The following is a 56,443-nucleotide window of genomic DNA, read 5'->3' as shown; positions in this document are numbered from 1 at the left end:
CGTGCTGCCCGAGAAGGGCGGGCTGCCGCGCATCGAGTGCAAGAACTGCGTCTATCACGACCTGGCGCGGGAAAGCCCCGAGGTCTGCTCGTTCGACATCGGCTTCATCAGCGGCCTCATGGGCGCGCCCGTGGAGCACGAGGAGTGCATGCAGCGCGGCGGCCAGGCCTGCCGCTTTCGTTTCGTCCCGCTGGCGTGAGAGCGCTTCGACGCGCTCCCCGCCGTCAGACCAGCGCCGTGCGGCGGGAGGTGGAGCCCGGCTTCCAGGTCTTCTCGAACGGCGTGCTGTCGACGTTCATGAGCGCGCGCGGCTCGAAGTCCGGATGGCGCATCACCTGCCAGATCTTGCGCATCTGCATGCCCATGTTGCCGGCGTCGTACAGCGGGAAGACGCTGGCTTCGCGCAGGTACCGCTCCATGGGATGGCGCTTGTCCAGCGCGTTGACGCCCATGACCTTCATCGCCGTGTAGACCGCATCGAACAGCGTCTCGCCGCAGAACACCTTGGCCATGGCGCCGATGGCGTGGCCCTCGTCGTCATGACGGTCGAGGTAGTGCGCCGCCTTCCAGGCGAAGGCGCGGCAGGCCTCGATCTTCATGGCGATGTCGGCGAGCGCGTAGCCCACCGCCTGATGCTCGATGATCGGCGTATCGCCGCCCGCGGTATAGGTCTTGGCCCAGTTCAGGACGAATTCGTAGGCCGACCGCGCCACGCCGACCGCGGCGATCGCGGCGACCGGTCCCGACCAGGTGAACGCCTTGGCGATGGCGAGGTCGCCGTAGCCCACGGCGAAGACGTTCTCGTCCGGCACGCGGCAGTCATCGAAGACGATGGCGTTGTTCTGGCAGATGCGATGGCCGAGCTTGGCGATCGGCGTCTCGTAGGACACGCCCGCCGTGCCCCTCGGCACGATGATCGCCGACAGCCCGCTCGAGCCGCCAGCCTGCGGATCGGTGCGCACGATGCAGACGTTGACGTTGGCCCCGCCGAGGTCCCAGCCGCCGGCGTTGCAGGGCCAGTACTTCTTGCCGTTGAGGATATACTCGCCGGTCTTGGAGTCGTGCGCGGCGGTCAGCGCGACACCCGTCGGCCATGACCCGGGGTGGTCGAAGTTGGCGGTGCCGCCCGGCGTTCCGGCCGGCTCGCTCACCGTCCAGGCGGCCAGATACTCGCCCCGCGGATCGCTCGTGGCCAGCGGCAGCCACTTCTGCTTCTGCGCTTCGGAGCCGAACCAGATGAGCGGCATGAGCGCCAAGCCGTTCACCAGGAGGATGGTCGCAAAGCCGGGGTCGACCGCGGTGATCTCCTCGCAGATCACCTGCAGATCGAGATTGCTCACCCCGCCGCCGCCATAACGCTTCGGCACGAAGCCCGTGGCGAAACCCAGCTTGTAGGCTTCGACATAGGCGCCCTTGACGGCGCGGAAGGCGGCCTGCGGGTCGTCCTGCTCGTCGGCGTCGCGGACCAGCGGCGCCAGGATGTCGTTGGCGAACTCCCGCGCGATCCGCTGGTAGCGCTTCTGGCTGGGAGTGAGTGAGAAGTCGATCGCCATCGCCGATCCGAAGCCGCGCCTGCGCCTCCTCCCGTGGACGCAAGCGGCATGCCAGGGCTGCCATGATTCGGCTGAGTTATGTGCCGAAAGTCGATGGCACGGCGGAGCCGGCCCGCGCCCCGGGGGCGCGGCTCCGGGGCGGTCAGGGCCGCATCGCCAGCACCACCCGGCCGATCGCCTTGCGATCGCGCACGAGCTGCATGCCCTCGCGGAACTGCTCGAGCGGCAGGGTGTGGGAGACGTGCGGGCGCAGCTTGCCCGAGGCGGCCAGCTCGCGCAGCGCCGCCTTGGTGCGCTCGCCCATGGCCGGATCGTACTTGGTCGACTCGCCGGCGCGTACGCCCAGGATGCTGGCGCCCTTGATCAGCACCAGATTGGTCTTGGCCACGCCGATGCCGCCGGTGAAGCCGATGATCAGCACCCGACAGCCGAAGGCCATGCAGCGCAGGCTCTGCTCGAAGATCTCGCCGCCGACGGGGTCGAAGATGACGTTGGCGCCCTTGCCGTCGGTGAGCCGCTTGACCTCGTCCTTGAAGGGGCCGGCGCCGTAGCGAATCGTGTGGTCGGCGCCGCAGCCCGCAACCACGTCGAGCTTCTCCTGGCTCGAGGCACAGGCGATCACCGTGGCCCCCAGCAGCTTGCCGATCTGCACCGCGGCGAGGCCGACGCCGCCGCCGGCGCCGTGCACCAGCAGCACCTCGCCCGGCTTGATGTGGGCCCGCTCGGTCAGCGCGTGGTGCGCGGTCTGGTAGGCGACGCGGAAGGTGGCGCCCTCGGTGAAGCTCAGCGCGTCCGGCAGGTGCTCGAGCACCTCCGGCCTGACCACCGCCTCGTCGGCGAAGGCGCCGGTCTTGCCGCCGATCATCACCCGGTCTGCGACCGCGTAGCCCGCCACGTCGGCCCCCACCTCGGTGACGACGCCGGCCGCCTCGAAGCCGAGGACGAACGGCAGCGGCGGCCTGTACTGGTACTCGCCGGTCAGCATCAGCAGGTCGGGGAAGTTGATGCCGGCCGCGTGGATGGCGACGCGCACCTGGTCGGGCCGCAACTCCGCTCGCGGCAGTTCCTCCAGCGCGACGCCGTCGGGCGTTCCCAGCGTACGGCAGATGACGGCGCGCGGCATGGTGTCCTCCTTGATTATGGTGATGACGATCGGCAATGCCCTTATGTCATGCTTCTCAAGTGGATGAATGGCCGGGTCAAGCCGGCTATGCCCGCGCGGGTGTCAAACGGCGCAGCGATGGGCGCCGGGGCACGCTCACCAGGAATTGGATGATCTTGAGGCTGGAGCGCCTTCTCAGCGATTGGCTTCCACCCGATCGCGAAGTGCTCCAGCGCGGCTCGGCTGCATCCGCCAGCGCTGCGCATCACGGCGATGATGCCAGTAGGCCGCAAAGCGCCCGCCCGCAGCGACGAGAGATTCCCGGGAGCCCGATTCGACGACGCGCCCCTCTTCGACGAACACGATCTGGTCGGCATGGGCGATCGTTTCCAACCGATGGGCCACGGCGAGGACGGTGCGATGGCTGAAGCGACTGAGTGCGGTCGCCACGGCGGCTTCGTTCAGGGTGTCCAACCCGCTCGTGGCTTCGTCGAGCAGCAGGATAGGGGCTTCCTTGAGGAGCGCGCGGGCGATGCTGACGCGCTGGCGTTCGCCGCCGGACAGAGCGCTTCCGCCTTCACCGACAGGTGCGTCCCAGCTTCCCAGGCGGGCGACGATCTCGTCGACACCGGCCGCCGATGCGGCGGCCCGCAGGTCCGCCTCGCTCGCCTGCGGCCGGGCGATGCGGATGTTCTCCGCGATGCCACCCTCGAACAGCTGCACGTTCTGGAAGACGACCGCGAGCTGCTCCATCAGCGTGTGGGGCCGATAGCTGCGCACGTCGTGGCCGCAGACCTCGACCTCGCCGGCATCGGCATCGAGCAGGCGGGCCACCAGCGACAGGATCGTGCTCTTTCCCGATCCCGAGGGTCCGACGATGGCCGTCATCGTGCCGGCCGGGACGATGAAGGACACGTCCTCGAGCACACGGCGGCCGTCGGGCGAGAAGCAGACGTTGCGGAACGCCACCGCCGCGGGCCCGGGCTGGGCATCTTGCTCCGGCTTCGCCTGTGTCGGCACGTCGAGCACGGCGAGCACGCGTCCGGCCGCCGCATTCGTTGATTCCAGCGCAGGCAGCAGCTCCGATAAGATGTTGAGCGGCTCCAGGAAGCGCAGCGCCACGACGATCAGCGCGACCGTGCGGGCAGCGTCCGCCATGCCCTGTGTGAACATCAGCGCCAGTATCGCCACCATCGCCAGCAGGGTGGCCTGCATGGCGAGCGAGAACGCCAGCGTTCCCGGCAGGGCGAACCAGAGGATGCGCAGGCCGTTGCGCCGCTGCGCCGCGATCGCTTCGCCCAGTGGTGTCCCGGACGCGCCGGTCCGTCCGGCGGCGCGCAGCACGAGCTGGGAGCGCGCAAATTCCTCCGTGCGGGCGGCCGCCTCGCCGGACGCGGCTGCGAAATCGGCCTCGGCCCGGCGCATCAGCCGCCCACCCCATAGCAGCGCACCGAGGAGCAGCGGGACCGAAGCGAGCGCCACCAAACCGAGCGGCCAGGCGACGAAGAGGAGGCCGATCGCGATCGCGGGCGGCAGCGCGACACAGATCGACGCCTGCGTTGCGAGATTGACGGTGCTGGCGAAGAGCTCGGGGACGGCGCCGGCGAGCGCGCGCTTCGCCTGGGCCTGCCGCTCCGCCCCGAACCAGCCGATCTGAACCGCCATGAGATGGTCGACGAGGCGCCGGTTCATCGAGCCCATCATCGTGAAGCCGAGATCAAAGGCCCGGATCACCAGGTGGCGCTCGAGCATCCAGCCCGCGGCGACGCTGGCAGCCAGCGCACCGAGCCAGGGCAGGGCGGCGCGCGGGGTCTGGGAGAACAGCTCGCCGAGCAGCGGCACGAGCAGCAGGGCCGAAACGGCACGCAAGGCCGCCGCCACCGCGGCGAGCAGCGCGAAGGACACGAGGCGCGGGCGCGCCTCGGTCGGCAGGAGGGCCGCCGCGATCATGCGCTCTTCCTTTCCCCGGCTTGCCAGAGGTCGCGGTAGAGACCGGGCCGGGCGAGCAACTCCTGATGGCGCCCGCTCTGGACGATGCGGCCCGCCTGCATCACGGCAATGCAGTCCGCATGGGTCACGGTATGGAGCCGGTGAGCCACCACGAGCACGGTACGCCGACCGACGACCGCACCGAGCGCCTGTTGCACGAGGTGCTCCGATTCGGGGTCCGCGAAGGCCGTGGCCTCGTCGAGGATCAGAACCGGCGGGTCGGCGAGCAGCACACGCGCAATGGAAAGGCGCTGCGCCTCGCCGCCGGAGAGGCGCACATCCTCGCCGACGATGCCGTCGTAGCCGTGCGGGGCGGCAACGATGCGCTCGTGGATCCGGGCTGCGCGCGCGGCCGCTTCGATCTCCGCCATCGTTGCGGCGGGTCGTGCCAGGGCGATGTTCTCGCGCAGCGTTGCCCTGATCAGGCGCACGTCCTGGAAGACGAAGCCCACGGCGCGCTGCAGCGCCTCCGGCTTCAGCAGGCGAATGTCGATCTCGGTCGCGCCGGACACGACGCGGATCGCACCGCCCGTGACGTCGTGGAAACGGCCGGGCAGTCCGGCAAGGGTCGACTTGCCGGCGCCGCTCGGGCCGACCAGGGCGGTCATGGTGCCGGGCTTCAGCACGAGGTCGACGTCCCGCAGCACCGGCTTGCCTGGCCGGTAGCCGAAGCTGGCGCCGTCGAAGCGCAGGCCCAGCGGTCCGGCCGGCAGCTCGTGCGCGGACCGGCTGCGGTCGAGCTCCGGCTCCTCCAGCAGCACGCCGATCCGCCGTGCGGCCTGCTTTGCCTCACGCAGCGGCACGAAGCCGTACATCACCGCCATGATCTGTGCACCGAAGGCCGTGCCGAGGAAGAGGAACGGCAGGAGATCGGCTGGCGCCATGCTGCCGGAGAGAACCCGCCAACTGCCGGCCGCCGTGATCAGCAGCAGGAAGGTGGGCGGCTGGATCGCGAGCTGCGAGGCGACCTTGCGCCCGGCCATCGGGCGCTGCCAACCGTTGAGGAAGGCGGCCTGTCCGTCCAGCACGGCACGCAGCGCACGCCCATCGCCGCCGAAGACCCGCACGACCGGCAGCGCCTCGACGAAGGCGCTCGCCGCGGCATTGGCACGCCTGGTCCAGTTGGCAAATTCGACCAGCTTGTCGGCTACGCCACGCATCATGAGGATGTACAGCGCAACGAAGGCGACGAGCGGCAGGAACAGCATCGCGGCGAGGGAGGCGTCGACCGTAAAGAGATAGAGGATGACGGCGAGCGGCGTGACGATGCCGGCGACGATGTCCGGCACGGCGTGCGTCACCATGTAGTGCAGCCGGCCGGTGTCCTCCTGCACCGCCTGGTGCACTGCCGCGGCGTTCCGATCGGTGAACCAGCCGAGGGGCAGCCGCCCGAGCTTGGCGACGATGGACAGCCTGAGCGCATGGCCGAACTGGGCATCGACGGCATGCAGCCCCAGCATCAGGCCAGCCGATAGCGTCGCCGCCGCGCCGTAGAGCGCCATGGCCCAGAGGACGAGCGGCGACAGCACCTCCCAGCGCCCTTCGCCGGAGAGCAGCCTGCGGCCGAGCTCCGCCATCAGAACCAGGGGGGCGAGCTGCATCAGCGAGATCAGCCCTTGCAGCGCGCCGGCGGCGCGTAGCTTCCAGCGCAACGAGCCGAGCAGTTCCTCGCCCCGCTGCGAGCGCCAGCGCGGGCGCGGCCCTGCCGGCGTCGAACCATTTGCCGCTGCGATCGGCACGGAGGCCGGCCGCGCAACCGGCTGGTCGCGCGTCTCCGTCGCCCCAGCCGAGGGCCCGGTCTCCCTGCGCAGCCGCATGGCCTTGCCGCGCAGCCAGTAGGCGGCATGCTTGATATCGCTCAGGGGAAAGCCGTGGACGCGGTTGAGCGTCGCCCTCAGCTCCTTGACGGCGGTGCCCTCTGCGGCGACCCAGGCATACCAGTTCGACCAGTCGCGGCTGGGGACGGCGGCGGCCAGGGCGCCCGTGCCGGGTCCCGTCCACAGAACCTCCGCGCCGGGGTGCTCCGTCACCGGGATCGCGGCATCCTCCGGCACATGGGCCTGGAGGATCACGACGACCGGCGCGTCCGCCGGCAGGACGCCCAGGATGGCGTTGATCGCCGGGATCGCCGCAGGGTCCCCCATCAGCAGATAGCCTTCCGGATCATCCGGCGGCTCGAACTTGTGGAACATGTAGTAGGAGGCGGCGATCGTATCGCCCGGCTTTGCCGCCGCCGCCCAGGCCGACGCCGGCCCCATCGGCTCATGCAGGACGAAGTCGAAGCTGACCTCACCGCTCGCGGCATCGGGCTCCACCAGCGTGTAACCGCGCTGATGGACCTTGCCCGGCTCCTTCGGATCGGGCGCCCACAGCCGGACATAGCTCGCCGTCGGCGTGTCGCGGCCATCGATCATCGTCGGTGCGGCGAAGCGGATGCGTCGGAAGCCGGGCGTGAGATCGGTGACCGACAGCACGGTCATGACGTGGTCGGTGGCCCCGAGGGCCGTCATCATCGTCTTTTGGAAGCCGCGCGCCATCAAGGTCTCCGATCACGGGAGCGTTGAACGCTCCGGGCGCCTGCGACGCGGTCCAAGCCCATCGGCGGATCGCGGACGGCGAGGACAGGCACCGAGGAGAGGGGTGAGCGCGTCGGGTCGGACGCGCCGCGCGGGCCCTGCGCTACCATGTCATCGACGCGCCGAGGCCAAGCACGCGGCCGCGGCCGACATAGAGGGCGGTCGCCCCCGGAGCATAGGTGAAGCCGTAGGAGACCGGGCGTTCATCCAGCAGATTGCGGCCGAAGGCATAGATCTTCATGCCGTCCTTTTCCCAGCCGATCTGGCTGTTGACGATGTGATAGGCCTCCAATTCGGCGCTGTTCTGCACGTCGGCGTAGCGAGCGCCGACGAACTGGTAGTCGGCGCGCGCCGCGATCTCCCCAGGCAGGCCGAGGGCGGCGGCGGTGACCCGGTACGACAGGGCGACATTGGCCGTGTACACCGGCACCTGGGGCACCTCGTTGCCCGCCTGGACGCCGCTCAGCAGGGACTCGGCGGTGACATCCACGATGCGCGACTTGATCCAGGCACCGCCGGCGGTGAGCTCGAGCCCGGCGGCGAGGCGCGCGCTCACGCTGCCCTCGATGCCGTAGCTGCGGTAAGCCTGATTGGTCAGGAAGGGCAGCAGCGTCAACGGATCGAAACCGGTCAGCTGGCCGTCCTTGACGTCGTTGTAGAACAGCGCGCCGCTCGCCCGTATGCCGGGGGCCAGCTCGGCTTTCGTGCCGATCTCGTAGGTCCAGGACTTGGCCGGCTGGAAGGGCGTCGACAGCACGCCGAAGCCGGCATAGGCGGTCGTCTTCTCGAAGCCGCCGGAGGCATAGCCTCGCGCCGCCGAGACGTAGCTCATCACCCTGTCGTTCCAATGGTAGGACAGGGCGAGGCGGCCTGTCAGATAGGGGTCGTCGAAGCTGTTGCGCTGCGCCAGCGCAGGCACGGTTCCCGGAAAGCCGTTGGAGACGTAGAGCCCGTTCAGCGTCTGCGAGTCCCGCGCGATGCGTAGGCCTCCCGACAGATCGAAGCCATGTCCGAGCGGCACCGTCGCATCGGCGAATGCAGCGATGGTCTCGCTCGTGATCTTGTTGTCGAAGGTGCCGTTCAGTGTGGGCGAATAGGCCGTGGACTGATCCCGGTGCGTTTCGAAATCAGATCGGAAATAGCTCGTTCCGATCACCCACTGAATCGGAGCGTTTTGGTGCGAATTCAATCGCACCTCCTGGAAGAAGATGCGCTCGCGATCCTCGTAGACGACCTTGTCGGCCAGCGGATTGGTGAAGAAGAACAGTGGCAGCCGCGTGGCCTGGCTGAACAGAAGCGAGTCGGTGAAGTCGCCGCGGTTGGCGAGCTTGATGTCCTGGTAGCTGCTCGTGGAGGTGATGATGAACGGGTCGAGGCGCTTGGTGATCTTGAGCGAGCCGCTGGCGATCTGCTGGCGATTGAACGGCTGGACGTCGGCGCCGCTGGCCGGGAAGTTCGGCGCCTCCGCCAACAGAAAGGCCGAATTGCTCCGTGTGTCGCGGTCGTAATTGCCGGTGACGTCGACCATCAGGGACTCGTCGGGCGTGTAGCGCAGGGCGACGCGCGCCGCCGCCAGCTGCGCGCCCCCTTCCACGCCTCCGATCACGACGTTGGGAATGTCTCCGTTATAGTTCTGGACGCGGACCGCCGCGCGGCCGGCCAGCTTGTCCTGGATCAGCCAGCCGCCCGCCGTGCCCTGGACGAAGCCGTAGCCGTTGGAGCCGGTTTCCGCATCGACCTTGAGCTCACGCGTGCCGTCGGGTGGCTTGCTGACGATGTTGATCGCGCCCGCGAAGGCGTTTCGGCCAAACGTGGTCCCCTGCGGGCCCCTCAGCACCTCGATGTGCGCGACGTCGAGAAACGGCGAGTCGATCGCCGAGAGCGTCGTCGGCACGCCGTCCACCGAGAGGCCGATCACGCTGTCGAGCGAGTTCAGGGCGGTGCCCAGCGTGCCCACGCCGCGCATGGTCATGTAGCTTTCGCCGAAGCGGCCAAAATTCATGAAATTGGTGCCGGGCGACTGGCGGGCGACATCGGCCATCGGGTCCAGTGACCATTGGGGCACATCCTCCGGCGTCAGCACGGTGGTGGCCATGGGCAGATTCGCGTCGGCCTGCGGCCGTTTCGTGCCGGTGATCGTGATCGTGTCGAGCTCGACGGTGTCCCCGGCCGCTTGTGCGATGGCCGTTCCGGCCAGGCCGAGATTGGCGCCGATGAGGCCTATGGCGGTTGCCGACGCGAGCCTCAACCGAGCAGCCTTGTTCATGATCGTTACCCCAGCTTTGCAAACTGGAGCGACCAATACAGGTGCAGTGCCTAAAGTCGCGACCTCGGGACGATCGAGTGCGCTCGAAAAACTTTCGCCAAACCAAATATCTATTTGAGCTTTTCTAAACTGCTTGCCGCGTGCTCGCGCTATGGGCCATTTCGGCCCTCGGCGAATGGCCGAAGTGCCGCCGGTAAGCTGCGCTGAAGGCGGATGGGCGGGCGAAGCCGACGCGGTGCGCCGCCTGCGCCACGGGCAGCCCGTGGTCCCGCAGGAGCACGCGCGCCATCATCAGCCGCTGGCCGCGGACATGGCCAAAGATCGTCGTGCCGAAGACCTTTTTGAAGTTGGCCTGCAGGGTGGTGACGTTGACGCCGACGCGGCGGGCCAGCTGCAGGCTGGTCGGCGTGTTGACGAGGTCGGAATCGAGAATGTCCCGCGCTTCCAGAACCCGCGCATACTGGCGGCGCCCGAGCTGCGCGATCATGCAGCGCTCCCGTTTCAGCACGTCGGCCACCTCGATCACATAGGCCAACGCATTGCTTTCGAGGAACAGCTGACCGAGCTGGCCGCTATAGGGATGCTCGAGGCATAGCCGCGCAATCTCCAGCAGCCGCGCCGACGGCGCGAGCGAGTCCATGCGGAACTCCCCGATCAGGAAGTCACGCAAGGTGGCGAGCCCATCGTCGGCGAGGTCATCGCCGAAGCGCTCGAAGAAGGCCGGCTTCAGGATGAAACCCGCCGTGCGGAAATGCTGTCCGGGCCTGATCGGGCTCCGGTATTGCACTTTCCTGCCGAAACCCATCACGCTGGCACGCTCGGGATGGCGCGTAACGCGTCCATAGCCGACGACGTCGGTTTCGACGGCATTGCCTGCCAGCATGATCCCGCAGAGCAGCGCCGGCTCCATGTCGACCGTGAGCTGCTGTTCGCAGACGTAGGTAATATCGCTCGCCGTCACCATCAGCCCGGGCTGCGCTTCGTGTGCGAGGACCCGACCGGTGTAGAGCGGTGTGTCGAAAGCTCCGGGGGCGACATTGATCGGCTCGACGCCCAGCGAGAACTCGGCGCCGAGGCGGACGAGATCAGAGGTGGTCATGCCGCTCGCGGGCACCAGATTCCGCATCGTCATAGCAGAGGCAAGCTTTCTTAGAATAAGTCTATTTTTATTTATTTATGCTTCGATCTTCATAAGAGATCGTCCAGCTTGCCTGGGATTGTCAATGCAGCCAATGGCAGGCGGGTAGCCTTGCACGCGATCCAAGCATTGACGTTGAGCTGGCCGACCCGGACTTGGCGGAGCGCAGATGGGCGGCGAGCCGAATCCATGGGTCCCTGCGGGGGCGTTGGCGGACCGATCCGCCAGCGCTCGCAAGGCCGGGCTTCGCCCACTCCCCGCAGAACGCCCGCCAGCGGCGACACGCAGCGAAAGCGGGCGCCCGACGTACCTATGGCTCAGCCGGCGGCGCGGCGGGCGTTTGCGCCGGCGCGGCTGCGCTCGATGGCGGCGCGGATGAGGGGCAGGCGGTCGTTGCCGAAATACATGTCGTCGCCGTTGACGAAGATGGTCGGCGAGCCGAAGCCGCCGCGCCGCATCACCTCGTCGGTGTTGATCTTGAGCTGCTCCTTGATGGCGGGCTCGGCGATGCCGGCGAAGAAGGCGTCGCGGTCGACGCCGACCTTGTCGAGCAGGGGCGCCAGCACCTCGTCCTTGGAGATGTCCTGGTCGCCGCCCCAGTAGGCCTCGAACACCGCGGTCGCGAAGGGCACGAGCTTGCCCTGCGGCTCCAGCCAGATGCAGCCGCGCATGGCCTTGACGCTGTTCACCGGGAAGATCGTCGGCGGCATCTTGATGGCGAGGCCGGCGTAGGCCGCCCAGTCCGCCAGGTCCTTCTTCATGTAGGCGGCCTTCTCGGGGACCGGCTTCTCCCGCGACGCGTAGACCGTCGGGTTGATGGTGTTGAAGATGCCGCCGACCAGGATCGGCCGCCAGGAGATCTCCTCGCCGAGCTCCGCGGCCAGCGGCTGGATGTTGTGGAAGGCGAGGTAGGTCCACGGGCTGGAGCAGTCGAAAAAGCACTCGATCACGGCGTCTCTCCCTATTGTGCTGTGCTGCTGGCCGGCGATGGCTGCCGCCGGGTTTGGGTCGTCGCTACTGGCTCGGCTGCGGGGCAACGCCGGCTTGCGTCTGCCCGAAAAGGACCTTCTTGGCGTCCTCCGACATGCCCTGCTGGCGCAGCTCCTTGCCGAGTGCCGTGCCGGCCTGGACGCCCGGGCGCGCCCGCACGGCGGCGAACCAGCGTGCCACATGGGGATAGTCGTCGAGCGAGATGCCCTGGGCCTTGTGGGTCATGATCCAGGGGAAGATGGCCATGTCGGCGATGGAATAGGCGCCCGCCACGCAATCGCCGGTCTGGCCGAGCTCACGGTCGAGCACGCCGTAGAGCCGGCGCGCCTCGTTGCCGTAGCGGGTGATGCCATAGTCGATCTTCTCCGGCGCGTAGAGCTTGAAGTGGCCGTGCTGGCCGAGCATGGGGCCCAGCCCGCCCATCTGCCACATCAGCCATTGCGTGACCTGGTAGCGGCCGCGCACGTCGGCGGGGATGAAGCGGCCGCTCTTCTCGGCGAGATAGAGCAGGATGGCGCCGCTCTCGAAGATGGCGAGCGGCGCGCCGCCGCCGAGCGGCTCATGGTCGACGATGGCCGGCATGCGCCCGTTGGGGCTGAGCGCCTGGAAGCCCGGCTCGAACTGCTCGCCCTTGCCGATGTTGACCGGCACCACGCGGTAGGGCAGGCCGCATTCCTCCAGCATGATGGAGATTTTCCAGCCGTTGGGCGTCGGCCAGTAGTGCAGATCGATCATCGCCGTGGTTCTCCTGCGGTACCGGCCGCTCGTCGCGCCGGCGCAGGAGGCGGCGGCGCGCGCTGGAGGCGTGGAGCTGTTACGCCGCCGGGTCGATGTAGCGGGGCGCCCGCTTCTCGAGGTTCGACTTCACGGCCTCGACCTGGTTGGCGCTGCCGATCAGCACCTGCTGCTCGGCCGCCTCCGCCGTCAGCCCGTCGACCGGCTGGGCGATGACGGCCGCGTTGAGGATGCGCTTGGAGGCGCGGATGGCGTCGGGGCTCTTGCTGGCGATCTCGCGCGCGGTCGTCATGGCGTCGCCGTAGGGCTCGGCTGTCACCCGGGTGGCGAAGCCCATGGCGAACGCCTCGTCGCCGGTGAAGACGCGGCCGGTGTAGGTCAGCTCGCGCACGATGTCCTCGCGCGCCAGGTGCCGCATCAGCTGGGTGCCGGCCATGTCCGGCACCAAGCCCCACTTGATCTCCATGACCGACATGCGCGTGTCCGGCGCGACGTAGCGGATGTCGGCGCCCAGCGCGAGCTGGAAGCCGCCGCCGAAGGCCACGCCATGCACGGCGGCGATCACCGGCACCGGCAGCTCGCGCCACACCCACACTGCGTACTGCGGCCGGTTGGCGGCGCCGTGGGTGCGGGCGATGAGATCCCGGGGCACGGCGTTGCCGGCGCTGCCCTCGGCCATGGTGGCGAAGTTGCCCATGTCGAGCCCGGCGCAGAAGGCGCGGCCTTCGCCTGACAGCACCACGACCCGCACCGAACGGTCCGCCTTGAGCTTCTCGCCGGCGTCCACCAGCGCGTCGAACATGCCGTGGTCGAGCGCGTTCATCTTGTCGGCGCGCGTCAGCTTCACGTCGGCCACGCCGTCGGTGATGGTGATCGAGATTCGTCCCTGCATCGCGTTGCCGTCCCTTGTCTCTGCTGTCCGGCATCGTGTGCCAAACAAGCATTCGATCGATTGTCGGCGAGGATGGTCAGCAGCGGGCCGCGGTTGTCAAGGCCGCTCAATCATTCCAGAGCCAGGCAGCGCCCCGCACGCCGGAGCTGTCGCCATGGGCGCTGCGGCGGATCGGGGTATCGAACACGTCCGAGAAGGTGTGGCGGCCGACGCGGGCCGGCAGCTCGGCGTAGAGCTCGTCGACGTTCGACAGGCCACCGCCGAGCACGATCACGTCCGGATCGAGGATGTTGACGACGTGAGCGATGCCGCGCGCCAGCCGGTCGAGGTAGACGGCGAAGCTCGCCGCCGCGGCCGCATCGCCCGCACGCATGGCCGCGATGACGTCGTGGCTCGCGAGCCCTGCGCTGCCGGTGCGCCGGGCATGGTCCTCGGCGAATCCCGGCCCGCTGAGAAAGGTCTCGATGCAGCCGCGCCGGCCGCAATAGCAGGCCGGCCCCGGGCGCTCGTCGTCCGTGGGCCAGGGCAGGGGATTGTGGCCCCATTCGCCGGCGATGCGCTGGCGGCCCGCGAGCGCCCGGCCGTCGATGGCGATGCCGGAGCCGACGCCGGTGCCGAGGATCACCGCCCAGACCACCGTTGCGCCGGCGCCGGCGCCGTCGACCGCTTCGGAGACGGCGAGGCAGTTGGCGTCGTTCTCGATGCGGACCGGGCGGCCGAGTGCCGCTTCCAGATCCTGCTGCAGAGGCCGGCCGATGAGCCAGGTGGAATTGGCGTTCTTGATCAGGCCGGTCGCCGGCGAGATGGCGCCGGGAATGCCGACGCCGACAGAGCCCGGCGCGCCGGCGTCACGCTCGATGGCCGCCACCAGCCGGGCGACGGCCGCGATCGAGCCGGCGTAGTCGTCGCGCGGCGTGGCGATGCGCTCGCGGGCGCGGATGTCGCCCGTTTCGCCGAGGGCGATCGCCTCGATCTTGGTGCCGCCGAAGTCGACGCCGATGCGCATCGCCCGCCCTCCGGCCGCCGTCAGCCGGCCTGGTGCACCAGGGCGATGAAGGCGGCGAACTTGGTCACGAAGCCTTCCAGGAACGCCTTGGTATCGGCGTTGGTGACGTCGTCGTTGTCGTCGATCAGGCCCGGCCGTGCGGAAAAGTAGACTTCCGGCTGCGGCAGCAGGTAGCCGCCGATGACCGGGACGATGGCCTTGAGGTGCTGCTGGGCCGCCGCGGTGCCGATGACGCCGGGGCTCGCGCCGATCACGGCCGTGGGCTTGCCGGTCCACGAGCTCTTGCCGTAGGGGCGCGAGCCCCAGTCGATGGCGTTCTTGAGCAGGGCCGGGATGGAGCGGTTGTACTCGGGCGTCGCGAACAGCACCGCGTCGGCCGCCTCGACCTCGGCCTTGAAGCGCTGCACGCTCGCTGGCGGATCCTGCCACAGGTCGTCGTCGTACATGGGCAGGGCGGCAATATCGATGAACTCGAAGGCGAGCTTGCCGGCTGCCAGCCTGGCGACGGCCTTGGCGAGCTTCCGGTTGACGGAAGCTGCTCGCTTGCTTCCCACGACGACCGCGACTTTGTGCATGATGATGCTCCGATCCGCTGCGGCGAGGCCGTAACGGCCGGCCGCGGACTCAGTACCGTCTGGGCGGAAGCGCTGTCCACACATCGCGTGTTGACAACCCGCGGCTGCCGCCGTTCTAGGTTCTCGCAAGTCAAGCCCGCCATCGAGACGGGGCATGCACGGGAGAGACACCAAATGACGCAACAGACGCTCGTGCCCGGCCAGGGCCATCCGTTCGTGGCGATGGATATCCGCAGCCTCATCCACTACCGGGCGCAGGCGACAGCCGAGCGGCCGTTCGTCATCTGGGAGCCGTTCGTGGGCGAGGGGCTGACCTGGACCTACAAGGCCTTCGCCGATCGCGCCGCGCGCTTCGCCGCCGGCCTTCATCGTCGTGGCGTCAAGCCGGGCGATCGCGTCCTGGTGCACCTGGACAATTGCCCGGAGGCGATCCTGTCGTGGCTCGGCTGCGCCTATGCCGGGGCGGTGGCCGTCACCACCAACGCCCGCTCCAGTGCCGAGGAGCTCACCTATTACGCCGGCCACAGCCGCGCCGTCGGCGCCATCACCCAGCCCAAGTTCGCCGAGCTGGTGGGTCGCGCTTGCCCCGGCCTCGGCTGGATCGCCGTGACCGACACCGACAACGGCGAGGATGCCGGCGCCAACCGGCCGCAGGCGGAGGCCCGCTTCGCCGGGATCGATGCCGACCCCGCCGAGCTTCCGGCCCGGCCGCACGACCCCCTGGCGCCGTTCTCGATCCAGTTCACCTCGGGCACCACGTCGCGGCCCAAGGCGGTGCTGTGGACCCACGCCAACGCGCTCTGGGGCGCCAAGGTCAACGCCACGCATGAGGATCTGCGCACCGAGGACGTGCACATGGTCACCATGCCGCTGTTCCACACCAACGCGCAGGCCTATTCCGTGCTCGCGGCCCTGTGGGCGGGCGCCGCCTGCGTGGTGCAGCCGCGCTTCTCCGCCTCGCGCTTCTGGCCGGTGTCGCTCAAGCACGGCTGCACCTGGGCCTCGTTGATCCCGTTCGCCTGCAAGGCGCTGATGGCCCATGAGGTGCCGGCCCAGCACAGCTACCGGCTGTGGGGCAACGGCGTCTGCGAGCCGCCGTGGGACGAGCACTTCCGCGTCAAGACCATCGGCTGGTGGGGCATGACCGAGACGATCACCCACGGCACCATCGGCGAGGTGAGGGGCTTCAACCGCTCGATGTCCATGGGCCGCTGTGCGCCCGAATATCAGGTCAAGATCGTCGATCCGAACGGCGCCGAGCTCGGCCCGGGCGAGACCGGCGACCTCCTGATCCGCGGCATTCCCGGGCTGTCGCTGTTCGCCGAATACGCCGACAACGAGACGGCGACCCGCGATGCCTTCACCGAGGATGGCTATTTCATCACCGGCGACCGGGTGAGCCTGGCTGAGGACGGCTTCTTCGTCTTCGCCGACCGGTCCAAGGACATGCTCAAGGTCGGCGGCGAGAACGTCGCCGCCTCCGAGATCGAGCGCGTGATCATGACCGTGCCCGGCATCAACGAGGTGGCGGTGGTGGCCAAGAAGCACCCGATGCTGGACGAGGTGCCGGTGGCTTTCGTGCTGCCGCTGGCCGACGTGGCTGTCGCACCGGACCTCGCCGACACGATCCTGGCTGCTTGCCGGGCCCAGCTCGCCGACTTCAAGGTGCCGCACGAGGTGCGCATCGTCGGCGAGCTGCCCCGCTCGACGCTGGAGAAGATCGCCAAGGCGGAGCTGCGCAAGCTGCTGGTCTGACGCGGCCGCGCGCAAGACGCGAGAGGCCGCCCACTGCCCGGCGCCCGACTGAGCCGGGTCAAACGGCCTGAACGCTGCGAGATTCGGACAATAGTTCCGGGAATGCGGGCGTGGCCCGATCCGGTACGGTGACGTGGAATTGCCTATTTCCGGGGCCGTCGTGGCGCATTATTGGCGCCGGATGTCCGAGCCATCGACGCCGCTGTGCCCGGAATTGCTTTGAGCTTCGTCGTTCAGGCTGTATCAGCCCGCTCGGTACTGCCGCTCGTCTCGACGGCGGTACCGGGCGATCTGGCGAGGAGGCTTGTCTTGCACAGCATGAACCGGCGAACGCTCCTGGGCGCGCTGACGGCGTTCGGGTTTTCGGCCTATCCTGTGGCGGCCATGGCGAAGCCAGCGAGCCTGAGCGGCACGGTCTTCTATCGCGAGCGGATGGCGCTGCCGCCAGGCGCCGTGGTCGAGGTCACGCTCGAGGACGTGTCGCGCGCTGATGCGCCTGCCGGCATCATCGCGCGCGCGTCGATCGCGCCGACCGGGCAGGTGCCCATCCCCTACACCCTGCAATTCGACGATGCCGCGCTCCGGCCGGGCCACAGCTACGCGCTCAGGGCGCGCATCCTGGTGAACGGCATGCTCGTGTTCACCTCGACGACGCGCCATCCGGTGTTCGCCGGCGGCGCCAATCGGACCGATATCCTCGTGCAGCGGGTGAAGACGCGGGTACGGCCGGGCAGTCGCGCTCAGGCGCATCCGGCCGGGCGCTGGCTCGCCGAGGACATCCGCGGCGGCGGCGTCATCGACCGGCTGCAGACCGTGCTGGAGATCGCCGCGGACGGCCGCGTCTCCGGCACCGGCGGCTGCAACCGCATGAGCGGCCGCGCCACGATCGCGGCCGACAAGATCACCTTCGGGCACCTCGCCAGCACCAACATGGCCTGCACGCCGGCGGCCATGAATCAGGAGAGCAAGTTCTTCGCCGCGCTCGGGGACGTCCGCGCCTGGCGGATCGACCCGACGCGGCGCAAGCTCGTCCTCCTCGATGCCGACGGCCGGCCGATCGTGGTGCTCGCGCGCATGTGAGCGACGGCGGCGCGGGGGGTGCCGCACCGCCTGGAGTATTTCGCCAGTGGATGAGCATCATCCAATGGCGGAGATATGCTCCATCTTTTTGAAACTGGAGCGCTTCTCTTGCGATTGGGTGAGCCCACCCGATCGCGAATCGCTCTAGCGGCCGCCGCTGGTGGAGTTCTGGCAGCGCGCGTCGGCGAGCTTGTACTCCATCGGGTCGCACGGCGAGTAATCCGACGAGCAGATGCGCTCGCACTGCTGGGAGGTGCCGCGCTGCGAATAGGTGTCCGCCTGGCGCTGCTGGGACCAGCTGGCGGGGCGGGCGTAGGCCGGCCCGGCGGCGGCGCCCAGCAGGGCGAGGGCGGCGGAAAGCGCGAGCATACGGTGCATGATCATCCTCCTGGTCGAGACCTGCCGTTCATATGGGGCATCGACGCGTCAATGCGATGATGGCGCCCGTCGGCCGGGTGTTCGCCGGTCGGTCGCTCGTCCGGCCGCAGGCGCCTTGCTCCGGCTCAGCCACCGTTCGCTTCCTTGCAGCGGCCGTCGGCGAGCTTGTACACCAGCGGGTCGCATGGCGAATAGTCCGACGCGCAGCTGCGCACGCACATGGCTCGCGGTCCAAGGGCGGTGGCGTCGCGCTTGGCATAGGTCTTGATGGATCCGGGCTCCGGCGCGGCGCGGGCGAAGGCGGGCACCAGAGCGCCGAACAGCGAAGCCGCGACGACAAGCATGATGGCGTAGCGCATGGGAAAGCCTCCTGATGAGCCGCCGCCTTTCCGTCGCGGCGTTATTCTGATGATCCCGCGCGGTCGCCGATTATTCCCCGCCGCTTGCCGCCCCCGCCTGCCTGCCGCTATAAGAGCCGCGTCGCGCAACTGGCGAGTGAGATGGGGCACCATCGGGGAGCGCGACGTCGCGTCCGTCCGGGACGGGCGCGAGGCACGCCGTTCGCCTGGGCAACCGGTCGATGGACCGGTCCATCCTTTGCAAAGGAGGACGCCCCATGGACGCGTACCGCCAGCAGCTCGCATCCTTCGACCCCGATATTGCCGAGGCCATCGCCGGCGAGGAGCGCCGTCAGCTCGACGGCGTCGAAATGATTCCGTCCGAGAACTATACCTACCCCGAGGTGCTGGCCACGCTCGGCTCGGTGCTCACCAACAAGTACTCCGAGGGCTATCCGGGGCGTCGCTACTACGGCGGCCAGGAGTTCACCGACCGCGTCGAGATCCTCGCGCGCGAGCGGGCCTGCCAGCTGTTCCGGGCCGAGCACGCCAACGTGCAGCCTCTGTCCGGCTCGCCGATGAACCAGGCGGTGTATTTCGCCTTCCTCAAGCCGGGCGATACGGTGCTCGCCATGGACCTCTCCCACGGCGGCCATCTCACCCACGGGGCGCCCGTGTCGCACATGGGCAAGGTGTTCAACTTCGTCCGCTACAAGACGGCGCCGCACCAGGGCGGCGCCATCGACTTCGAGGAGCTCAGCAAAGTCGCCCGCGAGACACGGCCGCAGCTGGTGCTGTGCGGCTATTCCTCCTACCCGCGGGACTACGACTACGCCTCGTTCAAGCGGGTCGCCGACGAGGTGGGGGCGCTCACCATGGCTGATATCTCCCACATCGGCGGGCTGGTCGCCGCCGACGTCATGCGCAATCCACTCGACGCCGGCTTCGACGTGGTGACGACGACGACGCACAAGTCCCTGCGCGGGCCGCGCGGCGGCCTGATCCTGAGCAAGGCGGCGCACGCCAAGGCGATCGACGCCGCCGTCTTCCCCGGCCTGCAGGGCGGCCCGCACATGAACGTGATCGCCGGCGCGGCGGTGACCTTCAAGAAGGCACAGGAGGCGGATTTCCGCCGCTATGCGCAGGCGACGCTCGACAACGCCAAGGCGCTGGCCGCCGCGCTGATGGCGGAGGGCGCCAAGCTGGTGACCGACGGCACGGACAATCACCTCATGGTCGTCGACACGGTGGCGAGCTTCGGGCTCGACGGGCGGGCTGCCGAGGAAGCCCTGGACCGCATCGGCATCACCACCAACAAGCAGATCATCCCCGACGATCCGCGCCCGCCGCTGCGGCCGAGCGGCATCCGGTTCGGCACGCCGGCGTGCACGACGCGCGGCATGGACACGGACGCCATGCGGCGGATCGCGGCCTGGATCGTGCGCACCCTGCGCGCCCCCGACGACCGGGACGGTATCGCGGCGATCCGCGCGGAGGTCGAGGCCCTGTGCCGGAGCCATCCGGTGCCGGGCGTTTCAACCTGAGCAGCCACCTTCGCTGACGGCGCAGGGGGCTCCACTGTCTAGAGCATGATCCCAAGAAGTGGACGCCGGTTCTTGGAAAAGATCATGCTGAGAGAACGGCATAGAGCGGGATGATGATTCGAAGAAAAATCATCCCGCTCTAGTGTGGCGAATCCGAAATTCGCACCACCTCGGGGCAGCGCTGGGAGCGAATTTCGGATTCCTAAGCCACACTAGCAACTCTATGATTCTAGTGTGGTTTAATGGATCTGAAGTTCCTGAACATTGATGCCATGTGGGGAGCAGGAACTTCAGATCCACCACACTAGCGGCACGGAGTGCACATGACGGAGAGATCGGGATCTCTGGGCCCCCTGGCCCTGGTTGCCGCGGCGCTGACGGCGGGATCCGCCGCGGCGCAGGCGCAAGCGCCCGGCCCCCTGCGCACCTTCAAGGACTGGGTGATCGGCTGCGACAACCTGCGCGCCTGCACCGCGCTGGGCCTCGTGGCCGACCAGGGCGCGGACGGCTTCATCAAGGTCGAGCGCGGCGCCGCCGCGGCGGCCGAGGCCGCGGTGCGCTTCACCGTCCGGATCGAGGATGTCGAGCCCAAGGACGCGTTGCTGACGGTGGCCGTGGAGGGGCAGGCCGCCCCGGCGGTCGACCGCAAGCCGGCCCAACTGGAGGACGGCCAGGCGTCTCTGACGCTGACGGGCCCCGCGGCACAAGCCTTCATCGAGGCGATCCGCCCGGCCCGGGCCGTCACCCTGACGCTCGTCGACGGCCCGAAGGTGGTGCAGAGCGCCAAGGTGTCCCTGGCCGGTGCGGCCGCCGCCCTGCTGTTCATGGACGACCAGCAGAAGCGCATCGGCACCGTGACGGCGCTGGCCGACCGCGGCCCGGCGCCGGCCTCGGCCGTGCCGGCACCGCCGGAGATGCCCGCCCTGGCGGCGGTGAAGATGGCCGAGATCGACAAGCCGGGCCGGCGCCCGGCGGGCGTGCCGAAGCCCACGGACAAGGGCTGTCCCGGTGACGACCTGGTGTTCAAGCTGTCGGCCACCGAGACCCTGTGGGGCACCTGCGCCTTCGCCGGGGCCTACAACTGGGGCTACAGCTTCTGGCGTGTCGGGGCCGGTGCGCCCGTCGCCGTCAAGTTCGCGCTCCCTGGCGCCGATCCGCACGACGACGCCGGCGTGCTGGTGAACCCGGCGCTCAGCGAGGACGGGCTGGCCATCACCACGCTCAGCAAGGGGCGTGGCATCGGCGATTGCGGCCTGATCGCCGATTGGGCCTGGGACGGCACCACCTTCCGGCCGGTGCGCGTCGTCCAGATGCAGGCCTGCGGCGGTGTGCCGTCCGACGACTGGCCGGTGCTGTTGCGGGTGAGGACGGAGCCGAGAGGATGACCATGCGCGCGGCAACCGCTACCGGCGCTCTCGCGCTCATCGCCGGCCGCGGCGCGGCCGTCGCGCTGATCCTGCCGTTGGCCGCTTTGGCCCAGGAAGCCAAGCCGCAGGTGAGCTCGGCGAAGGAGCTGGGGCCCGCCATCAATCGCTGCTGGCGGCCGCCGGCGGGGACCGAGGGGTGGGAGGTGACGCTGCGCTTCATGCTGACCCACACCGGCGCCGTGCGCGGCAAGCCGATGATCACCTATTCCAAGATCCCGGGGCCGCTCGACCTGCAGAAGCAGTTCATCGCAGCCGCGATCCGGGCCGTGGCCGACTGCACGCCGCTCAACATGGCGGAATCGCTGAGCCGCGGCTTCGGCGAGCGCCTGATCGCGATCCGCCTGCAGTCACGCGCCAAGCAGACGCCGCTCTGAGAGTCAGGCTTCTCCGTCGGCCGATCGGGCCACGCAGCGCCCTCGCGGCGCCAAGCTGAGCTGTGCACCCGGCAAGCCAGCGGCGCTACCCTGCGTAGGCGAAGTAAACCTTTCCTCTCGCCGGGTCGACGACCGTGACGCTGCCGCCTCGACCATACAAATAGAACGAGCCGCTCTCCTGGATCGATCGATCGGCTTCAGCATCCCGGTCTTCCTCGATCGCGATCGTGAAGCCGTATTTCTCAAGATATTCTGCGATCGTTGGCGGATGCTGTTCAGCACGCTTAACCGACATCATTTGCGCGTCGTGATCATAAGGGTGCCAAGATCTATCTCCCAGATGCGCCACTGGCGTTGGCTGCCACCTTGCTGTGCCGCCGGGGAGCATCTCGCCGAGCCGGCTTCCTTGCTTCCGCGCCCAATCCGCACTCGCCTCGGTGAGGCGGTAGACGACAAAGCCCGTCTCGTTGTCGCCTGGCATGAAGCCGAGGCCCCACGATCTCTCAAGCCGGTATTCCACGGACGCAACCTCGAGCGGCGCGGGAACACGTGCGAACAGCAAATGCCGATCATGGCGCTGGGCTACGACATAGGGAACGCCAATCAGACAAACGAGCGCCACAGCGATCATCGATCGCCTCATGATCCGTCCCGGCTGAGGCTTTTGCCAGAGTCGGATGGCAAAGCGCAGTACGAGTATGACGGACCAAATGCAAAGCAGGGCCGGAAGAATGACAATTGCAAGAATTGTGATAATGGGCAGAAGCAATCGCCGCCTCTCCGCAGCCGACGCTCAGCCGTCTCGGGTCACTTATCGACGGATAGCAGATCAAGCTCTGCCGCGAAATGATCTTTGGTCGCCGCATCCGCCTCAAACGGCGTTGCCTCGTCTTGCGAGCCATGCTCTCTCCACCCCAGTTGTGGCGGCGTGTACGACATCCAGGAACGCTCGCACCTTGGCCGGCGGCAGGTGTCGCGCCGGATAGTGGGCGTAGAGCGGAAAGCAGACCTCGGCCCCGTCGGCGAGGATCGGCACCAGGGCCGCGGCTCTCGAGCTAGGGGGCCAGGCCGGTGCGACGCTTTGCCCTGATGAGCGCGAGCCAGGACGCCCTCGCTCGCCCTGGAGTTGCGCTTATCCTACAAGTCCGAGGGACGGCCGCAGGCCATGACAGGGGCCGCCGACGGCGGGGCAGAGAATATGGAGACATCGGCCGGCCCGTCGGGGCGGATGCGCATCGAGCCGACATTCGCACCCGCCGTCGAGCCGTTCGCGGGACCCGAGGAGCAATCGGCCGCGGAGGGCGAGAACCCTCCGGCCAAACAGCTGCCGCGCAATCCGATTGCGCGGCATTGGCGCGGCGGCTTCTCCCTCGGTGTGTCCTATTGGGTGGTATTCACCTTGGGGTGCATTGCGGCTTGGGCGAGCGTTCGCGCCATCGTCGACGCATCCTCCGACATCGACTTCGACCCGATCAAGATCTTCTGGTCGACCGTCATGCTGTTGACCGGCCTCTCGGCCATCTTTGTCTGGCAGACGGTGGGGACCTGGCGAGCGGCGAGCAACCACGCCGCGCGTCGCCGACGGGCCGGGAAGGGGCTGCTCTGGGCCGTGGCGGCGAAGGCCATGCTGTGTCTCGGCGCGGCGGGCTTCGCCTTGCAGCTCGCGGTGGCCGGCCTGCCACAGGCGGTGGAGACGTTCAGGGTTGCCTACGCAGGCGATCCGAGCGTCCACGACTATACCATGCGCGTGATGCGCAACGGCACCGAGATCGAGATCATCGGCGGCTTCAAATACGGGCTTGCCGCGGACTTTCAGCGTATCGTCGCCGCGTCGCCGGGGATCACCGTCGTCCACCTGAACAGCCTCGGGGGCAGGTTGGGCGAAGCCAGACGACTCTACAACGCGATTCGCGCCGGCCACATGACCACGTATGTCTCGTCGACGTGCTATTCGGCCTGCACCCTGGCCTTCGCGGGAGGCCATCAGCGGTGGATCGCCCCGAGCGGCACGCTGGGATTTCATGCCCCGTCATTCCCGGGCTTGACGGCGTCAGGGTTGGCGGCGGCGGTCGAGGCGTGGCGGAAGGACTACCTGGCGGCCGGCTTCGACGCCGAATTCGTTCGCAAGGTGTTCGCCACCCCGAGCGGCCAGATGTGGGAGCCCACATCGCAGGAGCTCCTGAGCGCGCGTGTCGTCACGGCCCTTGCCGACGGCCGCCAGTTCGCCTTGTCCGGCTTCGGCAATATCGTCGACCAGCAGGCCATGCGTCGAACGATGTTGTCCCTGTCCCCCATCCTGGCCGCCATGGAGCGAACGTTCCCGAACGAGCTCGGCGACATTCTGGCGAACCTCTATCGCGACTATGAGGAGGGACGGACGGAGGCTCCGGCCATGCGCAAGCTCTGGTCCGGCGTGGCGGCCGCGATCGTGAAGGCGAGGCCGCTCGCCGATGACGCGGTGCAGGTCGACTCCGCCAAGCTGAAGGCCGATCAACTCGGGGAGCTCGCGTCCAGCCCGAAGGATTGCTTCGACTACCTGCTTGCGGGTGACGCCTTCGAGCACACCTTCTCACCCGACCTGGCGAGGCGAGAGGCGGATTTGCGGGTGCGGCTCTTCCAGACGGCGGCACCGCGTCCGCCCGTCCCTCGGCAGGATTACGAGGCGACGGTCGCGCAGCTCAGGGCGGCACTGGTCAAGCGCTACCCGGTGCGGCAGGTGGCCTTGCTCGGAAAGGACGACATCCCGCCGACGGAGTTCGCCGATTCCTGCGCCATTCACCAAGCCTACTATCGGCTCGTCGCCGCCCTCCCGGCCGAACAGGCGGCGCAGATGATGCGGCCCGACTGAGCGGCGCCACCATTCGATTGGCGACCCCGGACCGGCCGCGCCGGCGGCGCTCGCTGCTCGGCCGGGATCGGGGCCTCGGGCAAGGCGCGGCGCCCGGCTCCGTTTCGGCCGCAGGCTAGAACGCTCTGCGATTGGCTGGAATCGCCAAATCGCGAGATAGCGCTCCAGATTCAAAAGGTTATGAGCATTTCTCTGCCGTTGGATGGGTCCATCCAACGGCGCAATGCTCTAGGCCGTGCGCTGCTTCCGGTCCTTCTCGTTCTGCGCCATGATCAGGTCGCGGGCCTTCTGCCAGTCCGCGTCGGTCCAGCCGCGCAGCGCGGTGTAGAAGTTGCCGCCGGTGCCGAGCGCCTGGCCGCCGTCGAGCGCCACCATCTCGCCGTTGATCCAGCCCGAGCCGTCCGAGATCAGGAAGGTGGCGAGGTTCTGCAGGTCCTCGAAGGTGCCGATGCGGCCGAGCGGGTTCATCTTGACGGTGCGCTCGCCCGGCTGCTCGCCCGGGTTGAGGCGCTTGCTCATGCCCTCGGTCGGGATCTCGCCGGGCGCGATGGCGTTGAGGCGGATGCCGTAGCGGCCCCATTCGGTGGCGAGCGACTGGGTCATGACGCTGACCGCCGCCTTGCTCATGGCCGAGGGCACCACGAACGGGCCGCCGTTGCGCACCCAGGTGGTCAGGATCGAGACGACGCTGCCGGGGTGCCCGCCGGCGATCCAGCGCTTGCCGATGGCGTGGGTCACGTAGAACGTGCCGTGCATGACGATGTTGGCAATGGCGTTGAAGCCACCGGGCGTAAGATCCTCGGTGCGCGAGACGAAATTGCCGGCGGCGTTGTTGACCAGGCCGGTGAGCGGGCCCGAGGCGAAGATGTCCTCGACCATGGCGTCGACTGCCTGGAAATCGCGGATGTCGACGCCGTAGGTGGCGACCTTGCGGCCGGGGTGCTTGGCGGTGAGCTCGGCTGCGGTCTCGTCGCAGACGCCCTTGCGCCGGCCGCAGATGACCACGTCGGCGCCGAGCCCCATGAAGCCGTCGGCCATGGCCTTGCCGAGCCCGGTGCCGCCGCCAGTGACCAGGATGCGCTTGCCGGCGAGCAGATTGTCCTTGAACATGGCGTGTCTCCCTCTGTGGTGTCGATTTATTTGGACTCGGCCGCCGGCGCGCCCTGACGCGCGTAGCGCAGCACCTTGACGACGTGGCGGGCGACGTCCGCCGGCGTCAGCCGCGAGGACGGCTTGTACCAGAGGATAGCGCTGTTGAGCGCGCCCAGCACGTGCAGGCGGAACAGCACGCGGTCGACGTCGTCAGGCAGGTCGAGCGGCGCGATCAGGCTGTCGAACAGCCGCTCGTGCTCGTCGCGCGAGCGGATCAGCTGCGGCCGCACCTGGGCCAGCACCGGCGGGAACTTGACGTCGAGGATCGACGTCTTCTCGCCGGTGAGCAGTGCTTCGCAATGGGCGACGGCGGCCGCCTCGAAACGGGCCCAGGGGTCGTCGATGCCTTCGATGGCGTTCTCCACCGCCTCGCCGACGGCGCGGATGTTGGCCTCGTAGACGGCGACGAACAATTCCTCCTTGGAGGCGAAGTGGTAGTAGAGCGAGCCGGAGAGCAGGCCGGTGGCGGCGGCGATCTCGCGCATCGAGGTGCCCTCGAAGCCCTGCTTGGCGAAGAGACGGCCCGCCTCCGTCAGGATCTGCTTGCGGCGCTCGGCGGCGCCCGCATCGGCGCCGGCCCGATCCACGTCCCGGCGCGCGCGAACGGTGGTCCTCGCCATACCAACTCCCCCTCTGACGCCACGGCCAGGGGCCGCGATTCTCAACCAGCAATCTTGCCGCGGGCGCCGGTGACGGTCACGCTCCGCGCCCCGGCGCGGCGGCGACTGTCCACAGCTCGGCACCCGCACCGCCCTGCGACGGCGCGCATATTGCCTACGCTATCGGCGGCGGGTCAAACAAACGATAGGTTGACGGGTCGGCGGGCTTGGCTGATACCCGTGCCAGAGCGCTTTGTGATCGGGTGGACCCACCCGATCACAAGAGAAGCGCTCCGGATTCGAAGAGTTGGAGCACTTCACGATTGGATGAACATCATCCAATCGTGAAGTGCTCCAGGCCCTGGTGCCGTGGCGCCGGCGGCGGATGACGATGGACGCGGGCCGGGGCGATTCGCCCGCCCGAGTGACGGGAAGAACGGCATGGATATCAAGGGAATTGCAGCGGTGGTGACCGGCGGCGGCTCCGGCCTCGGCGAGGCGACGGCCCGCGCGCTGGCTGCCAAGGGCGCCAAGGTGGCGATCGTCGACGTGCAGGAGGACAAGGCCAAGGCGGTCGCCGCTGACATCGGCGGCCTGGCGCTCAAGACCGACGTGTCGAGCGAGGAGGGCGCCAAGGCCGCCTTCGCCGAAGCCGCCAAGGCGCACGGCCCGGCGCGCGTGCTGGTCAACTGCGCCGGCATCGGCCCCGCCATCAAGACCGTGGGCAAGGCCGGCGCGCACCCGCTCGACCCCTTCATCAAGGTGATCAACGTCAACCTGATCGGCACCTTCAACATGATCCGGCTGGCGGCGGAGGGCATGGCAGCGCTGGAGCCGCTCGGCGAGGAGCGCGGCGTCATCATCAACACCGCCTCCGTCGCCGCCTTCGACGGCCAGATCGGCCAGGCCGCCTATTCCGCCTCCAAGGGTGGCGTCGTCGGCATGACCTTGCCGATCGCCCGCGACTTGGCGCAGCTCGCCATCCGCGTCAACACCATCGCGCCCGGCCTGTTCCTCACGCCGCTGCTGATGACCCTGAGCGAGGAGGCGCGCAAGAGCCTGGGCGCACAGGTGCCGTTCCCGTCGCGCCTGGGCGATCCGTCGGAGTATGCGGCGCTGGCCGTGCACATCGTCGAGAACCCCATGCTCAACGGCGAAACCATCCGCCTCGACGGCGCCATCCGCATGGCGCCGCGCTAATAGCCCATCGCGCGGGATGGCCGGGCTGAAGCCCGGCCATCATCAAGAGATCAAGGAGGACGACCCATGGCCTTGGAACGGATGAAGCTCACCATCGACGGCCCGGTGGCCGTGCTGGCGTTCAACCACCAGGAGGTGCTGAACGCGCTGTCGCCGCCGCTGCTCGCCGATTTCAACACGGCGCTGGACGAGATCACGGACCCCGCCAAGGGCGTGCGCTGCCTGGTGCTGACGGGCGAGGGCCGCGCCTTCTGCGCCGGCGCCAACCTGCAAGGCGACATGGGCAAGCGCGAGGGCGGCAAGACCGATGCGGGCTCCTCGTTGGAGACCCAGTACCACCCGATCCTGCGCCGCCTGCGCAACCTGCACTGTCCGATCGTCACCGCCGTCAACGGCGCGGCCGCCGGCGCCGGCATGAGCTTCGCGCTGATGGGCGACCTGATCCTGTGCGCCCGCTCGGCCTATTTCATGCAGGCCTTCCGCCGCATCGGCCTGGTGCCCGACTGCGGCTCGACCTGGATCCTGCCGCGCCTCGTCGGCCGCGCCCGCTCGCTGGAGCTGTCGCTGCTCGGCGACCGCCTGCCGGCCGAGAAGGCGCTGGAGTGGGGCCTGGTCAACCGCGTCTACGACGATGCGGAGCTGCTGGGCGAGACGATGAAGCTAGCCACCGACCTCGCCAACGGCCCGACCGTGTCGCTCGGCCTGATCCGCAAGCTCTATTGGGAGTCGACCGACAACTCCTTCGAGGAGCAGCTCGACCTGGAATGCCAGAGCCAGCGCGTCGCCGGCCGCAGTGAGGATTTCAAGGAAGGCGTGCAGGCCTTCCTGCAGAAGCGCCCCGCGGCCTTCAAGGGGCAGTGAGACGTCAGCAAGCCGATGGATGGCCGGGTCAAGCCCGGCCATGACGCCGGAGGGCTTGCGCTTCACGACCATGCCGTCATGGTCGGGCTCGACCCGACCATCCATCAAAGAAAAAGCAGGGAGAGCGACCCATGGCGACCCTCGCCCGCGAGGAGCGGCTGGCGTTCCAGGACTCCGTCCGCCGCCTGCTGGCCGACCACAGCACCGAGGCCGACGTGCGCCGGACCATGGAGCTGCCGGAGGGCTATGATCCGGCGCTGTGGCGCCAGCTCGCCGAGCTCGGCGTCGTCGGCCTCCTGATCGACGAGGCCCACGGCGGCACCGGCGCCGGCCCCATGGAGCTGGAGCTCGTCATGGAGGAGGCGGGGGCCGCGCTGCTCTGCGGGCCGCTCCTGTCCAGCGGCGTCCTGGCCGCCGGGCTGCTCCAGGCGCTCGGCGACGCCGACGCGCAAGGCCGGCTGCTGCCGCGCATCGCCGACGGCTCATCCATCGCAACCGCCGCCATCACCGGCCCGTCCGGCGCCTGGGCGCGCGATGGCGTGGCCGTGACGGCGTCCGAGACGAGCAACGGCTGGAGCCTCGACGGCGAGGCCTCCTACGTCATGCACGGGCAGATCGCCGACGTGCTGCTGGTGGCGGCCAACGCCCCCAACGGTCTCGCCGTCTTCGAGGTCGAGGCCACGGCGCCCGGCGTCGCGACAACGGCGCTGCCGACCTTCGACCACACGCTGCGGCTGGCGCAGATACGCTTCGCGCAGGTGCCGGCGCGGCGGCTTGCGGCCCGCGGCGGCGCCTGGGACGCGGTGGAGCAGGCGCTCGATCTGGCCCGCGTGGCGCTCGCCGGCGAGCAGGCCGGCGCCGGGCGGCGGGTGCTCGACTTCACCGTCGACTACGCCAAGGCGCGCGTGCAGTTCGGCCGCGCCATCGGCAGCTTCCAGGCCATCAAGCACATGGCCGCCGACCTGCTGCTGGAAGCGGAGAGCTCGGTCTCGGCCGCCCGCCACGCGGCTCAGGCCCTCGCCGAGGGCGCCGCCGATCGCGACGCCGCGATCAGCCTGGCCGCCTTCGCCTGCGCCGATGCCTTCTCGACCATCACCGCGACCGCCGTGCAGATGCATGGCGGCATCGCCTTCACCTGGGCGCACCCGGCGCACCTCTACCTGCGCCGCGCCCGCGCTGACGCGCAGCTCTTTGGCACCCCGGCGTTCTACCGCGAACGCTATGTCCAACAGCTGGGAGGCTGAGATGGCAGAGACGCCCCACACGCCGGATGCCGACGAGGCCCTGGCCGAGGAGGTGCGCACCTGGCTTGCCGCCAATTGGACCGGAGCGCCCGTCGACGCTGCCGGCCTGCGGCAATGGCTCGCCAAGGTGGTCGAGGCGCGCTGGGCGGTGCCACGCTGGCCGGTGGAGTGGGGCGGACGTGCGCTGCCGGACGCGCAGGCGCGCATCGTCGAACGGGCCTTCGCCGCGGTCGGCGCGCCGGGCACCGGGCAGGACCGCACCAACCTGTGGGCCAACACGCTGCTCGCCTTCGGCCAGCCGGCGCTGAAGCAGCAGCTGGTACCGCGGCTGCTGCGCGGCGACGTCGGCATGTGCCTGCTCTACAGCGAGCCCGGCGCCGGCTCCGACCTCGCCGGCCTGCGCACCCGGGCCGAACGCCGCACCGACGCGACCCACGGCGATCATTTCGTCGTCAACGGCCAGAAGGTGTGGACCTCCAATGCCGCGACGGCCGAGTATGGCATGCTGATCGCTCGCACCAATTGGGACGTGCCCAAGCACCAGGGCATCAGCTTCTTCTTCTGTCCGATGAAGCAGCCGGGCATCGAGGTGCGGCCGCTGCGGCAGATCACCAACGAGAGCCACTTCAACGAGGTGTTCATCACCGACGCCATCGTGCCGGCGGAGAACCTGCTGGGCGAGCTCGGCCAGGGCTGGGGCGTGCTGCAGACGGCGCTCGCCTACGAGCGCTCGCTGATGGGCGAGCAGGCGCGCGGACCCCGAAGTGGCGCGGCCGAGAGCGTGGGCGAGGAGCCGCTGATCGCCCTGGCGCGCGAGGCGGGCAGGCTCGGCGATCCTCTGACCCGTCAGGATCTCGCCCGGGTGGTGGCCTTGAAGAAGCTCAATGCCCTCAACACGGCGCGCGCCAAGGCGGACCTGGCGCAGGGCACCTCGTCGCCGATCATGAGCCTGGGCAAGCTCGCCATGTCGCGCATCCTGCACGAGGAGGCGCGGCTGCGCACGGCGCTGCTCGGCCCCGAGAGCCTGCTCGAGGGGCCGGACCACCCCCGTGCCGAGGATGCCAACTTCCTGAGCCTCAACGCCTATTTCACCTCGATCGGCGGCGGCACCGACCAGATCCAGCGCAACATCATCGGCGAGCGCGTGCTCGGCCTGCCCAAGGAGCCCGAGGTCGACCGCGACGTGCCGTTCCGGCAGGTGCGTGGCGGGTAGGCCTTCGGCCGCTCGGGGTTGCGCGCGTGGCATGAAGTCGTAACATCTGCCACCACGCAACGGATCGTTCGGTGCCCAACGTCGCAAAAGTCAGCATCGCTCTTACCGAAGAGCAGATCGCCTTCATCCGGGCCGCGGTGGAGGGGGGGAGTACGCGACAGCCAGCGAAGTCGTGCGCGAGGCGCTGCGCGACTGGCAGGCAAAGCGCGAGCTGCGTCAGGACGAGATCAACCGACTGCGCCAGCTCTGGGATCAGGGCGTCGCAAGTGGGTCCGCTGGCCCGGTCGACATGGACGATCTGCGTCGGGAAGCACGCGCGCGCCTGAAAGCGGCGAGGAAATCGACCTCCCTTGACATGTGAGGTCTTCTGGACGCGAGAGGCCCGGGACGATCTGCTGGACATATACGTCCTGATCGGCCTCGAGCAGCCCGCCGCGGCCGAACGTTACTTCAACCGGATCGACGCGAAGGTAAAGCTGCTTGCTGAGCAGCCGCGTCTGGGCGTGCGCCGGCCGGATATTCGGCCGGCGCTGCGCATTTTGCTCGAACGGCCCTACGTGATCCTCTACCGCACGGAGCCGGACAGCGATGACCGACCGGTCCAGCTCGTCGAGATCGTCCGCGTCGTCGATGGAAGGCGCGAGCTGACGCGCCTCTTCTGAGGCCTACTCCGCCGCCACGGGCCGGCCCGACGCTGCGCGCCTGCCGAGCACGATGACGTCCGCGTCCGGCTTGTCGGCGAACAGCCGGTCGACCAGGGCGGCGCGGCGCTCCAGCGTGGCGCGCTGATTGATGTAGCCCTTGTCGGTGATCTCGTTGCCGTCGACCGACGGCGGCTCGCTCATCAGGAGGGCGCGCGAGATCGTGGTGCTGGAGCCCGGGTTGTCGGCGTTGTAGGCCTCCAGGCCCTCCTTCAGGCGGGCGATCACCGCCGGATGGCGGATCAACTCCTCGGCCCCGGCCTCGGGCAGGCCGGCGAGCTGGCGGCAGGCCAGCACGTTGGGCCACGCGAGCACGCCGATATAGGCCTTGTCCTGGCCGCCGATGACCGCGTCCTGGATGACGGGGGTGGCGGCGGCGACCGCCGCGATGCGCAGCGAGCCCACGTGCACGAAGGTGCCCGTCGAGAGCTTGAAGTCCTCCACCACGCGGCCGGCGAAGATCAGGCCCTCCTCCGGCTTGTCCGGGTTCACCATCACGCCGGCGTCGCCGATCTTGTAGAAGCCCTCCTCGTCGAAGGCCTTCTCCGTCAGCTCCGGCTGGCGGTAGTAGCCCGGCGTCACCGTGACGCCGCGCAGGCGCAGCTCGTACTTGTTGCCGGCCGGGATCATCTTGAGCTCGATGCCGGCGAAGGGCAGGCCGATCAGGCCGACGCGCTCCGTCTCCCAATAGGTCGAGGTCGCCGTCGGCGCCGTTTCGGTGCAGCCCCAGCCGGTGGAGAACACCAGCCGCTCGCCGGTGTACTTGATCGCCAGCGCCTGCATGCGGTCGTAGAGGTCGTCCGAGAGCGTCGCGCCGCCGTAGGCGAGCTGGCGCACGTTCTTGAAGAAGCTCTTGCAGAGCGCCTCGTCCGCCTCCAGCGCCGAGGCCAGTGCCGCGTAGCCGGCCGGCACGTTGACGTAATAGGTGGGCGACACCTCGCGCAGGTTGCGCAGCGTCTCCTCGAACTGGCCGGGCACCGGACGGCCGTCGTCGATGTAGAGCATGCCGCCGTCGGCGAGCACGGCGTTGAACATCGAGTTGCCGCCCATGGTGTGGTTCCAGGGCAGCCAGTCGAGCACGGTGCGGCGCACCGCGCCGGGCTCCGGCGGGGCCGCCTGCTGGCCCATGGCGACGTTCGCGGTCATCATCTCCTGGGTGTTGATGACGGCCTTCGGCATGCCGGTGGAGCCGGAGGTGAACAGCAGCTTGCCGATGGTCTTCGGCCCGATGGCGGCGATCGAGCGCGCCACCGCGTCGGTCACCGGCGTGCTCTCCCATTCCGTGTAGGAGATGCTGGGGACGCCGGGCGCAGGGCGGTCCACGTGCACCACCGTGACGCCGGTCAGGTCCAGCGCCTTGAGCGCGCGCTCGAAGGGCGGGCCGTCCTGCACCATGATCACGCCGGGGGTGAGCAGGTTGAAGACGTGCTTGAGCTTGGTGAACTCCTCGCTCATCAGCGAGTAGCCGGGCGACACCGGGGCGGCCGGCAGCCGCGCCTGCATCGCCGCCTGGGTCATGAAGGCGTGCTCCAGCGAGTTGCCGGAGAGGATCATCACCGCCCGGTCCTCACTAAGACCGAGGTTGAGCAGCGCCTGGGTCAGGCCGTCGACGATGCCCTTGGCCTCGCCGAACGAGACCTTGCGCCAGGCCCGCTCCGGCCCGCGGCGCTGGGCCAGCCAGACGTTGTGCGGCGTCGCCTCGGCCCAATGCGCCAGGTAGGCCGGCACATGCCGCTCGTACGGCTTCAGCGCGTGGCGCGAGCGCATGACCATGGAGCCGTCGTCGCGACGCTCCAGCTCGATATCGCGGCTCATGAAGTTGATCTTGCGGAACGGCGGCAGCGAGCTCGCGACCATCTCGTCTCTCTCCCGTGAGGCCATGCAGCTTGTCGTTGTGCGAGCGCAGCGCGCTCAAGTCAGGCTCTACCTATACCGTCCCGGCGGCGGGACGCAAAAGCGGTGCGCGCGGGGCTGGTCACCTCTCCCCGCGTGCGGCTGTCGTGTGCACACATCGCGGCAGCAAGAACCGTGCCCTGGTTTCGGCGGCTTTGCGCGGACGAAGCCGCCGCGCACCCTCGCCCCACTTGTGGGGAGAGGGAGGGGTGAGCGGGCTCCGGGCCGGTGACGCCACGCGGCGAGCCCTTCACCCGAGCCCTCTCCAGGAAGAATGCGGCGCGCCGCATTCTTCCGTCCTTTGAGTGCGGGGCGAGGACGTTAGGCCTTCGTCGCCATCTGCGCCGGGCCGCGGTCGCTCGGCCAGTAGCGGTCGCGCAGCAGGCGCTTGTAGAGCTTGCCGGTGGGGCTGCGCGGCAGCTCGGCCTCGAAGTCGATCGACTTCGGGCACTTGATCGGCGACAGCCGCGTGCGGCAGTACTCCATCAGCTCGGCCGCCAGCTCAGGCCCGGTGACGACGCCGGGGGCCGGCTGCACCACCGCCTTGACCTCCTCGCCGAACTCGTCGTTGGGCACGCCGAACACCGCCGCGTCCGTCACCTTGGGGTGGCCGATGAGCACGTCCTCGGTCTCCTGCGGGTAGATGTTCACGCCGCCGGAGATGATCATGTAGGCCTTGCGGTCGGTGAGGAAGAGGTAGCCCTCCTCATCGAGATAGCCGACGTCGCCCAGCGACGACCAGCCCTTGTCGTTGTAGGCGCTCTTCGTCTTCTCCGGGTCGTTGTGGTAGGTGAACTCGGGCGCGCCGGCGAAGTAGATCTGGCCGATCTGCCCCGTGGGCACCACCTCGCCGTCCTCGCCGACGATCTTCACCTCGCCCACCAGCGAGCGGCCGACCGAGCCAGGACGCTCCAGGGCCTCCTTGGAGGAGATGACGGTGGAGCCGTTGCCCTCGCTGCCCGCGTAGTATTCGAGCAGGATCGGCCCCCACCAGGCGATCATCTGCTGCTTCACCTCCACCGGGCAGGGGGCGGCGGCGTGCACGGCGCCCTTGAGGGAGGAGATGTCGTACTTGGTGCGCACGTCGTCCGGCAGCTTGAGCATGCGGATGAACATGGTCGGCACCAGCTGCGAGTGGGTGGCCTTGTACTGCTCCACCAGCCGCAGGTAGTCCTCGGCGTCGAACTTGTCCATGATGACGGACGTGCCGCCGTAGCTCATCACCATCATGTTGAAGCGCAGCGGCGCTGCATGGTAGAGCGGCGCCGGCGACAAGTAGATCGACTCGCTGTTCATGCCGCACATCTTGCCGCAGAGCAGGTCGAGGAACGGGTTGACCTTGGTGAACGGCTCGTCGAGGAAGGCTTTCTTGACGCCTTTGGGCTTGCCCGTGGTGCCCGACGAATAGAGCATGTCGTAGCCGAGCACCTGGTCGGCGATCGGCGTCGTCGGCTGGGCGCCGACGGCCGTCTCCCACGACTGGAAGCCCTCGGCCTCGCCCGTCATCATGTAGCAGACGGTGCCGGGCGCGAGCAGCGACTTGAGCTCGGCGGCGCGGTCGGCGAACTTGCCCGAGGTAATGAACACCTTGGCGCCGCAGTCGCCGACGATGTAGCCGACCTCCTCGGGCTTCAGGTGGCTGGAGATCGCCGTGTAGTAGAGGCCCGAGCGCTGGGCGCCCCACAGCACTTCGTAGAAGCGGGCGTTGTTCTCCAGCAGCACGGCGATGTGGTCGCCGGGCTTGAGGCCGAGCGAGCGGAACAGCTGCGCCGCCTGGTTGGAGCGGGCGTCGAGCTCGCCATAGGTCACGGTCTCGCCGGTGCGCGCCATGATGTAGGCGGGCTTGTCCGGCGTGGTCTGGGCGTGGATGGACGGATGGGTCATCGGCTGATGGCTCCCGGTCGATGGTGTTTCAAATGGGATAGTGACTGTTTCGAGCGGCCGGAGCTTGTTCTGGAACCATGAGGTTCCCCCCACCCCTACCCCTCCCCACAAGGGGGAGGGAGGCCTTCGCTTGTCAGCGTAGAGAGTAGGCGAGGACCTGACCGAATGGCCTCCCCCTTGTGGGGAGGCTGTCCCGTGCGAAGCGGAAGGGACTGGTGGGGGTGTTGCCTCGACGTCAGCAAAACCTGCCTCGGGTGCGCGGCTGCGCTCGCTCGCATCGCCACTAAATAGTGCGGCCGATCAGCTCTTTCATGATCTCGGTGGTGCCGCCGTAGATGCGCTGCACGCGCGCATCGGTGTACATGCGGGAGATCGGGTATTCGCGCATGTAGCCGTAGCCGCCGAACAGCTGCAGGCACTCGTCGATGATCTTGTTCTCCATGTCCGTGGTCCACCACTTGGCCATGCAGACCGTCTCGACGTCGAGCTTGCCGACGAGCAGCAGCTCGGTGCAGTGCTCCACGAACACCCGGGCGATGCGCGCGTGGGTCTTCACCTCGGCCAGCTTGAAACGGGTGTTCTGGAAATCGAGCAGGCGCTTGCCGAAGGCGGTGCGCTGCTTGACGTAGTCGGCGGTGAGGTTGAGCGCCCGCTCCATGGCGGCGACCGCCTGCACGGCGATGATCAGCCGCTCCTGCGGCAGCTGCTGCATGAGCTGGACGAAGCCCAGGCCCTCGCGCTCGCCGAGCAGGTTGGAGGTCGGCACCCGCACCTCGTCGAAGAACAGCTCGGAGGTGTCGGCCGAGTGCTGGCCGATCTTGTCCAGGTTGCGGCCGCGGCGGAAGCCCTCCACCTTGTCGGTCTCGACCACGATCAGCGAGGTGCCCTTGGCGCCCTTGGTCGGATCGGTCTTGGCCACCACGCAGATCAGGTTGGCGGTCTGCCCGTTGGTGATGAAGGTCTTGGCGCCGTTGATGACGTACTGGTTGCCGTCGAGCTTGGCGGTGGTCCGCACCCCCTGCAGGTCCGAGCCGGTGCCGGGCTCGGTCATGGCGATGCCGGCCACGATCTCGCCGGTGGCGAGTTTGGGCAGCCAGGCCTGCTTCTGCTCCTCTGAGCCGTAGTGCAGGATGTAGTGGGCGACGATGCCGGAGTGCACGCCATTGCCCCAGCCGGAGATGCCGGCGCCGATCTGCTCCTCGATCAGCGCCTTCTCGTGGGCGAAGGTGCCGCCGCCGCCGCCGTATTCCGCCGGGATCGAGGCGCACAGCAGGCCCTGCTCGCCGGCCTTGGTCCAGATCTCCCGGTCGATGATGCCCTGCTCCTCCCAGCGGTCCACGTGGGGGGCACACTCGCGCTCGAAGAAACGCCGCGCCTGCTCGCGGAAGATCACGACGTCTTCGGTTTCGTAAGGCCTCGGCTCGCTCACCGTCCACTCCTGCTGTTCGTCTCGCCCCCGGCGCGAGGTTCCCGCGCAGCCGCCAGCTATACCTACCAAACGATTGCTCGACAACGGCGATGTCCCATCTGGCCGCCGCGCTTCAAACCGTTCTAAGCTGCGCCCGGGGCCGGCCAGGCGCTGCATGGCGCGCGGCCGCGGGGGAGGGGACTCATGGGCAAAAACCTGGGCGCGGCGGCGGCCGCCGCCTTGATCTGTCTCGCCGGGCTCGCGGCGGCGGTTGCGGCGGAGCCGACCGCCCAGGCGGGCAAGGACCTGCCGCCGGTGCGCGTCTGGGACATCCCCGACGTGGAGGCGCTGCCCGACGACGAGAGAGGGCGGCTCGCCCGCTACGGCCGCTCGATCTTCGAGGCCACCTACGCCCACATCGGGCCGGAGGTGGCCGACCCGGCCAAGCGCTTCGCCGGCAACAACCTGGCGTGCAGGAACTGCCACCTGAACGGCGGCTTCAAGAAGTTTGGCCTGCCGGTGATCGGCGCCTCGGCGGATTTCCCCGCCTACAGCGCCCGGCGCGGCGCGCCGGCCACGCTCGAGGAGCGGCTCGACAGCTGCATGACGCGCAGCCTGAACGGCCGGCCGATGCCCGCCGACCTGCGCGAGATGCGCGCCCTCGTCACCTACCTCGACATCCTGTCGAGCGGCATCAAGGCCGACGCCGACGTCATCGGCAAGGGCGCCGGCCGGATGGCCGAGCTCGACCGCGCCGCCGATCCCGTGCGCGGCAAGGCGGTCTACGCCGACAAGTGCGCCCTGTGCCATCGTAGCGGCGGCGAAGGGCTGCGCCGCGGCCTGCCGGGCGACGCGCTGGGCTACCTGGTGCCGCCGCTATGGGGGCCGGACAGTTTTAACGACGGCGCCGGCATGAACCGGCTGATCACCGCCGCGAACTTCGTGCACGCCAACATGCCCAATGGCACCGACTGGACGGCGCCGGTGCTCACCGTCGACGATGCCTGGGACGGTGCTGCCTACGTCGTTTCGCAGCCGCGCCCGCACAAGGCCGGCCTCGCCGCCGACTTCCCCGACAAGCTCGACAAGCCCGTCGACACCCCCTACGGCCCCTACACCGACGGCTTCTCGGAGCCGCAGCACAAGTACGGACCGTTCGGCCCGATTGACGCCAAGGTGAAGGCGCTCAGGGCGGAGGGGAAGTAGGCGGGACCCGTCCCTCTATTCTGGACGCCCCCTCACCCCGCCCTCTCCCCGCAGGCGGGGCGAGGGGGCGCAGTTGCGCTCGACGCGCACTTCGGTTTCAGCACGAGCAGGTCACGTTGTCCCACGACGCATGCAGCCGCGCACCTCGCCCCGCTTCGACGCAAGTCTGGTCTACCCGACTTGCGCAACTTGGGATTGAAGAATGCGGCAAGCCGCATTCTCCTGGAGAGGTCGGCTTGCGCGAAGCGCAGGCCGGGTGAGGGGGGCCGGGAAGCGTGCGCCTTCGGTTCCAATGGCGCTCGGCAATCTGCGGCCAGCTGCCGCCTGCCTAGCCCTCGCCGCCGATGATGATGGTGGGGACGCCCAGCGTGCCGTCGCGGACGGTGAAGACGCGCGAGCCGGGGCGGCGGCCGGCGCGCAGCTCGGAGACGTTGAAGCCTGCGTCGGCCAGCCGCATGCGCGCCGCCTCGATGTCGCTGGTGCGCCAGGAGAAGCCCCAGAGGTCGTCCGCGCCGTCGGAGACCCCATTCTTGAGGTCGTGCACCACCTCGACGATCAGGTCGCCGCAGCGGAACAGCATGATGCGGCTGCCCCAATCGGCGTAGGTCTGGTCGAAGCGCAGGCTCAGGCCCAGCCGCGCGCCGTAGAAGGCGAGCGCCCGCTCCGGTGCGGGCGTGCGCAGCACCACGTGGTCGAGCCCGACGATGGTGCCGGGCGCATCGAGGCTGGGCTGCGCCCACGCCTTGGTGTCGCGCGGCGGCGCCTCGACCAGCGCCACCCGTACGCCGTGGCTCAGGGCGCCATCCACCAGCCGGCGCGCCGCCGGCTCGGCCCCGGCGCTGCCGAAGGCCGCCTCGTCGGCGGACGCGAACGCCGCCGTGGCGACGCTGCGGTTGGTGAGCAGCCGCTCGGCATGACCCGTGTCCTTCACCGTGAAGGTGAGCCCGAACAGGCCGTCGGCCGCGCCGGGGGCCACCGCCAGGTCCATGTTGGCCAGCCGGAAGCGCGGCGCGCGGCCCTCGGCCAGCGTCGGCGGCAGGCCGAGCAGCGCCTCGTACGCCCCGAGCGCGGCGGCCGTATCGCCCGTCGCCAGCGTCACATCCCGCAAGCCCTCGATCATGGCACCCTCCACCGTCCGTTCGAATAAGGAACCCGCTCCCTGCCTAGCACGGACCGAGCTGCCTGCGCACCCTCTCCCCGCGAGCGGGGAGAGGGTAGGGGTGAGGGGCGCTGCCGCTTGGTGACCGCGCTAGCGCCTGTCCTGTATGCCCCCTCACCCGCTTTGTGCTCGCTGCGCTCGCACAAACCGACCTCTCCAGGAAGAATGCGGCTTGCCGCACTCTTAAATCCCCAGGTGCGCAAGTCGGGTCTACCCGACTTGCGTCGAAGCGGGGCGAGGTGAGGCGTCGCTGGCCGTGGAACGACCATTGCCAAACCCGCCCGCGCTGCGCGACAACCGCAGCCAACATCATAACCGTTCGGCGGAGGAAGCATTGAGCTATTTGCAGCAGGAGCCGACCACCGGCACCCAGACGCTCCGGACCCTCAGGCGCTATCCCGACCGCATCGCCTTCGCGACGGACGAGACGCGGGTCAGCTATGCGCACGTGTCGAACGTCATCGGCCAGCTGCAGCACGTGCTCGCCGGCCTGAACCTGCCGCGCGGCGCCGGTGTCGCCGTGCTCACCGCCAACCGCTGGGAGACCTGGTGCTGCGGCGCCGCCGCCCAGGCCCTGGCGCTGCGCACCACGCCGCTGCACCCCCTGGGCTCGCTCGACGATCACCTCGACCAGCTCGCCGACGCCGAGATCCAGGTGCTCATCGTCGATGCCGCCCATTATGCCGTCCGCGGCGGCGAGCTCGCGGCGCGCGCCACGGGCCTCCGGCACGTCTTCGCCCTGGGCGCCACGGCCGATTTCGGGCCGGACATCATGCAGCTCGCCGCCGCCGCAGGCTCCGTGACGGCCAAGGACCTGGCGCTGCCCGACGATCCCTGCGTGCTCGGCTACACCGGCGGCACCACCGGCAAGTCCAAGGGCGTGCTGCGCAGCCACAGCGCCGCCAGCGCCATCACCGCCGCCGTGCTCTCCGACTTCGAGCTGCCGCAAACCCCGAACTACCTCGCCGTGGCGCCGATCAGCCACGTGGCCGGCACCAAGGTGCTGCCGACGCTGATCCGCGGCGGCACCGTGCACCTGATGCAGGGCTTCGATCCGGAGAAGGTGCTCGCCACCATCGCCCGCGAGCGCATCAACTTCACCCTGTTCGTGCCGACGATGATCTACGTGCTGCTCGACCATCCCAGGCTCGATGCCACCGACCTGTCCTCGCTGGAGCTGGTGCTCTACGGCGCCTCGCCCATGTCGCCGACGCGGCTGGTGGAGGGGCTGGAGCGCATCGGCCCGGTGTTCTCCCAGCTCTACGGCCAGTCCGAGTGCTATCCGATCTCGGTGCTGCGCAAGGCTGATCACGACAAGGCCCGCCCGGAGCTGTTCGCCGCCTGCGGCACGCCGGTCGCCGGCTGCTCGGTCACGCTGCGCGACGAGGAAGGCCGCGAGGTGCCCCAGGGCGAGGCCGGCGAGATCTGCGTGCGCGCGCCGCAGGTGATGGACACCTACTGGAAGCGGCCGGAGCAGACCGAGGACGCCTTCAAGGGCGGCTGGCTGCACACCGGCGACGTCGCCCGCGCCGACGAGCGCGGCTATCTCTACATCGTCGACCGCAAGAAGGACATGATCGTCACCGGCGGCTTCAACGTGTTTCCGCGTGAAGTCGAGGATGCCTTGACCAGCCACCCCGCTGTCGCCATGGCGGCGGTGATCGGCGTGCCCGACGAGAAGTGGGGCGAGGCGGTGACGGCGCTGATCGTGCGCCGCCCGGGTGCGGCGGTCACCGGCGACGAGTTGATCGCTTTGGTCAAGAGCCGCAAGGGCTCGACCCAGGCACCCAAGCAGGTGGAATTCCTGGACGAGCTGCCCACGACAGCCGTCGGCAAGGTGGACAAGAAGGTGCTGCGGGCCCGCTACTGGGCCGGCCAGCAGCGTATGGTGGGCTGACCATGCTCGATCCCAAGCTCAGGGCGCGCCTGCGCCTGCCCGTCATCGCCGCCCCCATGCTGCGCGTCTCGGGTCCCGACCTCGTCAGCGCCGCCTGCCGCGCCGGCGTCATCGGCGCCTTCCCCACCGCCAATGCGGGCGGCCCCGACGGCCTCGACGCCTGGCTGACGCGCATCGCGGCCGAGGTGCGCGAGGCCGCGGCCGGCAAGCCTTACGCTCCCTGGTGCCCCAACCTGATCATCCGCTCGCCGCACATGGCCGACGACCTCGCCGTGCTGGTGAAGCACCGGGTGGAGATCGTCATCACCAGCGTCGGCTCGCCCGCCGCCGTGACCGGCCCGCTGCACGACATCGGCGCCCTGGTGCTGGCCGACGTCGCCACCTTGAAGCACGCCGAGAAGGCGATCCAGGCCGGCGCCGACGGCCTGGTGCTGCTCACCGCCGGGGCCGGCGGCCAGACCGGCTGGATGAATGGCTTCGCCTTCGTGCGCGCCGTGCGAAAGATGTTCGACGGCCCGATCGTGCTCGCTGGCGGCGTGGTCGACGGCCACGCGCTGCTCGCGGCCGAAGTGCTGGGCTGCGACCTCGCCTACATGGGCACCCCCTTCATCGCCACCACCGAGAGCATGGCGGACCAGGGCTACAAGGAGATGCTGGTCGACGCTTCCATGGACGACGTGCTGCTGACCAAGGCCTTTTCGGGCTTGCAGACCAACATGCTGCGCCCCTCGATCGTCGCCGCCGGCCTCGACCCGGACAACCTCGACGAATCCATCACGCTACGCTCGGCAAAGGAGATGTTCGGCCCCGGCGGCTCCGGCCCCCGCCGCTGGGTGGACGTGTGGAGCGCCGGGCATTCGGTGTCGGGCGTGACCGCGGTGCAGCCGGTGGCGGAGCTGGTGGAGGCGGTGGCGCGGGATTATGCGGGGGCGAGGGGGCGGCCGGGTTGAGACCGGGTGCGCCCGCGTCTGGATCGACGCATTGCTTGGCTCAAACAGGCCCTTGAAGCAGAATCCGTTCGCGCGAAACGAACGGATTCTGCGCTGAAGTTGGCGAGGCCGGATACGTTCAGATCCGCTCGATGATGATCGCCGGCGCCATGCCGCCGCCCGCGCACATGGTCACAAGACCACGCTTCAGGTCACGCCGCTCCAGTTCATCAAGCACCGTGCCGACCAGCATCGACCCCGTGGCGCCAATCGGGTGGCCAAGAGCCATCGCCCCGCCATTCACATTGACCTTGTCACGATCAAGCTTCAGGTCGCGGATAAACTTCTCCGCGACCACCGCGAAAGCCTCGTTGATCTCGAACAGATCGATATCATCAACGGTCAGTCCCGCCTTGGCGAGCACCCGACGGGCCGAGGGGACCGGCGCGTTCAGCATCAGCGTCGGATCGTCGCCCTGGTTGCCCATGGCCACAACCCGCGCCCGCGGCTTCAGGCCACGCGACTTCGCATAGTCCGGGCTGGCGAGCAGCACCGCGCCTGCACCGTCGACCACACCGGACGAGTTGCCGGGATGATGGATCGGCACGATGTCCAGCCCGGGGTACTTCTGCAGGATCAGGCTGCGATAGGTCGCGCCGCTGTCGTCAACCTGCACGTCAGCCAGCGCCTCGAACGAAGGTTTCAGCGCGGCAAGCCCCTCGAGGGTGGTGCTTGGCCGGGGGAACTCCTCACGATCCAGCGCAACCGTCCCGTCCTGGCGACGAACCGCGACCAGGCTCCGGTTGAAGCGCCCCTCACGGATGGCGACATCGGCGCGGCGCTGGCTTTCCAGCGCCAGACGGTCGGTGTCCTCCCGTGTGATGCCTTCGATGCTGGCGATGGCGTCGGCGCAGACGCCCTGGTTCGACTGCGGATGCACGGCCCGCAACTCGAGATTGCCCCGGTCCATGACCGGCGGGCCGTCGTTGGGCCCACGACGCAGCGGCATCGACATCATCTCGCAACCGCCGGCGACCACAAGATCAGCCATCCCCGACATCACGCTCGCGGCGGCGAAGTTGACGGCGGTGATGCCGGATCCGCAGAAGCGGTCGAGGGTGACGCCGCTGCTGGTCACATCGTAACCCGCCGTCAGCGCCGACATACGGCCAAGATCTCCGCCCTGCGGGCCAACCTGGGAGCTGGTTCCCCAGATGACGTCATCGACGTCGGCGGTGTTGAGGCTATTGCGTTCGGCCAGGGCCTTCAGCACGGTCGCGCCGAGGTGCTGGGGATGAATTTCGGACAGGGCGCCCTTGGGATATTTGCCGACGCCGCGCGGCGTGCGGCAGGCGTCGATGATCCACGCTTCGGTCATCTGGCGTTTTCCTCTTTCGTTTCCGGGGCCCCATGGGCCGACATCCGGTTTGCGCCGGCGAGCATAGACATCGCCGCTCGGGATGAGAAACGGATTTGGAGCCTCTAACAAAACCCTTTATTGCCGCGGCTTTGGCGGCATGGGCCAAGCAGCCGGCGGCGGCTCGCCGGCTGCCGTCACCGGGCCGCTGCACGACATCGGCGCCCTGGTGTTGGCCGACGTCGCCACCCCTCAAGCACGCCGAGAAGGCGATGCAGGCCGGCGCCGACGGCCTGGTGCTGCTGACGGCCGGCGCCGGCGGCCAGACCGGCTGGATGAACGGTTTCGCCTTCGTGCGTGCCGTCCCAAAGATGTTCGACCGGCCGATCGTGCTCGCCGGCGGCGTGGTCGACGGCCACGCGCTGCTCGCAGCCGAGGTGCTGGGTTGCGACCTCGCCTACATGGGCACCCCCTTCATCGCCACCACCGAGAGCATGGCGGACCAGGGCTACAAGGAGATGCTGGTCTCCGCCTCCATGGACGACGTGCTGCCGACCAAGGCCTTTTCGGGCCTCCAGACCAACAGGCTGCGCCCCTCCATCGTCGCCGCCGGCCTCGACCCGGACAACCTCGACGAATCCATTACGCTGCGCACCGCCAAGGAGATGTTCGGCCCCGGCGGCTCGGGCCCGCGCCGCTGGGTGGACGTGTGGAGCGCCGGGCACTCGGTCTCGGGCGTGACAGTGGTGCAGCCGGTGGCGGAGCTGGTGGAGGCGGTGCGCGGGATTATGAGGGGGCTAGGGGGGCCTCTGCGGCAAGTTCCGGGCGAGCCGCAGAGGCTGGCGGATTGTGTATCTTTAGTTGCGTGGGGCTCGTTTTCCTGGCTAAGTCGTCCGAATGCTAGGATGGGGTTGGGGATAGAATCCGATGGCAGAAGCCGCCCAGGATAGCTCTCGAACTGCGGGGTCTGTCGCCCTCGGAAACCAGGAGAGCAGCCAGGAAGTTCTTCGTAGATCGGCTGCTCACGAACTGTTCGTCGCAATCGTGGCTCCTGCTGGGGCAGGAGCGGGGACCGCTGCCGGTATCCTGAAGAAATACCTCGAACAAGCTAGTGTTGAGGGTGCTCCCTATGAGGTGCACGTAATCAAGGCAAGCGGGCGGATCAAATCATGGGCTCGCGCCCGCGACATATCAGTCCCCGTTGATGGAGGACGAAAATCGCTCGGCGGCATTATTGCCATGCAGGACGCTGGCGATGAGATGAGGCTAAAGTCGAACGACAATGCTGCTGTCGCGCGAGCCGCGATCGCCGAGATCAGGGAAGTTAGAGCGCAGCATACGAGTCTGCCGCCCGGAGAGCTCGATGGCAAGCCTCGAGCTTATATCATTGATGCTTTACGCCATCCCGCTGAGGCAGCCTTGCTGAGGCGTTTGTATCAGGACGCTTTCACGCTGGTCGGAGTTGTGTGCGATCCGGAGGCTCGCAAGACGCGTCTACTTCACGAGCTCTTTGAGTTGAAAGATCGTTCCCTGCCAAAGACAAAGGACGATGTTGCGTTCTTTATGGAGCGGGATGCGGATGCACCAGAAAAGCATGGACAACATGTTATTGATACGTTTCATGAAGCGGATTTTTTTGTAGATAATTCAAAGCATGCTGGCGATGATATTGCTAATACGGCTATGAACGAGCCTCTTCGGCGGTTGGTTAGGCTCATTACTTCGACTGAGGTAATCAGGCCGACCGCTGAGGAAACGGCTATGCACCACGCTCACTCGGCGCGGTTGCGCAGTGCCTGTCTTTCTCGACAGGTCGGTGCTGCTCTGTTGGACGAGAGGGGGAATGTCGTCGCAACGGGCGCGAACGAAGTTCCAAAGGCCGGCGGTGGCGTTTATGGTGAGTTATTCGGCGGGGAAAATTTCCCTGATGATAGATGTGCATTCCGTATAGAAAAATTCTGTTCGAGTAATAGAGAGCAGAATGAAATAATTGAAGACCTGATACGTGAATTTCCGTCGCTAGTTATTGATGGAAATAAAGGGAAGGTAATTGCGGCGCTTAGGCGTACGCGCATCGGTGGTCTAATTGAATTCAGCCGTGCAGTTCATGCGGAAATGGACGCGATCTTGTCGGCTGCAAGAACTGGAGTGTCTCCACGCGGGACGCGTCTTTTTGTAAGCACTTTTCCTTGTCACTATTGTGCTAGACATATTGTGAGTGCGGGTATTGACGAGGTTCAGTACATCGAACCCTATCCCAAGAGTCGAGCGCTTAGCTTGCACTGCGACTCAATAACTACCGACTCAACCGGGTGGATTGCGCCGTCGCGAGGAGGGGTGACCTCCCCACCTGCGGTCGCTGCGATCACCCCTGAAGAACGAGTTATCCCCAAGGTTCTCTTCCGTCCGTTCGTTGGCGTGGCGCCACGCATGTACGGGCGTGTGTTTCTCAAAGATCGAGACTATAAGGACAAAACGACAGGAGAGTACGGAATCTCACCGCCTGATTGGGGTGGGCCAAGCGAGATTTTCAGGCTACGGTACACGGAGCTTGAGAGAGAGTTGGGTCGCATTGGATAATGGCCAGGGTTCCTTTCCAGGCGACGGGAAAACGCGTGTACGTGACCTCCATTGGCAAGGGGGACGGCGTGCAACTGTCGCTGTTTGATTATACGCCGGTCTATCGACTGGTGTGTCTGCCTATGGCGGACCTTCACGGCATAACGTTTGCTCGGGCGCTGCGTAGTATAAGGCCAGCCGCGATTGTCGATTTGAGGAATTATCCCTATTTTGATCTGGTGGGGCTGAATCGTTCAACGGCATTCGAAATATTTGAACGGTCATCCGCGCGCTACCTACACCGTCCTCTCGATTTGCGTCCTCCTGTTGATCAGGGCGCTCGGTGGCAGTTGCGACGCGATGCAAACGATATGCTCTCTTTTATTGTAGATATGCACATCGGCGCGGAGCCGCCGTCATACGCTCTGCTTGTTGACCATCTTCCCGATGTCGAGGTGTTAGACCAAGCTATCCGAAGCTCAGAGCCAGAACGCGCTTATCGGTGGCAGCTAGAGGGTCCGGAGACGCCGGCAGTGGAACGAAGCTAGATCTAGGCTATTTTCAACCTTTGATTGTTTATCTCAGAGTCGCCGCTCCCAGTCAGCGCGGCGGTCGCGGGCGCCATTTCCGACGCCAGCGGCAGCATCGCGGCCGGCTTCTGGCTCTCGCCGGTGCTGTTGGCGCTCGCCGCATTCGTGAACCAGCAGCCCCCGCCGCCGACCGCCTGAGAGGCGTGCGGGGGCTTCGCAAGGTTCGGATGGAGCTATTTCTTGTAATAAGTCTGCGCCACCTGGTCCTCCGTGTTCTTCCCGCAGGAGATCACCGGATAACGCGCCGGGTTCTGCTCCGATTTGCACGACGGAAAGGCATCCAGCGCGGCGTCGTAGTTCACGCCGAAGAACTGCACCAGCGAATAGCGGTGCTCCTGGGTGAGGTTCACCACGCGGTGGGGGCGCGACAGGAACAGGTCGTTGCTCCAGCGTTGCATCAGATTGCCGAGGTTGATGACGAACGTGCCCTCGACTGGCGTCACCTCGATCCACTCGCCCTTCACGCCCTTGACCTGCAGGCCCGGCTGCGGCGACTGCCAGACGGTGGTGAAGAGCTCGTAGTCCTTGTGCGCGCCGATGCCGATGCGGCTCACGTCCCAGTCCGGGTCCTGGGGCGGATAGTAGCAGGCCCGCATGCGCGACATGGGCTTGGTGTAGATGGCGTCGAAATAGCTTTCCGGCAGGTCCAGCGCCAGTGCGAAGGCGCGCAGCATGGTCTTGCCGAATTCGAGCTGGGTGTCGAAGTAGGTGCCCAGCGCCCAGCGGAAGTCGGCGGGCTCGTCCGGCCAGGCGTTCGGGCCGTAGAACTTGATGCCCTTGAGGTAGTCGGGATCGTCCGCGGGCAGGTCGTGGGCCGCCTCGAACGCCTCGTGCATATCGCCGCCCTTGAGCTCGTGGTCGGCGTTGATGTCGCCGTGCGCCACGTAGCCCCGGTGGTTGGGCGTCGACATGTAGTGCAGCTTCATCTTCTCGGCGCGCGGCAGGGCAAAGTAGCGCTGCATGGCCGCGTAGGCGCGCTGGATCACGGCGGCGGGAATGCCGTGGTTCCTCACGTAGAAGAAGCCGACGTCCGTGCACGCCTTGCGCAAGTCCGGCGCGATCTGCCGGCGGACGTCGGGGTCGCTCGACAGCATCGGGCTGAAATCGAGGACCGGAATCGTGTCGCTGATATTGCGCTTGAAGCGAATTCCCTTGCCGGTATCGACGACGGTGTCCGGGCTGCTGGACATGGCTCCCTCCGGTTCGATGACAACCGGCGGATCTCATCATCCGGTGCCGGGCCCGGCTTGGCTCTCGGCGCACGGATTTTTGCGCCTCAGGGGCCGGCTCAGCCGTCAGGGTATGCGGCGCGCCTGCTGCGCCGCCGCGCGGGTGTCGCGCGGCGTGCGGCCGAAGCGCTTCTTGTAGTGGCGGCAGAACTGCGACTGGTCGGAGAAGCCGTAGTGCTGGGCGACCATCGCGATGGAGCTGCGGTTGCGTGGGTCCCGCAAGGCGCCGTCGCTTTCGGTGAGCCGCTGCTCGATCATCCACCGTCCCATGGTGGTGCCGGTCGCCGCGAACAGCCGATGAACGTAGCGGACCGACAGCCCGCAGGCAGCGGCGACATCGGCCGGCGTCAGGCTTGAATCATACAGCCGCTTGCGGATGGCGGCCTTGATGCGGCGCAGATGCGCATCGCGCACGGCGCTCTCCGCGCTTTCGGTCTCGAGCCCCTCTTCGGAGAGCGCGCAGACCAGCAGGTCGAGCGCATGGCGCCCGACGACCGCCTGCTGGCCGTGCTCCAGACCCCGCCCGTTCGCCATGACCGAGCGCAGGAAATCGACGAACAGTCCGCCGAAGCCGGTCGGCCGGCCGATCGTGTGGCCGCGGAAGGCGCGCCCGCGCGGCATGTGCCCGTCGAGCACCGGCTCGGGCACCTTCAGCACCAGCAGCTCGTTGGCGCCGGGCTGGAACAGCTCGTAGGGCAGGTCGCCCCGCTCGGTCAGGAAGCAACGGGGCGGGCAGCGCGAATGGGCGCTGCCCTGGTCGAAGAACAGCTCGCCCGCCAGCGGCACCGTCACGAGGTGACAGGTCTCGGCCTGGGCAGCGATCTGCGCGGCCCGGCGGCGATAGGTCACTGGCGAGGACTGGATGCGTGACAGCGAGATAGCGCCCAGGGTGAGGATGGAGAGCTCGCCATCGAAGCTGCCCGCAGCTTGCGCGCACGCATCCTGCCGGTAGTAAGCGGCGGAAATGGCAGCTTCCCAATCCCTGATCGAGACGCTGCGGGCGGGCGGGACCACCTCGTCGAGCATGGCGCTGTCCTCGGGCCGGCCTCGTCGAGAACGAGGGCGTCGCCCGCAGGCTAAAGCAAGAATGAGTCCGGCCAAGGCCGCGCGGAATGCGTGGCGGCGACGGCATTTGGTCCCAGTCGATGGATGGCCGGGCTTGACCCGGCCATCCCTCCGCTTGAGGTCTCAAGAGCTGCTAAGGTCCGCTCTTCCGCTCACGCTGCCTGGGTCGACGATGGGCCGAAGGTGCCGTAGGCGGCAAAGCGCGGGTCGTAGGCGGCGCTCTTCAGCATGCCGTGCAATTGCCGCCGGCGGGCGCCCATGTTGCCGCCGTCGTAGAGCGGGAAGCACATGGCGTCGTTCATGAGCTCCGCCAGCGGGTGCATGTCGGTGTAGCTGTCGACGCCGACCACCCGCATGGCGTCGTAGACGACGGAGACGCAGGTTTCGGAGCAGAAGACTTTCGTCATCACCGCGAGCTCCTGCTCGGCTCCCCCGGAGAGGTCGAACTGCTGGCAGGACTTCCAGGTCAGGTAGCGGCAGGCCTCGATCTTCATCTTCATGTCCGCCAGCATGTAGCCGACGGTGGAATATTCGATGATCGGGTGCGGGCCGGAGCGGGAATCCGCCTTGGCGAAGGCCAGCGCGTGCTCGAAGGCGGCGCGCATGACGCCGACGCAGGCCGCGCCGATCAGCGCGGCGGTCCAGGCGAAGTTGGTGGCGACGATCTTGATGCCGTCGCCGGGCTTGCCGATGATGTTGGCGGCCGGAACGCGCACGTTGTCGAACTTCATGCGGGGCGAGATGGATGCGCGGTGCCCCACCGTGTCCAGCAGCCCCGTGATCTGGATGCCCGGCAGGTGGCCCGGAACCATGATCACCGCCAGGGACTCTTCGGCGTTCTTGCCCGGGTCGGTCCGGCACACCACCGCATAGAGATGGCAGCCCTTGCCGTCCCAGCCGGTGCCGTTCGTCGTATAGTGCTTCTCGCCGCTGATCACCCATTCGTCGCCGTCGCGCGTGGCGAAGGTGCGCACGCCGAAGCGCGGGTCCGCGGCATCGTAGTTGGCCCCGCCGGTGACTTCGGTGAATGCCAAGGCGGCCAGCCGCGTTCCGTCGTCGATGAAATCGGGAATGAAGCGCTGCTTCTGCTCCTCGGTGCCGAAGAAGACGACGGGCTTGAGGCCGAGCCCGGTGCCCAGGAGCGTGCTGGGCAGGTTGACGTCGACGGCGGACAGCTCTTCGGCGGCAAGCGCGAAGTCGAGGGTCGAAACGCCGGTTCCGCCGTAGTCCGTGGGGAAGAGACCTTTCACGAAGCCGGCGTCCACGGCCTGCTTATGAAACGGTCGCGTCGCGTAGAAGCGCGCGTCCGGCGTGGAATATTGACGAATGGTCTTGCGGATGTCCTTGAGAACGGTGGTCGCGAACGCGCGTGCGCCGTCCCGAAGCGCAATCTGTTCGTCGCTGAGGGTGAAATTGATGCTCACCTCGTTGCTCCTCTCTGTGATGGCCGAGATCTATCCGTGCCATCGCCGGCCGCGCGCGGTCTTGGGCGGGAGCGACAAAAAAACCAGGCCGATCGTGCACGTCGGCTGTCCTGGCTAGAGCAAGCGAAGCTCAAAAAAGCGGCAGCAGCTTTCATATTGTTTAGCCTTGACACGGGCAAACCCGAAGTCGACGGTTGGTAACCGGGGCAGGGTTTTGCAGGTCTCGCTGCCTTGCCGGCAGCGGAGGGCCAAATGTCGTCGTGGACCACGCTAGATCTTCCGACCAAGGAGCAGTTCGGCTACTGGCGCGAGGTGCTCTGCGAGGCTTTCATTACGCTGAATCCGACGCGAAAGCGAACCGGCGGCTTCTCGGGCAGCGTCAAGGCCGACATGATCTCCGAGATCAATGTGACCAGCCTGCTGACGGAGGAGCACCGCGTCGTCAGGGGCGCTGCCGAGATCGCCAGGAGCCCGCTAGAAGTCTACTTCGTCAATATGCAGATGAAGGGAACCGTGCTGGCCAAGCAGCGGGGGCGCGAGGTCTTAATCGAGCCGAACGAGTTTTATATCGTCGATTCGACCGAGCCGTATGATCTGGATTACCATTCCGGGCTCAAGATATACTCCTTCAGAATCCCCAAGAGGCTTCTCGATCCGCTGCTGACGGATCCGGCGGAGCTGACCGCGCGGCGCATATCGCGGGACACGCCCATGGGCGCGCTCGCCATCGACTTCCTGCAGTCGATCCAGCGGCAGCCCGATGCCATTCCGGCCCCGGCCGGCAGGTCCGTCGCCCGCGTCATGACCGAGCTGGTGGCCTGCGCTCTCCAGGGGAGGGCCGACCTGGAGGACCGGGCCGCGGGATCGGTGCGGCATGCGCTGCTCGGCTCGGTCCTGAGCTTCATCGACGCCAATCTGCACGACCCCAATCTGTCGGTGGAGACGGTCTGCCGGCGCTTCAAGATCTCGCCGCGCTACCTGCACCGCCTGTTCGAGGCGGCCGAGATGACGTTCAGCGCGTCGGTCCGCAGCCGCCGGCTCGAGCGCACCGCCGCCGAGCTCGCGCGTACGCCCCGTCGGCCGGTCTCCGACATCGCGCTGGATTGCGGCTTCAGCGATCTCTCCCACTTCAACCGCTCGTTCCGCAAACGCTTCGGCGCGTCGCCACGGGAATACCGGCACCTGCCGGCACGATAGGGCGCCGGTCCCAAACGTGGATGGCGGTTTTGGGACAATCTGATGCTACCACAAGGCCATGGGGCTGGTGGTCCCGCTCGCGCGGCCGTCCGCCCCTGTCCTGCCGCGCCCTGAAGCCGCCCTGGGCGAGTGCATCCTGGCGAAAAGTCGCCGCGGAAACGGCGGCCGCCCAATCCTCGATCGAGGCGTCGGGCCCGGACAGGGGCACCTCGTCAAGCGTGGCGCTGTCCGCCGGTTGCCCTCCTACGCTCTACCGGCGCCTCGGCCGGGCCCGGCAGCGGCCCCGTCGCCCCGTTGCCCATGCCGGAGCCGGTAGGCGCGAGGCGTGTCACCGGTCCGGCGCCTGAAGACATCGGTGAGATGGCTCTGGCTGGCGAACCCCGTCTCCAGGGCGACCTCGGCGATCGGCAGGTCGGTGGCGAGCAGCAGCTGCCGGGCCCGTTCGATACGCTGCCTGATGACGTATTGGTGCGGCGTCTCGCCATGGGCGATGGCGAAGGCGTGGGAGAGCCGGGCAGAGCTGAGGCCGGCAACACGGGCGAGGCGAGCCGCGTCGAGATCCTCCGCCAGGTGGCCGACGATGAAGGCCCGCAGCCGGGCGAGGCCGGCGCCGACGTCAGGCGATGCGCGCAGGCCCGCCGGCGCCACCGCCCGTGCGAGCTCGCCGTGGTGGCGCAGCAGGTGCGCGGCGGCGGTGCGGGCGAGCTGGTCGATGTAGGGAGGATCGTCGGCGACGTTGCGCCGCTCCAGCGCCTCGACAATCTCCATCGCCACCTGCTCCAGCAGCGGATCGCAGAAGCCGACGTGCGGCTCCAGCGCGATGGCGCGGCGGCCGCCCTCGAACAGCTCCTCTTCGGCGCGCTCCACCAGCGAGCCCCTGACATAGATCATCATGATGTCGGCGCTGCCGGTGAGGCGGAAGCTGGAGGCGACGCGCGTCGGCAGGATGCCGAACTGGCGCGCTCGCAGCGTCAGGGTCCGCACGCCGCTCTCACCGGCTATGCGCCGCTCGATGCGGGCCGCCTGCCGAAGGCAATAGGCGAAGCAGATGTGATCGATCGGCGCGAGCGAGCCGGACCAGCGACGCTCCGCGGTGATCGAAGCGTGAAGGTTGCGCCAGCCCAGCCCATCGCTGGAGGCCACGACGCGGCTGCCCGCCGCCAGCACGATGGGGTGGGTCTCGCCGGTGAGCAGGGCGGCCGCGCCGCCGCCGCGCGTCGCAGACGGGCCGGCCGTCATCGGACACTTTCGTTGCGATCCAAGTAATTTGAAAAAATAGACATGGAATCTGGAAGATCACAACCGGAAGCTCGCCGATACTTGCTCAATAAAGCAACTCGCTCGCCCATTTCCCGTGCAATCAAGCCTCTTTCCTGGGCTGATTGCCGCCGGCGGGCCCTTCGAAGGGTGATGGCAATGGAAGAGACGGACGTCCTTGTGGTCGGCGGCAGCCTGGTGGGCCTCGCCACGACGATGTTCCTGCGCACCCACGGCGTGCCGTGCCTGACGGTGGAGAAGCACCGCGGCACGGCCATCCATCCGCGGGCCGGCTACTTCCAGCTGCGCACGCTGGAGCTGATGCGCGTCGCCGGCATCGCGGACGAGGTGATCCGCGCCGCGCACGCTCTCTACGATCCCAACGGCGGCATGAACGCGGTGGAGACCTTGGCCGGTCGCGAGATCGCCCAATACATCCCCGACATCAACCAGGGCGTCGCGGACCTGAGCCCGGCCCGGCGCCTGTTCATGCCGCAGCAGGTGCTCGAGCCGATCCTGCACGCACGCGCCGCCGCGCTCGGCGCGCGCTTCCGCTATGGCACCGAGCTCGTCTCCTTCAGCCAGGATACCGATGGCCTCACCGCGGTGGTGCGCGATATCGACAGCCTCGAGGAGAGGCGCATCCGCGCCCGCTACATGGTGGCCTGCGACGGCAACCGCAGCCCGGTGCGGGAAGCGCTCGGCATCGCCATGCGCGGCTATCCGGTGATGAGCCACAGCATCACCATCTATTTCCGCGCCGACTGCTCGCGGGCCCTGCGCGGCCGCAACCTCGGCGTGATCTACGTCAACAACCCGCAGGTCCGCGGCTTCTTCCGGCTGGAGAAGACCGGGCTCGGTGGCTTCCTCGTCGTGTTCACCGTGGGCGACATCAACAAGCCCGCGGCGCGCAACGCCGCCGAGGGCATCACCAACGAGGCGGCAGCCCAGCTGGTGCGCGACGCGGTGGGCGAGCCCGACCTCGATGTCCGCGTCGAGGACGTGGCCAAGTGGGCGGCGGTGTGCCGCGCCGCCGAGACCTTCCAGCGCGGCCGGGTCTTCATCGCAGGCGACGCCGCGCACACCATGACCCCCACCGGCGGCTTCGGCGGCAACACCGGCATCCAGGATGCGCACAACATCGCCTGGAAGCTCGCCTGCGTCACCCGCGGCCTCGCCGGCCCGGCGCTGATGGACACCTACGACGCCGAGAGGCAGCCGGCCGGCATGCAGGCGATCGAGCAGGCCTACAACCGCTACGTGACCCGCTCGGACCCGGACATCGGCACCGACGGCATGCGGAAGGCGATCCCCGATACGCACGTGGAGTTCAACCGCTACCGCTCGGCCGCGGTGATCCCGGATGCGGACATCGTCGACGACGGGGGGCCCGACATCGATCCGCGCAAGTCCTTCGCCCGGCCCGGCACGCGCGCCCCGCACCTGGTCCTGCGCCGCGGGGCGGAGACCATCTCCACCCTCGACCTCTACCACGGCCGCTTCGTGTTGATGGCCGGCCACGAGGGGGAGCCATGGCTCGAAGCGGCGCGCCGGGCGGCGCAGGAGACCGGCATCGTCATCGACGGGCACGTGGTGGCTCGGCCGGGGGCGGAGGCGCCGCTTGCCGACCTGCCGCCGCGGCGGGAGGCGATCTCCAGCCTGTTCACGCCGCCGTTCCCCGAGGCGTACGGCATCGGCCCCTCCGGCGCCGTGCTGGTGCGGCCGGACGGCTATGTGGCGTGGAGGCAGACGGCTTTGACGGCCGATGCGCCGCGCGCCCTCGCGCGGGCCGTCGACCGGGTGCTCTGCCGCTGAGCGGCCCGGCCCTGCGTCGCAGCCACCACGGCCGGATCGAGCCCGTCCACGACACGGGGAGGCGATGCGCCGACGTCGCCCCCATCAACCGACCCATGTCCCGCGGGATGCGCCGTTCCGGCCCCGCGACCGTTGAGCCGATCAGGAGCTTGCCATGCCGACGCGCATCCACGTGATCTTCTACAGCATGTACGGCCACATGCATCAGATGGCCGAGGCCGTCGCGGCGGGCGCCCGCGAGATCGAGGGCACGGCGGTGTCGCTGCTGCAGGTGCCCGAGCTGGTGCCCGACGACGTGCTGCTGCTGAGCGGCGCCCGCGACACCAGGGCGAAGTTCGCCGACATCCCCTACGCCGAGCCCGGCAAGCTCGCCGAGGCCGACGCGGTCATCTTCGGCACCCCGACCCGCTTCGGCAACATGTGCGCGCAGATGCGCAACTTCCTCGACCAGACCGGGCCGCTGTGGGCGAGCGGCGCGCTGGTGGGCAAGATCGGCAGCGTGTTCACCAGCGCCGCCACCCAGCACGGCGGCGTCGAGACGACGATCACCGGCTTCCACACCACGCTGCTGCACCATGGCATGATCATCGTCGGCGTGCCCTACACCGAGCAGAAGCTGCTCGACATGGACGAGATCACCGGCGGCAGCCCCTACGGCGCCTCCACGCTGACCAAGGGCGACGGCTCGCGCCAGCCGAGCCGCAACGAGCTCGCCATCGCCCGCTTCCAGGGCATGCACGTGGCCGACATCGCCCGCCGGCTGGACGGCAGCTACTGGCGCTGACGCGCGGGAGGCGTCAGCCCCGGCCACCGCTCCACGATGCCGAGGTCGATGTCGAACAGGTCGAGCACCCGGCCGATGGTGTGGTCGACGATGTCCATGACGGTGGCGGGCCGCGTATAGAAGGCCGGCACCGGCGGATAGACGATGGCCCCCATCTCGGTCACCGCCGCCATGGTGCGGATATGGCCGAGGTGCAGCGGCGTCTCCCGCGTCATCAGCACCAGCCTTCGGCGCTCCTTCAAGGTCACGTCGGCGGCGCGCGACAGCAGGTTGCCGGTGGTGCCGGCCGCGATCTCCGACATGGTCCTGATCGAGCAGGGCGCCACGATCATGCCCATCGTCCGGAACGAGCCGCTGGAACAGGCGGCGCCGACGTCGCCGATGGCGTGCACCTTGTCGGCCAGCGCCTGGACCTCGCCGATCGTCCGGCCGGTCTCCGCCGTCACCGTGAGATGCGCCGCCTTGCTCAGCACCAGGTGGGTCTCGATCGGCGTCGGCCGCAGCAGCTCCAGCAGCCGGATGCCGAAGATGGCGCCGGAGGCGCCGGTGATGCCGATGAGGAGCCGTCCGGCCGGGCGCCCGCCTGCCATGGCCGCGCCCTCAGAGATAGTCCGCCAGCTGCACGCGGCCCCAGTTCCGCGGCACCGAGCGCTCGAAATCGCTGATGCCGTAGCGCGACTTGGCGGTGGCATCGATGCCGATCTTGCCGACCAGCCGGAACGGCGCATGGTCCGGCAGCGGCTCGGCGGACGGGTCATAGAGCGAGCCGCGCGTCGAGGGCACGACGAAGAGGTCTTTGGCGGGATCAGCGCGGGTGGCGATGGCGTGGAACACGTCGCCCGGGTCGTCGATGTCGGTGTCCGGGCCGATGGCCACGACCATCTTGGTGTTGAGCCATGGCGCGCCCATGCAGGCCATCAGCGCATCGTTGACGTAGCCGGGCCGCGGCGCCTCGATCTGGATGAGGCAGGCGAGCGCGCCGCCCCAGGTGGGGAAGCGCACGTCGGTCACCGCCACGCCCATCTCGACGAGGCGGTTGTAGAGCATCGCCTCGTGGCAGAGCCGGGGCAGCACCTGGTGGTCGGTGAACGGGCAGGTCTGGTGGTTGCGGTAGATCGGCCGGTCGCCGCGCATGGTGATGGCGGTGACACGCACCGTGGGGATCAGCTGCCGGCGCGGCAGGTAATAGCTGGTCGGAGCGACGACGAGGCCGGCACCCGCCGGCTCGGTGAGGCGGACCAGGCCCTCGACCAC

Annotated in this window: 48 protein-coding genes, 1 pseudogene and 1 riboswitch (2 of these 50 only partly in view); of the genes and pseudogenes, 22 read left to right on the top strand and 27 right to left on the bottom strand. The window is 68.3% G+C overall.

Annotated features, from left to right (window positions below):
- Positions 1 to 199, top strand: partial view of a helix-turn-helix transcriptional regulator gene (locus ACZ5PO_RS39345; RefSeq protein WP_464188849.1) — the end only. The gene continues 431 nt to the left of window position 1, outside the view; only the last 199 of its 630 coding nucleotides appear in the window; its start codon lies beyond the left edge, outside the window; the stop codon is at positions 197 to 199.
- 25 nt (positions 200 to 224) lie between these two features.
- Here the strand turns inward: ACZ5PO_RS39345 and ACZ5PO_RS39340 are convergent, their stop codons facing one another.
- The 11 genes from ACZ5PO_RS39340 to ACZ5PO_RS39290 all read right to left on the bottom strand — a co-directional run bounded on the left by ACZ5PO_RS39340 (position 225) and on the right by ACZ5PO_RS39290 (position 14,822).
- Positions 225 to 1,553 (bottom strand): acyl-CoA dehydrogenase family protein, encoded by a 1,329-nt coding sequence (locus tag ACZ5PO_RS39340; protein WP_464188847.1) that lies wholly within the window; start codon positions 1,551 to 1,553, stop codon positions 225 to 227.
- A gap of 142 nt (positions 1,554 to 1,695) precedes the next feature.
- Complete coding sequence (locus ACZ5PO_RS39335) at positions 1,696 to 2,676, bottom strand: NADPH:quinone oxidoreductase family protein (RefSeq protein ID WP_464188845.1); 981 nt, start codon at positions 2,674 to 2,676, stop codon at positions 1,696 to 1,698.
- A 174-nt stretch (positions 2,677 to 2,850) separates the two neighbouring features.
- A complete protein-coding gene (locus ACZ5PO_RS39330; protein WP_464188843.1) occupies positions 2,851 to 4,605 on the bottom strand; it encodes an ABC transporter ATP-binding protein in 1,755 nt (584 codons plus the stop codon).
- Complete coding sequence (locus tag ACZ5PO_RS39325; RefSeq protein WP_464188841.1) at positions 4,602 to 7,181, bottom strand: ABC transporter ATP-binding protein/permease; 2,580 nt, start codon at positions 7,179 to 7,181, stop codon at positions 4,602 to 4,604. Before ACZ5PO_RS39325 ends, ACZ5PO_RS39330 begins: the two co-directional genes overlap by 4 nt.
- Before the next feature lie 142 nt (positions 7,182 to 7,323).
- Positions 7,324 to 9,486: a TonB-dependent receptor gene (locus ACZ5PO_RS39320; protein ID WP_464188838.1), complete on the bottom strand. Its 2,163-nt coding sequence runs from the start codon at positions 9,484 to 9,486 to the stop codon at positions 7,324 to 7,326.
- A 124-nt stretch (positions 9,487 to 9,610) separates the two neighbouring features.
- Complete coding sequence (locus tag ACZ5PO_RS39315; RefSeq protein WP_464188836.1) at positions 9,611 to 10,585, bottom strand: helix-turn-helix transcriptional regulator; 975 nt, start codon at positions 10,583 to 10,585, stop codon at positions 9,611 to 9,613.
- Positions 10,586 to 10,941: 356 nt separating this feature from the next.
- Entirely contained in the window at positions 10,942 to 11,574 is a 633-nt protein-coding gene (locus ACZ5PO_RS39310; protein WP_464188834.1) for a DsbA family protein, read from the bottom strand.
- A 64-nt stretch (positions 11,575 to 11,638) separates the two neighbouring features.
- Positions 11,639 to 12,349, bottom strand: a complete 711-nt coding sequence (locus ACZ5PO_RS39305) for a glutathione S-transferase family protein (protein WP_464188832.1) — start codon at positions 12,347 to 12,349, stop codon at positions 11,639 to 11,641.
- A gap of 79 nt (positions 12,350 to 12,428) precedes the next feature.
- Positions 12,429 to 13,241: a crotonase/enoyl-CoA hydratase family protein gene (locus tag ACZ5PO_RS39300; RefSeq protein ID WP_464188830.1), complete on the bottom strand. Its 813-nt coding sequence runs from the start codon at positions 13,239 to 13,241 to the stop codon at positions 12,429 to 12,431.
- Between the two features lie 106 nt (positions 13,242 to 13,347).
- The gene (locus tag ACZ5PO_RS39295) at positions 13,348 to 14,247 is read right to left on the bottom strand and encodes an ROK family protein (RefSeq protein ID WP_464188828.1); all 900 of its coding nucleotides are present in this window, start codon (positions 14,245 to 14,247) and stop codon (positions 13,348 to 13,350) included.
- A gap of 20 nt (positions 14,248 to 14,267) precedes the next feature.
- On the bottom strand, positions 14,268 to 14,822 hold the full coding sequence (locus ACZ5PO_RS39290) for an NADPH-dependent FMN reductase (RefSeq protein WP_464188826.1): 555 nt from the start codon (positions 14,820 to 14,822) through the stop codon (positions 14,268 to 14,270).
- 174 nt (positions 14,823 to 14,996) lie between these two features.
- On the opposite strand from ACZ5PO_RS39290, the gene ACZ5PO_RS39285 reads away from it, so the two are divergent.
- Both ACZ5PO_RS39285 and ACZ5PO_RS39280 read left to right on the top strand, forming a co-directional pair.
- Positions 14,997 to 16,577: an AMP-binding protein gene (locus ACZ5PO_RS39285; RefSeq protein WP_464188824.1), complete on the top strand. Its 1,581-nt coding sequence runs from the start codon at positions 14,997 to 14,999 to the stop codon at positions 16,575 to 16,577.
- A gap of 318 nt (positions 16,578 to 16,895) precedes the next feature.
- On the top strand, positions 16,896 to 17,657 hold the full coding sequence (locus ACZ5PO_RS39280) for a YbaY family lipoprotein (protein ID WP_464197230.1): 762 nt from the start codon (positions 16,896 to 16,898) through the stop codon (positions 17,655 to 17,657).
- A gap of 144 nt (positions 17,658 to 17,801) precedes the next feature.
- Here the strand turns inward: ACZ5PO_RS39280 and ACZ5PO_RS39275 are convergent, their stop codons facing one another.
- Together ACZ5PO_RS39275 and ACZ5PO_RS39270 are read right to left on the bottom strand one after the other, a co-directional pair.
- Complete coding sequence (locus ACZ5PO_RS39275; RefSeq protein ID WP_464188822.1) at positions 17,802 to 18,035, bottom strand: hypothetical protein; 234 nt, start codon at positions 18,033 to 18,035, stop codon at positions 17,802 to 17,804.
- A 125-nt stretch (positions 18,036 to 18,160) separates the two neighbouring features.
- On the bottom strand, positions 18,161 to 18,394 hold the full coding sequence (locus tag ACZ5PO_RS39270) for a hypothetical protein (RefSeq protein ID WP_464188819.1): 234 nt from the start codon (positions 18,392 to 18,394) through the stop codon (positions 18,161 to 18,163).
- A gap of 115 nt (positions 18,395 to 18,509) precedes the next feature.
- Positions 18,510 to 18,613, top strand: a riboswitch (ZMP/ZTP riboswitch).
- Positions 18,614 to 18,651: 38 nt separating this feature from the next.
- Here ACZ5PO_RS39270 and ACZ5PO_RS39265 point away from each other — a divergent pair.
- From ACZ5PO_RS39265 to ACZ5PO_RS39255, 3 genes are all read left to right on the top strand, one after another.
- Positions 18,652 to 19,917 carry a serine hydroxymethyltransferase gene (locus ACZ5PO_RS39265; protein WP_464188817.1) on the top strand — a complete coding sequence of 422 codons (1,266 nt, stop codon included), beginning with the start codon at positions 18,652 to 18,654 and terminating at the stop codon, positions 19,915 to 19,917.
- A gap of 323 nt (positions 19,918 to 20,240) precedes the next feature.
- Entirely contained in the window at positions 20,241 to 21,302 is a 1,062-nt protein-coding gene (locus ACZ5PO_RS39260; RefSeq protein WP_464188815.1) for a DUF1176 domain-containing protein, read from the top strand.
- A gap of 2 nt (positions 21,303 to 21,304) precedes the next feature.
- Positions 21,305 to 21,718, top strand: a complete 414-nt coding sequence (locus ACZ5PO_RS39255) for a hypothetical protein (RefSeq protein ID WP_464188813.1) — start codon at positions 21,305 to 21,307, stop codon at positions 21,716 to 21,718.
- Positions 21,719 to 21,803: 85 nt separating this feature from the next.
- Here the strand turns inward: ACZ5PO_RS39255 and ACZ5PO_RS39250 are convergent, their stop codons facing one another.
- The gene (locus tag ACZ5PO_RS39250; protein WP_464188811.1) at positions 21,804 to 22,349 is read right to left on the bottom strand and encodes a hypothetical protein; all 546 of its coding nucleotides are present in this window, start codon (positions 22,347 to 22,349) and stop codon (positions 21,804 to 21,806) included.
- Between the two features lie 534 nt (positions 22,350 to 22,883).
- Here ACZ5PO_RS39250 and ACZ5PO_RS39245 point away from each other — a divergent pair.
- Positions 22,884 to 24,566: a COG3904 family protein gene (locus tag ACZ5PO_RS39245; protein ID WP_464188809.1), complete on the top strand. Its 1,683-nt coding sequence runs from the start codon at positions 22,884 to 22,886 to the stop codon at positions 24,564 to 24,566.
- Between the two features lie 228 nt (positions 24,567 to 24,794).
- Here the strand turns inward: ACZ5PO_RS39245 and ACZ5PO_RS39240 are convergent, their stop codons facing one another.
- On the bottom strand, positions 24,795 to 25,676 hold the full coding sequence (locus ACZ5PO_RS39240; protein WP_464188807.1) for an SDR family oxidoreductase: 882 nt from the start codon (positions 25,674 to 25,676) through the stop codon (positions 24,795 to 24,797).
- A 26-nt stretch (positions 25,677 to 25,702) separates the two neighbouring features.
- On the bottom strand, positions 25,703 to 26,338 hold the full coding sequence (locus tag ACZ5PO_RS39235; RefSeq protein ID WP_464188805.1) for a TetR/AcrR family transcriptional regulator: 636 nt from the start codon (positions 26,336 to 26,338) through the stop codon (positions 25,703 to 25,705).
- Positions 26,339 to 26,758: 420 nt separating this feature from the next.
- Between ACZ5PO_RS39235 and ACZ5PO_RS39230 the strand changes: the two genes are divergently transcribed.
- The 6 genes from ACZ5PO_RS39230 (at position 26,759) to ACZ5PO_RS39205 (ending at position 31,497) form a co-directional block, all read left to right on the top strand.
- A complete protein-coding gene (locus tag ACZ5PO_RS39230) occupies positions 26,759 to 27,517 on the top strand; it encodes an SDR family NAD(P)-dependent oxidoreductase (protein WP_464188803.1) in 759 nt (252 codons plus the stop codon).
- Between the two features lie 66 nt (positions 27,518 to 27,583).
- Positions 27,584 to 28,378 (top strand): enoyl-CoA hydratase/isomerase, encoded by a 795-nt coding sequence (locus ACZ5PO_RS39225; RefSeq protein WP_464188801.1) that lies wholly within the window; start codon positions 27,584 to 27,586, stop codon positions 28,376 to 28,378.
- Between the two features lie 131 nt (positions 28,379 to 28,509).
- Entirely contained in the window at positions 28,510 to 29,622 is a 1,113-nt protein-coding gene (locus tag ACZ5PO_RS39220) for an acyl-CoA dehydrogenase family protein (RefSeq protein WP_464188799.1), read from the top strand.
- Position 29,623: 1 nt separating this feature from the next.
- A complete protein-coding gene (locus ACZ5PO_RS39215) occupies positions 29,624 to 30,835 on the top strand; it encodes an acyl-CoA dehydrogenase family protein (protein ID WP_464188797.1) in 1,212 nt (403 codons plus the stop codon).
- Between the two features lie 172 nt (positions 30,836 to 31,007).
- Complete coding sequence (locus ACZ5PO_RS39210) at positions 31,008 to 31,196, top strand: hypothetical protein (protein WP_464188795.1); 189 nt, start codon at positions 31,008 to 31,010, stop codon at positions 31,194 to 31,196.
- The gene (locus ACZ5PO_RS39205) at positions 31,186 to 31,497 is read left to right on the top strand and encodes a type II toxin-antitoxin system RelE/ParE family toxin (protein ID WP_464188793.1); all 312 of its coding nucleotides are present in this window, start codon (positions 31,186 to 31,188) and stop codon (positions 31,495 to 31,497) included. The genes ACZ5PO_RS39210 and ACZ5PO_RS39205 overlap by 11 nt, the downstream gene beginning before the upstream one ends.
- A 3-nt stretch (positions 31,498 to 31,500) precedes the next feature.
- Here ACZ5PO_RS39205 and ACZ5PO_RS39200 read toward each other — a convergent pair whose 3' ends face one another.
- The 3 genes from ACZ5PO_RS39200 to ACZ5PO_RS39190 form a co-directional block, all read right to left on the bottom strand.
- Positions 31,501 to 33,393 (bottom strand): AMP-binding protein, encoded by a 1,893-nt coding sequence (locus ACZ5PO_RS39200; RefSeq protein WP_464188791.1) that lies wholly within the window; start codon positions 33,391 to 33,393, stop codon positions 31,501 to 31,503.
- 357 nt (positions 33,394 to 33,750) lie between these two features.
- Positions 33,751 to 35,313: an acyl-CoA synthetase gene (locus ACZ5PO_RS39195; RefSeq protein WP_464188789.1), complete on the bottom strand. Its 1,563-nt coding sequence runs from the start codon at positions 35,311 to 35,313 to the stop codon at positions 33,751 to 33,753.
- Positions 35,314 to 35,596: 283 nt separating this feature from the next.
- The gene (locus ACZ5PO_RS39190) at positions 35,597 to 36,742 is read right to left on the bottom strand and encodes an acyl-CoA dehydrogenase family protein (RefSeq protein WP_464188787.1); all 1,146 of its coding nucleotides are present in this window, start codon (positions 36,740 to 36,742) and stop codon (positions 35,597 to 35,599) included.
- A gap of 183 nt (positions 36,743 to 36,925) precedes the next feature.
- On the opposite strand from ACZ5PO_RS39190, the gene ACZ5PO_RS39185 reads away from it, so the two are divergent.
- The gene (locus ACZ5PO_RS39185; protein ID WP_464188785.1) at positions 36,926 to 37,927 is read left to right on the top strand and encodes a c-type cytochrome; all 1,002 of its coding nucleotides are present in this window, start codon (positions 36,926 to 36,928) and stop codon (positions 37,925 to 37,927) included.
- A 328-nt stretch (positions 37,928 to 38,255) separates the two neighbouring features.
- On the opposite strand, the gene ACZ5PO_RS39180 is transcribed toward ACZ5PO_RS39185, so the two are convergent.
- Positions 38,256 to 39,047 (bottom strand): VOC family protein, encoded by a 792-nt coding sequence (locus ACZ5PO_RS39180; RefSeq protein WP_464188783.1) that lies wholly within the window; start codon positions 39,045 to 39,047, stop codon positions 38,256 to 38,258.
- Between the two features lie 373 nt (positions 39,048 to 39,420).
- Here ACZ5PO_RS39180 and ACZ5PO_RS39175 point away from each other — a divergent pair, with 373 nt between their 5' ends.
- Together ACZ5PO_RS39175 and ACZ5PO_RS39170 are read left to right on the top strand one after the other, a co-directional pair.
- On the top strand, positions 39,421 to 40,983 hold the full coding sequence (locus tag ACZ5PO_RS39175; protein WP_464188781.1) for an AMP-binding protein: 1,563 nt from the start codon (positions 39,421 to 39,423) through the stop codon (positions 40,981 to 40,983).
- A 2-nt stretch (positions 40,984 to 40,985) separates the two neighbouring features.
- Positions 40,986 to 41,933, top strand: a complete 948-nt coding sequence (locus tag ACZ5PO_RS39170) for an NAD(P)H-dependent flavin oxidoreductase (protein ID WP_464188779.1) — start codon at positions 40,986 to 40,988, stop codon at positions 41,931 to 41,933.
- A gap of 118 nt (positions 41,934 to 42,051) precedes the next feature.
- On the opposite strand, the gene ACZ5PO_RS39165 is transcribed toward ACZ5PO_RS39170, so the two are convergent.
- A complete protein-coding gene (locus ACZ5PO_RS39165) occupies positions 42,052 to 43,290 on the bottom strand; it encodes an acetyl-CoA C-acetyltransferase (protein ID WP_464188777.1) in 1,239 nt (412 codons plus the stop codon).
- Positions 43,291 to 43,450: 160 nt separating this feature from the next.
- Here ACZ5PO_RS39165 and ACZ5PO_RS39160 point away from each other — a divergent pair.
- The 3 genes and pseudogenes from ACZ5PO_RS39160 to ACZ5PO_RS39150 all read left to right on the top strand — a co-directional run.
- Positions 43,451 to 44,039: pseudogene (locus ACZ5PO_RS39160) on the top strand (NAD(P)H-dependent flavin oxidoreductase); the annotation flags it as partial.
- Positions 44,040 to 44,196: 157 nt separating this feature from the next.
- Entirely contained in the window at positions 44,197 to 45,849 is a 1,653-nt protein-coding gene (locus tag ACZ5PO_RS39155) for an anti-phage dCTP deaminase (protein ID WP_464188775.1), read from the top strand.
- Between the two features lie 35 nt (positions 45,850 to 45,884).
- The gene (locus ACZ5PO_RS39150; protein WP_464188773.1) at positions 45,885 to 46,376 is read left to right on the top strand and encodes a hypothetical protein; all 492 of its coding nucleotides are present in this window, start codon (positions 45,885 to 45,887) and stop codon (positions 46,374 to 46,376) included.
- A 215-nt stretch (positions 46,377 to 46,591) separates the two neighbouring features.
- Here ACZ5PO_RS39150 and ACZ5PO_RS39145 read toward each other — a convergent pair whose 3' ends face one another.
- The 3 genes from ACZ5PO_RS39145 to ACZ5PO_RS39135 form a co-directional block, all read right to left on the bottom strand.
- Positions 46,592 to 47,608 (bottom strand): isopenicillin N synthase family dioxygenase, encoded by a 1,017-nt coding sequence (locus ACZ5PO_RS39145; RefSeq protein WP_464188771.1) that lies wholly within the window; start codon positions 47,606 to 47,608, stop codon positions 46,592 to 46,594.
- A gap of 105 nt (positions 47,609 to 47,713) precedes the next feature.
- The gene (locus tag ACZ5PO_RS39140; protein ID WP_464188769.1) at positions 47,714 to 48,673 is read right to left on the bottom strand and encodes an AraC family transcriptional regulator; all 960 of its coding nucleotides are present in this window, start codon (positions 48,671 to 48,673) and stop codon (positions 47,714 to 47,716) included.
- A 191-nt stretch (positions 48,674 to 48,864) separates the two neighbouring features.
- Positions 48,865 to 50,136 (bottom strand): acyl-CoA dehydrogenase family protein, encoded by a 1,272-nt coding sequence (locus ACZ5PO_RS39135; protein ID WP_464188767.1) that lies wholly within the window; start codon positions 50,134 to 50,136, stop codon positions 48,865 to 48,867.
- Between the two features lie 252 nt (positions 50,137 to 50,388).
- Here ACZ5PO_RS39135 and ACZ5PO_RS39130 point away from each other — a divergent pair, with 252 nt between their 5' ends.
- A complete protein-coding gene (locus ACZ5PO_RS39130) occupies positions 50,389 to 51,333 on the top strand; it encodes a helix-turn-helix domain-containing protein (RefSeq protein ID WP_464188765.1) in 945 nt (314 codons plus the stop codon).
- Positions 51,334 to 51,576: 243 nt separating this feature from the next.
- On the opposite strand, the gene ACZ5PO_RS39125 is transcribed toward ACZ5PO_RS39130, so the two are convergent.
- Positions 51,577 to 52,572 (bottom strand): helix-turn-helix domain-containing protein, encoded by a 996-nt coding sequence (locus tag ACZ5PO_RS39125; RefSeq protein WP_464188763.1) that lies wholly within the window; start codon positions 52,570 to 52,572, stop codon positions 51,577 to 51,579.
- A 177-nt stretch (positions 52,573 to 52,749) separates the two neighbouring features.
- On the opposite strand from ACZ5PO_RS39125, the gene ACZ5PO_RS39120 reads away from it, so the two are divergent.
- On the top strand, positions 52,750 to 54,405 hold the full coding sequence (locus tag ACZ5PO_RS39120; RefSeq protein ID WP_464188761.1) for an FAD-dependent monooxygenase: 1,656 nt from the start codon (positions 52,750 to 52,752) through the stop codon (positions 54,403 to 54,405).
- Positions 54,406 to 54,559: 154 nt separating this feature from the next.
- Positions 54,560 to 55,189, top strand: coding sequence for an NAD(P)H:quinone oxidoreductase (wrbA, locus tag ACZ5PO_RS39115; RefSeq protein WP_464188759.1), 630 nt, complete (start codon positions 54,560 to 54,562; stop codon positions 55,187 to 55,189).
- Here the strand turns inward: wrbA and ACZ5PO_RS39110 are convergent.
- Both ACZ5PO_RS39110 and ACZ5PO_RS39105 read right to left on the bottom strand, forming a co-directional pair.
- On the bottom strand, positions 55,177 to 55,779 hold the full coding sequence (locus ACZ5PO_RS39110; protein WP_464188757.1) for a UbiX family flavin prenyltransferase: 603 nt from the start codon (positions 55,777 to 55,779) through the stop codon (positions 55,177 to 55,179). The genes wrbA and ACZ5PO_RS39110 overlap by 13 nt on opposite strands.
- Positions 55,780 to 55,789: 10 nt before the next feature.
- A protein-coding gene (locus ACZ5PO_RS39105; RefSeq protein WP_464188755.1) for a UbiD family decarboxylase domain-containing protein crosses the window boundary here: on the bottom strand, positions 55,790 to 56,443 show its 3' portion. The gene runs 762 nt beyond the window's last position; 654 of the gene's 1,416 nt are visible here — the last part of the coding sequence; its start codon lies beyond the right edge, outside the window — the gene reads right to left on this strand; it ends in the stop codon at positions 55,790 to 55,792.

It is taken from the genome of Chelatococcus sp. KU-N122 (assembly GCF_055391085.1).
Note: the sequence above shows the minus strand (reverse complement) of the source record. Positions and strands in the feature narration are given on the sequence as shown.

Bases quoted from the DNA above. Each gene is read 5' to 3' on its own strand.
- ACZ5PO_RS39215 (WP_464188797.1), top strand. From the start codon at position 29,624: ATGGCAGAGACGCCCCACACGCCGGATGCCGACGAGGCCCTGGCCGAG.
- ACZ5PO_RS39245 (WP_464188809.1), top strand. From the start codon at position 22,884: ATGACAGGGGCCGCCGACGGCGGGGCAGAGAATATGGAGACATCGGCC.
- ACZ5PO_RS39130 (WP_464188765.1), top strand. From the start codon at position 50,389: ATGTCGTCGTGGACCACGCTAGATCTTCCGACCAAGGAGCAGTTCGGC.
- ACZ5PO_RS39340 (WP_464188847.1), bottom strand. From the start codon at position 1,553: ATGGCGATCGACTTCTCACTCACTCCCAGCCAGAAGCGCTACCAGCGG.
- ACZ5PO_RS39275 (WP_464188822.1), bottom strand. From the start codon at position 18,035: ATGCACCGTATGCTCGCGCTTTCCGCCGCCCTCGCCCTGCTGGGCGCC.
- ACZ5PO_RS39300 (WP_464188830.1), bottom strand. From the start codon at position 13,241: ATGCAGGGACGAATCTCGATCACCATCACCGACGGCGTGGCCGACGTG.
- ACZ5PO_RS39270 (WP_464188819.1), bottom strand. From the start codon at position 18,394: ATGCGCTACGCCATCATGCTTGTCGTCGCGGCTTCGCTGTTCGGCGCT.
- ACZ5PO_RS39240 (WP_464188807.1), bottom strand. From the start codon at position 25,676: ATGTTCAAGGACAATCTGCTCGCCGGCAAGCGCATCCTGGTCACTGGC.
- ACZ5PO_RS39140 (WP_464188769.1), bottom strand. From the start codon at position 48,673: ATGCTCGACGAGGTGGTCCCGCCCGCCCGCAGCGTCTCGATCAGGGAT.
- ACZ5PO_RS39265 (WP_464188817.1), top strand. From the start codon at position 18,652: ATGGACGCGTACCGCCAGCAGCTCGCATCCTTCGACCCCGATATTGCC.
- ACZ5PO_RS39250 (WP_464188811.1), bottom strand. From the start codon at position 22,349: ATGATCGCTGTGGCGCTCGTTTGTCTGATTGGCGTTCCCTATGTCGTA.
- ACZ5PO_RS39285 (WP_464188824.1), top strand. From the start codon at position 14,997: ATGACGCAACAGACGCTCGTGCCCGGCCAGGGCCATCCGTTCGTGGCG.
- ACZ5PO_RS39165 (WP_464188777.1), bottom strand. From the start codon at position 43,290: ATGACCGAAGCGTGGATCATCGACGCCTGCCGCACGCCGCGCGGCGTC.
- ACZ5PO_RS39220 (WP_464188799.1), top strand. From the start codon at position 28,510: ATGGCGACCCTCGCCCGCGAGGAGCGGCTGGCGTTCCAGGACTCCGTC.
- ACZ5PO_RS39290 (WP_464188826.1), bottom strand. From the start codon at position 14,822: ATGCACAAAGTCGCGGTCGTCGTGGGAAGCAAGCGAGCAGCTTCCGTC.
- ACZ5PO_RS39230 (WP_464188803.1), top strand. From the start codon at position 26,759: ATGGATATCAAGGGAATTGCAGCGGTGGTGACCGGCGGCGGCTCCGGC.
- ACZ5PO_RS39200 (WP_464188791.1), bottom strand. From the start codon at position 33,393: ATGGTCGCGAGCTCGCTGCCGCCGTTCCGCAAGATCAACTTCATGAGC.
- ACZ5PO_RS39295 (WP_464188828.1), bottom strand. From the start codon at position 14,247: ATGCGCATCGGCGTCGACTTCGGCGGCACCAAGATCGAGGCGATCGCC.
- ACZ5PO_RS39255 (WP_464188813.1), top strand. From the start codon at position 21,305: ATGCGCGCGGCAACCGCTACCGGCGCTCTCGCGCTCATCGCCGGCCGC.
- ACZ5PO_RS39225 (WP_464188801.1), top strand. From the start codon at position 27,584: ATGGCCTTGGAACGGATGAAGCTCACCATCGACGGCCCGGTGGCCGTG.
- ACZ5PO_RS39185 (WP_464188785.1), top strand. From the start codon at position 36,926: ATGGGCAAAAACCTGGGCGCGGCGGCGGCCGCCGCCTTGATCTGTCTC.
- ACZ5PO_RS39125 (WP_464188763.1), bottom strand. From the start codon at position 52,572: ATGACGGCCGGCCCGTCTGCGACGCGCGGCGGCGGCGCGGCCGCCCTG.
- wrbA (WP_464188759.1), top strand. From the start codon at position 54,560: ATGCCGACGCGCATCCACGTGATCTTCTACAGCATGTACGGCCACATG.
- ACZ5PO_RS39145 (WP_464188771.1), bottom strand. From the start codon at position 47,608: ATGTCCAGCAGCCCGGACACCGTCGTCGATACCGGCAAGGGAATTCGC.
- ACZ5PO_RS39260 (WP_464188815.1), top strand. From the start codon at position 20,241: ATGACGGAGAGATCGGGATCTCTGGGCCCCCTGGCCCTGGTTGCCGCG.
- ACZ5PO_RS39155 (WP_464188775.1), top strand. From the start codon at position 44,197: ATGGCAGAAGCCGCCCAGGATAGCTCTCGAACTGCGGGGTCTGTCGCC.
- ACZ5PO_RS39280 (WP_464197230.1), top strand. From the start codon at position 16,896: ATGAACCGGCGAACGCTCCTGGGCGCGCTGACGGCGTTCGGGTTTTCG.
- ACZ5PO_RS39335 (WP_464188845.1), bottom strand. From the start codon at position 2,676: ATGCCGCGCGCCGTCATCTGCCGTACGCTGGGAACGCCCGACGGCGTC.
- ACZ5PO_RS39315 (WP_464188836.1), bottom strand. From the start codon at position 10,585: ATGACCACCTCTGATCTCGTCCGCCTCGGCGCCGAGTTCTCGCTGGGC.
- ACZ5PO_RS39120 (WP_464188761.1), top strand. From the start codon at position 52,750: ATGGAAGAGACGGACGTCCTTGTGGTCGGCGGCAGCCTGGTGGGCCTC.
- ACZ5PO_RS39195 (WP_464188789.1), bottom strand. From the start codon at position 35,313: ATGACCCATCCGTCCATCCACGCCCAGACCACGCCGGACAAGCCCGCC.
- ACZ5PO_RS39320 (WP_464188838.1), bottom strand. From the start codon at position 9,486: ATGAACAAGGCTGCTCGGTTGAGGCTCGCGTCGGCAACCGCCATAGGC.
- ACZ5PO_RS39170 (WP_464188779.1), top strand. From the start codon at position 40,986: ATGCTCGATCCCAAGCTCAGGGCGCGCCTGCGCCTGCCCGTCATCGCC.
- ACZ5PO_RS39305 (WP_464188832.1), bottom strand. From the start codon at position 12,349: ATGATCGATCTGCACTACTGGCCGACGCCCAACGGCTGGAAAATCTCC.
- ACZ5PO_RS39330 (WP_464188843.1), bottom strand. From the start codon at position 4,605: ATGATCGCGGCGGCCCTCCTGCCGACCGAGGCGCGCCCGCGCCTCGTG.
- ACZ5PO_RS39235 (WP_464188805.1), bottom strand. From the start codon at position 26,338: ATGGCGAGGACCACCGTTCGCGCGCGCCGGGACGTGGATCGGGCCGGC.
- ACZ5PO_RS39325 (WP_464188841.1), bottom strand. From the start codon at position 7,181: ATGGCGCGCGGCTTCCAAAAGACGATGATGACGGCCCTCGGGGCCACC.
- ACZ5PO_RS39180 (WP_464188783.1), bottom strand. From the start codon at position 39,047: ATGATCGAGGGCTTGCGGGATGTGACGCTGGCGACGGGCGATACGGCC.
- ACZ5PO_RS39110 (WP_464188757.1), bottom strand. From the start codon at position 55,779: ATGGCAGGCGGGCGCCCGGCCGGACGGCTCCTCATCGGCATCACCGGC.